The following is a 57671-nucleotide window of genomic DNA, read 5'->3' on the forward strand; positions in this document are numbered from 1 at the left end:
GCGAGAGCGGCGTCTTCTACGACGGCGAACTGGAAACGCTGGACTGGCTGAGCGACCCGGTGGATATCAGCGACAGCGCCTCGCTCGACAAATTCTTTTCGAACCTGACATCCTATTACGCCGCGACCGATGAGAAGCACGAAGAAGGTGCCTGGAGCCAGGTGCCCGAATCCCGCCGCCGCGAAGGCCGCGGAATCGAAGTCGGGCACATCTTCTATTTCGGAACCAAATACACCAGAGCCATGGACATCACGGTCGCCGGGCCGGACAGCACGCCCGTCTGTCCCGAGATGGGGTCATACGGCATCGGCGTCTCCCGTCTGGTTGGCGCGATCATCGAGGCCTGTCATGACGAAGCCGGAATCATCTGGCCGGACAGTGTGGCGCCCTTCAAAGCCGTCATCATCAACCTCAAAACCGGGGACGCAACATGCGATGCGTTCTGTGAGCAGCTTTATGCCGCCGCGCCGGAGCAGTTCCTCTACGATGACCGGACAGACCGCGCCGGCGCCAAATTCGCCGACGCCGATCTGATGGGCCACCCCTGGCAGCTCATCGTCGGACCGCGCGGCGCCAAAGAAGGCAAAGTGGAGCTGAAGCGACGCGCGACAGGCGAGCGTTTCGAGCTGTCGGTTGACGAAGCCCTGGCGAAAGTGCTCGACCGCTGATGTTCGGATCGTTCGAGCGTGCCGTTGCCGGGCGCTACCTGAGAGCGCGCAAAGGCGAGCGTTTTGTCTCGGTCATCGCGATTTTCTCGCTTGCCGGCATCGCGCTCGGCGTGGCGACGCTTATCATCGTCATGGCTGTGATGAACGGATTCCGGTCCGACCTGATGGGACGCATCCTCGGACTGAACGGCGATCTCACCCTCTATGGCATGAGCCGCTCGATCACGGATTACGATGACATCGCCGCGAAAGTTCGCAAAGTGCCGGGTGTGACCAGCGCGACGCCGATGCTCGAAGGGCAGGTCCTTCTCAGTGTCGGCGCCTACAGTGCGGGCGGTATCGTCCATGGCATGACCCGCCAGGGTCTCCAGGACCTGAAAGCCGTCAGTTCTTCCATCATCGCCGGTTCGCTCGACGATTTTCAGGGTGACGACGCAATCGCGGTCGGCGCGACCCTGGCCGACCGCGCCGGGCTCGCGATCGGGTCGAAAATCACCCTCGTTTCCCCGAACGGCGCCGCCACCGCCTTCGGAACCATGCCGCGCGTCCGGGCCTACAGAGTGGTGGCAATCTTCGATGCCGGAATGAATGATTATAATTCCGGCTATGTGTTTCTGCCTCTGCCGGCGGCACAGGTCTATTTTCAGAAACCAGCCGCCGTTACACAGATCGTCGTCATGACAACGGATGCTGAAAACGTGCAGCCGGTCACACGCGCGATTGAGAAAACCCTCGGCGATCCGCGTATCCGCGTCCTCGACTGGACGAACAGCAACAACGCGTTTTTCGGCGCGGTGCAGGTCGAGCAGAACGTCATGTTCCTGATTCTGACGCTGATTATCCTCGTCGCGGCCTTCAACGTGATCTCATCGCTTATCATGATGGTCAAAGATAAAACCGCCGACATCGCCGTGCTGCGCACACTCGGCGCCACCCGGGGCGCCATCATGCGAATCTTCCTGATGTGCGGCGCCTCCGTCGGCGTCACAGGCACGGTCCTGGGCACACTGATTGGCGTGGTCTTCTGCGAGAATATCGAGCGGATCAGACAGTTCCTTCAAAAACTGACCGGAACAAACCTGTTCAACCCGGAAGTCTATTACCTGGAGCATCTGCCCGCGAAACTCGTCTGGAGTCAGGTTCTGGAAGTGATCTTCATGGCACTCGTTCTTTCGCTTCTCGCCACACTTTACCCGTCATGGCGCGCAGCCCGGACTGACCCCGTCGAGGCCCTGCGTCATGGCTGAAGCAACCGGTGAAACAGTTCTGCAACTGCGGGATGTGGCGCGCTCCTATGTGAGCGGCGACGAGACGCTGCATGTCCTGCGCGATATCAGTTTTTCATTACAGGCAGGGGAAATCGTGGCACTTGTCGCGCCGTCCGGAACCGGCAAGTCAACGCTTCTGCATATCGCCGGTCTGCTGGACCGGCCGGATGGCGGTTCGGTGGAAATCACCGGGCGTGAATCCGGGCGGCTGGCCGATAACGACCGCGCCGCGATCCGCTGCTCGGAGATCGGGTTCGTCTATCAGTTTCATCATCTGCTCGGTGAATTCACGGCCCGTGAGAATGTGATGCTGCCGCAGATGATCGCGAAACAGTCACGGCGCGCGGCGCGTGCCCGGGCTGACTATCTGCTCGATCTGTTCGGCCTCGGCCACAGACTGGATCACCTGCCGGGCAAACTCTCCGGCGGCGAACAGCAGCGCGTGGCCATCGCCCGCGCTCTTGCCAATGAACCCTCCCTGTTACTCGCGGATGAGCCAACCGGAAATCTGGATGTGAAAACCGCTGCCGTCGTCTTTGACGAACTGCTGCGGGTTGTTCGGGGAACCGGTCTCGGCGCACTGATTGCAACCCATAATGATGACCTGGCCTCGCGAATGGACCGGGTCGTGACCCTGCGTGACGGCATGCTGGTCGAATTCTGACGGAAGGAGCCCCGCGCAATGCCGTTGATGCGCACAGATCTGTGGCGCTGCGCCGCAGTACATGCCCCTGTGGAAAAGCTGATCGCCGCCGGGACTCTGGAAGGGCAGCAGATCTCCTGGCTGAACGACACGCGGTCTTTTCGCTTTCTGGCCGATCCGTTCGGACTCTGGCGCAACGGCGTCCTGCATCTGTTCGCGGAAGTCTACGATTATCGCGACCGGCAGGGACGTATCGACCATCTCGCCTTCGATGCCAGCCTCAATCCGCTAGGCCGCCAGACAGTGCTGTGCCAGCCCTGGCACCTGTCCTATCCGGTCATCATCGAAGATGACGGCGAGACCTTCATGCTTCCCGAAGCCTGGCATTCCGGAACATTGCAGCTTTACCGGGCCGTTTCCTTTCCCGGTCACTGGGAACCGGTCGCGGACTGGTCATTTCCTGTCGCCGCGATCGATGCCTCCCCCGTTCGGTATAACGGGTTGTGGTGGATGTTCTTTTCGCCACCCGGCACCAAAGCGGAGCGGCAGTCCGTGCTGTGCGCGGCATGGGCGGAAAAACTGACCGGCCCATGGCATCTGCATCCGGGCAACCCCCTGTGGCGTAATGCGGCTTCCGCCCGGCCCGGCGGCACGCCGGTCGTGACGGAAGCCGGGATCGTCCTGCCAACGCAGGACTGCACCCGCACTTATGGGGGCGCCGTCTCGCTGCTGACCATTACAGATCTCGCGCCGGACAGATTTCAGGCGCATGTGACCGGGTCTCTCACAGCCCCCACCTCCCTCTCGCCCTGGACAAAGGGCCTGCATACACTCTCCGGCGTCGGGCCACTCACCCTGATTGACGCGAAACGCATCAGCCTGTCTCCGGCCCGGTATCTGTTCGATGCCGAACGCTCACTGCAACGGCGCCGGCTCTGATCGTATTAAATGTTGCTGCTTTTCTCAGGACTTTACCCTGAAACCTGCCAAAGGCCGGCGGCCCCTGCCGGGTTCGGGCAGAGCCCGACAAGCACTGCCCATTCGAAAAAATAACTTCGCAGCTCTTCTTCATCGCGCCACCCCGTCGGGGACAGATAGTGTGCTCACGGATTGCCGAAAGCCGGGTGCGTCGCCCTGTTAAGGAACACAGTGAGGAGAAGCAGACGTGGCGTTCTTTACAGGTTATATGGGGCTCGTAGCCGGTGGCCCGGCCAGTATTGCCAATGAAGTCAGCGCCGGCGGCTATGCGCGGCTGCCGGTCAGTTTCTCGTCACCCGGTGACGGTTGTCTGACGGTCGCGGCCTCCTCTTCCTACATTTACGGGCTGGCGACGGAAGACTGGGGCCTCATTACGGGAATTGCGATCTACTCTGGCACAACGCCAGATGAATCGCCGGTGGCGACATGGGCGGTCCGCCCCAGATCCCTTAGCCTGGGCCAGACATATACAGTGCCCCTCGCCGCCCTGTCGCTTCTGATCGAGCCCCGGGCTTTCTTTGATGACGGAGACGTTCTCGGCGTAACAGCCGGAGGCGCGGATATCATCGCCGGTCAGCCACTGATGTTCACAGACGGTGTTCTGACACCTGCGTCAGACGGAAGCAGCAGTTCCGGTTCTCTTACCCTCGCACAGCTAAGCACACTGGTGTCGGAACTGATGCAGAGCCTGCCAGAGGATGATCCGGGTGACGGAACATCCCTCTGGGTCAATTCAGGTCTGCTGGCGATCTCACGCAGCAGCTGATCCGAAAAATTTTTCAAATCGTATTTATATATCATGGAAGTTAATATTAATGGGTAACGAGACTCCCGAATCTCTGGCCAGCTGGTACGCCGCCTTCATTGCTCCGTTCCCGGAGACGGGGCTCGACCCGAGGGAGTTCGCCGCCCGGAATGCCGCCGGCACAACCGTGAGCTATCTGACCCAGGCGAGCCTTTCCGGCTTGTCCGGAAGTACCACGACCGTGCCTTCCAATGTCGTGACCAGTCCTGGCGCCATGCTGACACTGGCATTTGCGTCCTCGGGCGACACCACCTGGGATGTCACCCCGAATGAAGCCCTGAAACTGACCCTGGCAGGCGGCACATCAGGTTCATTGCAGCGCCTGACACTGATCCTTCGGCAGCCTGCCTCTGGCGGCTTCACCGTGACCCTGCCAGCGGTAAAATATCCGGGCGGCCAGACACCCGCGGTCAGCACAGTCGCCGGACATACAACGGTGATTACATTCATGACCGATGACGGTGGGACCACCATCTACGGCGGCATCTGAAGTTTCAGCCCCGGGTGACACTGAAGAAAACACCGGCGCGCCGTATGTCAGCCTGAAAAGCGGGTATGATGCCCCTGGTTAAAGGAAAGACCAGCCGTCACCCGCTTCGCCCGACTGAAGCCGCCCCGCCGATGTCATCGGGAAATGTGAAGTAAACAACACCGCATTGTTAGCGCGGGCATACTCAAGAACCCGTTTGCGCGATGTAACAGCTGTTTCCGGTTCTGCATCGAAGACGGAATTCCATTCAGGATACGAGACCTGAACCGGATGATGCATGACATCCCCGGTAAAAAGGATCAGCTCATTTCCGGAGCGCAGCACAACAGACGCATGATGCGGTGTATGTCCCGGTGTGGCATGAAACGAGAAGCCCTCAGGAACTTCCGTTCCGTCTACCTCGATCAGATCGGCAAGCCCCGCGTTGATGATCGGGTCAACACTGTCCTCCCGCGTCACGAAGCTGGTCCGGTTGCGTGCGGTATTATTGGCCGGATTACTGAAGAATTCGAATTCCTCGCGCGAGAAGACATAACGGGCATTCGGAAACGTCGGCACCTGTACACCATCCCGCTCGCGCGTATTCCATCCGACATGATCGACATGAAGATGCGTCAGCAGAACTGAAGTCGATCTCTTCCGGCTGAACGCCGGCCTGTGACAGGTTTTCCAGATACGCGGTCTGCAGATGATCGAAATACGGCGCATCAGGTCGCGCCTTGTCATTTCCCGCCCCGGTATCGATCAGGATTTTCCGACCGCGATCCTCGACCAGCCAGTTGTGAACGCTCAGCATGGCGTGAGTCCGCGTTGCATCCAGCGTGTCGTCCAGCCAGGACCCGGCGCGCCCGGTCCATCGTTCCAGTCGGGAAGAAGCTGCCGCGGAGAAAGCGCTGCGAGCGTCATATCCGGGATTTTTACGATGCGGGCATCGCCAATGACGTGACTCCGGCTATTTTCCATGATCGTTCTCCCTGTTCAGCCGCGAGGCTCGAATAACGTCAAACGCTGACAAAAGCTCATGGTTTGAGAACCGGGTTTCCGGAACGGATCTTTACCACCGCCAGGATTATCCGGCCGACACAGGATGACGGCGCTTTCACCGGACACAGCCAGGCCACGGCGATGATTGCGGCGGAGCCATCTTCGTCTAAACTCCGGCCGAATGTCTCCGGTCCCGCCTTCTCCCTATGATGCGCCCGCTCTCGTCGCCGGGCATGGCTTCTTTTCCTGCCTGACACAGGACGGAGAACTGCTGTCGCTCGACCGGGAAATGGCGCGCCGGTTCATAGAGCGCGGCAACATCCCGCTCGTCATTCACGCGCCCGCGACAGCGCGAATGCTGGGATTACCACCACCCGGCCAGCCGGCCCCCTGGTTCGATCTGCTGGAACTGTTTGCCTTCGTGCATCCGGCGCGCCCCGTTGTGCCCACACCACGCGGGCTGGCACTGGCGCTGGATATCGGTGATGTGCCGGACAAACGCCCGGAAGCCGATCTGCTTCCCCGCCTGGCCGCCCGCCTGCTCGCCGATCTGAAACAGGTGAAAGGAACGGAGGCGCAGGAACTCGTCGGCGCCCTGGCCGTAAGGCTCGCGAAAGCCGGATGGATCTGGGGGCAGGCCGTAACGGATGTGCTCGGCGTGAGCGCGCCGCTCCCCCCCGAAGTCATGCAGCCCGGCGATGCCCTGCGAATCTGGCGCAATCTGCCGAAATGGGAAGAGACCGCGCGTCGTCCCCCGCCCGGATCGAAACCCGTCACACCGGCGGAAGCCCGCGCGCGCCTGACCGCCCTGCTGGGGCCGGACTCTGAAAGCCGCGTCGGGCAGGCCGACTTCGCCGATGTGGCCACAGCCGCCTTCGCCCCTCGTGAAAGCCCCGGCCTGCCGCAGGTCGTCCTGGCCGAGGCCGGCACCGGCACCGGCAAGACGCTGGGTTACATCGCGCCGGCAAGCGTCTGGGCGGAACGCAACGGCGGCGCGGTCTGGATCAGCACCTATACGCGACATCTTCAGCGACAGATCGAAGCCGAAACCGCACGCCTGCACCCTGACGCGGCGATCCGCCGGCGTCATGTCGTCGTCCGCAAGGGCCGCGAAAACTATCTCTGCCTGCTGAACATGGAAGAGGCCGTCAACGTCGCCCCGACCCGTGGCAACGCCGCCGTCATCGCGCTCGCGCTTCTGGCCCGCTGGGGCGTGACCTCCGCCGAAGGCGATCTGTTCGGTGGCGATCTGCCCGGCTGGTTCGGCGAAATTTTCGGACACGGCATCGTTTCGGCGGTGGCGGACCGCAGAGGCGAGTGCATCCACGGCGCCTGCCCGCATTACCAGCGCTGCTTCGTCGAACATTCGATCCGGCGCGCGCAGGAAGCCGACCTGGTAATCGCCAATCACGCGCTGGTCATGTCACAGGCTGCCTGGGCGCAGATACAGGGCGTCCATGCCACGGAGCGCGGCGACCCTAAGGACGGCTCGCCGCCGGAAGAGGGCGCGGTGCCGGATGAGGATGGTCAGCCCACCCGCTACGTGTTCGATGAAGGCCATCACCTGGCCGACGCGGCGGACGGCGCCTTCGCCCTGGAACTGTCCGGACTCGAAGCAGCCGAACTGCGCCGCTGGCTTCTCGGGGCCGAGGGAAGCCGCTCGCGGGCACGCGGCCTGAAGCGGCGCCTCGACGATCTGGTCGTCGGAATTCCCCGTCTGGAAACGCCCCTCGACGCAGCGATGCTGGCGGCAAAAGCGCTTCCCGCCCCGGGCTGGTCAGCCCGTCTCCGGGAGGAAGACGAGGACGCCGGCCCGGCGGAAGAGCTACCGCCCGGCATGATGATGCCCGCGCTTCTGCTGCCAATGCGCGAGCCGGTCTCCGAGCCCGTTACCGTCAACCCCACCGAGGATTTTCTCAGACTGCTGCGTGAACAGGTGCGGGCACGCACAGCCGGCACGGGACGCGATCCCGCAGGACGCGAGACGGGCCGCGAACGGCGGGGAAACCGGGAGTGTGACCTCTATCCGCTGATCCCTGGTCTCGCCGAAGCCGCCGTAACCCTCGCCCGCGCGATGGGACGGATTTCCGAGCCCCTCCGCACCCTTGTCGTGCGTCTCGAAGAACGCCTCCGAGACGAGACGGACACGCTCGATTCAACCTCCCGCGGGCGTATCGAAGCGATGATCCGGGCGCTTCGCCGTCGTGCCCTGTCGCGCCTCGACGGCTGGACGGCCATGCTGTCCACCGTGGCTACCCCCCCGGAAAGCGAAGTCACCCCGCAGTTTATCCGCTTCATCCGCACGGAATCGCGCGAAGGCCAGCGTCGCGGCGAACAGGATGTCGGATTGCACCAGCACTGGCTGGACCCGACAATCCCGTTTGCCGCCGTCCTGGCAGCCCCCGCGCATGGCCTCCTGATCACCTCAGCAACATTGCGGGACGAGACCGGATCGATCCAGGAAGGGGAAGCCGAACGAGTCTGGGAAGCGGCGGAAGCCCGTGTCGGCGCGAATCACCTGCCGATGCCCGCGCTTCGCGCGGCCCTGGCCAGCCCGTTCGACTATGCCGCGCAGACCCGCGTTTTCATCGTGAACGATGTCGCCCACGATAACCTCGACGCCCTCGCCGCCGCCTTCCGGACACTCTTTCTTGCTTCCGGAGGCGGCGGTCTCGGACTGTTTACGGCCATCGAGCGGCTGCGCGGCGTCCACCGCCGGATCGCGGCCCCGCTGGAAGAAGACGGAATCCCGCTCTACGCCCAGCATGTCGATGCAATGGACAACACAACGCTTGTGGACGTGTTCCGCACCGAAACCGATTCCTGCCTGCTGGGAACGGACGCTATGCGGGACGGCGTGGACGTGCCGGGCCAGGCCCTGCGCCTCGTGGTCTTCGAACGTGTTCCCTGGCCGCGCCCGGATATTCTGCACCGGGAACGGCGGCTTCACCTCTCCCAGGGCGCGCCCGGCATCTACGATGACAGAATCGCCCGGCTCAAACTCCGCCAGGCCTTCGGGCGCCTGATCCGGGCACGCAATGACCGTGGCGTCTTCGTCCTGCTCGACCGGCGAACTCCGTCACGCCTGCTCAGCGCCTTCCCTGAAGGAGTCGCGCCCAGACGAATGGGAATCGCCGCGACCGCCGCCGAAATCAGGGCCTTCTTTGCTGAGCAGCAGGCGGCCCGTAACTCACTCCCGTGATGCTTTTCTCAGGACTTTGCCCCGAAACCCACCAAAGACCTGGGCCTTTGGAAACCTGTTGGCTGATCAGCAACGGATCGGGGGCAGGGGCCTGTGGCCCCAGGCGGCTTCGGGCAGAGCCCGTTCAGCACAAGGCAGGCTTTCCGACGCGACGTCTGTCTCCGCTTAACCTGATGCTAAATCTTCGCCTGTAACACTTTGTGGCATCGAAAGGACTTTCGTAAGGGCTTTGACGGATCAATGGAGTTTGAGGATCATCACCCGGCCAGCGACACGCGGCAGCCGGATACCGTCGAACTCGCCGCATTGCGGGCCTCCGTCGCCCGTCTCGCCTCGACTGATCCGGTCATCGTCGCCTGGGCCCGGCAATGCGCCCTGAATCTGGCTGAAGAAGATCAGACAACCGAGGATATGATCCGTCTTTCGGCAACAGTGCTGAAATTCGTCATTGATCTCGAACTTCAGGCCCGCGCGGCGGTCAGAAGAAACCTGCCACAGGAGTGGTGTTCCACACTCTGAGAAAAAATTCTGATCTGACCAGGCACTTTCAGCGTCTGCGAAACAGAAGCTCCAGATCGTTCCGTGTCAGCCGAACCCATGTCGGGCGGCCGTGTGAACACGTTCCCGCCCGGGGCGTGGCCTCCATCCGCCGCAGAAGCGCGCTCATTTCCGCCACGGATAATTTGCGACCCGCGCGAATACTGCCATGACACGCCATCCGCGCAATCACCGCATCGAGCCGGGCATCCAGTGTCGGCGTCTCGTCAATGGCCGCGAGTTCATCCGCGTCCAGTTCCTCCGCCAGATCGCGCAGCAGCCCGACCGCTGAAACATTGCCCAGCAGGGCCGGCAGCGAGCGCACAAGCACAGCCCCCGGACCAAAAGCCTCAATATCGATTCCCAGTTTCGACAACGCGGCAGACCGTGAAGCCAGCAGATCAGTCTGACTGCGGGACAGTTCGACGACATCCGGCACCAGCAGTCGCTGGGCCTGAATGGTCCCGGACAGAAACTGTTCCCTGAGATCCTCATGCGTCAGACGTTCATGAGCCGCATGCTGGTCAACCAGAATCATGTTTTCATCGCCCGTCACGGCGACAATGTAAGTGTCCAGGATCTGCGCCACCGGAGCGCCGAGCGGATAATCCGAGACCCCGGCAGCGGGCGAAATCCGCAGGTCCGTTGTTTCCGGTTCACGGACCGTTTCGGATGCGCGGGCGGGCGCTATCATCGGCTCCGGCGCGTGAAAACTCCGGGCCGCCGGTACGGTGTCGAGCGCCAGCCCCGGTTCCGCGAAGCCCGGGCCGGATGATCTGCCCTCCGGCGGATAAAAAATCCGCGCGGGCCGGGGTGGCGAAAACCCCGGTCGAACTCCGGCAGCGCCCGCGCCCAGACCAAGCGCGCGCGTTATCGTGCCGATCACGAGGGAGCGCACCCCGGCTTCATCGGCAAACCGAAGCTCGGTCTTCGCCGGATGAACATTCACGTCCACCTGGTCATAAGGCAGCGACAGACTGAGCACCGCAACAGGATGTCGCCCAACCTCGATCACCCGGCGATAAGCAACCCGGATCGCCGTGCGGAGCAGCGGATCGACAACAGCCCGCCCGTTGACCAGCATGAACTGACCCGCCGCCGTCGGACGATGCACGGACGGGCTGCACGCAAACCCCGTCAGACGCATGTCCCCCCGCTCGCCCTCCAGCGAAAGCAGGCCATCGGCATCCGCGACGCCAAGCAGAGCCGCCGCCCGCGCCTCCGGTGCCTCAGCCGGGCGATCCAGCACCGTCCGCCCGTCGATCTCCATGAAAAACGCAATATCCGGCGCCGCCAGAGCCAGCCGCCGTACAGCCGTCTCGGCATGCGTGCCCTCAACCCGGGCGCTCTTCAGAAATTTACGCCGGGCCGGAGTCGCAAAAAACAGATCCTCCACCAGAAGCGTCGTGCCCGGCTCTCCCGCACAGGGCTCAGGCGGCGAAACGAGGCCTCCGGCAACATGAATGCGCCAGGCGCAGTCGCTGTCCGCCCTGCGGGAGATAATCGTCAGCCGCGCCGCCGCCCCGATCGACGGCAACGCCTCCCCGCGAAAGCCAAGACTGGAAATCCGCACCAGCGTTTCGTCAGTCAGCTTCGACGTACAATGCCGCTGAACCGCCAGTTCCAGCTCATCCGGCGTCATGCCCGTCCCGTCATCCGTCACGACAATCCGGTCCGCACCGCCGTTGACAATCGCAATGCGGATACGCCGCGCACCCGCGTCGACAGCGTTTTCCGCCAGCTCCTTGAGCGCCGCCGCCGGACGCTCGATGACTTCACCGGCGGCAATACGATTGATCACATCGTCCGAAAGGCGACGCAGCAGGGAAGGGGAGGCGGGCAGACTGGTCATGGAACCTCACCCTAGCATCTTGTCGGCGCTGAAAGGAGAGCCCGCGTTCTTCCCGTCAGCCCTTTACCTCCCGGAGGCTCTGCGGCAGGACAGACCCATGACCCGAATTTTCATCGATGCCGACGCCTGCCCGGTCAAGGACGAAATCTACCGCGTGGCCGGCCGCTACAGCCTGACGGTCTTCGTGGTCTCCAACCGCATGATCGTCGTTCCTCAGAGCCCGCACATCGAGCGAATCATCGTCGAATCCGGTCCTGACTGCGCGGATGACTGGATCGCCGAACACGCCGAGCCCGGAGACGTGGTGATTACCTCCGATATCCCACTCGCCTCGCGCTGCGTCGCGCGCAAAGCCGAGGTACTGGACCCGAAAGGCCGCCATCTCGACGGAGACGCCATCGGCATGGCCGTCGCAATGCGCGACCTGATGACGGATCTCCGGTCGGCAGGCGTAATGACATCAGGCGGAGCCGCCTTCACGAAAGCCGACCGCTCCACCTTTCTGTCCGCACTGGACACGCTGATCGTCCGCGCGCGGAAGCAGAACAGCCGCTGATCCGATACGAAATTCCGTTCAGCCAAACGGGATCAGCATGTTTTCAAAAATCTCCGTACAGACCTCCCAGGCAAGCCGCCCGGCATCAGAACGCTTCGTGCCTCCCGCACGGACATCACGACGCCGCACGGCCTCTGACCCTTCAGGCGGACGGTGACTCAGCAGGCCTCCTGAAGGGTCAGCATCCCGGGCGCAGCCGGGCCTGTGCGGCTGGTTGTCAGCGGCTGCTCCCTGCTGCCAGACGCCTTTATGACTTCTCGCCACCCAGTTCAGCCCGGTAAGCATCCAGAGAATGCGAGAATGTCGGGTCCATGACAGGCGGCTTCTGAGCCAGCTTTTCAAGCGTCCCGATAATGCTCTCCAGCACGGTCAGACGGGCAAACCATTTGTGATTGGCCGGCACCACGAACCAGGGCGCCCAGGGACGCGATGTATGACCGATCGCGTCCTCATACGCATGCTGATAATGATCCCAGAATTCGCGTTCCTTCACGTCAGATCCCGAGAATTTCCACCTCTTGTCCCGATCGTCCAGCCGTGCAAGCAGCCGCGTGCGCTGCTCATCCTGCGAGATATGAAGGAAAAACTTGAGGATCAGCGTCCCCTGCCGTGACAGGTAGTGCTCGAAATGCCGGATATCCTCAAACCGCCCCTTCCAGAAAGCAGGCGTCCCGATCTCTCCCGGCAGATGCTCCCGCTCAAGCAGCTCCGGATGCACGCGCGTGACCAGCACATCCTCATACTGGCTGCGGTTGAAAATAACGATGCGCCCGGCCGAGGGCGCCGAAATATGAATGCGCCACAGAAAGCCGTGCAGAAGCTCCTGCGGACCCGGCTGCTTGAACGAGGTGACACTCACCCCCTGAGGATTCACCCCGGACATGACATGCTTGATCGTCCCGTCCTTACCGGCGGCATCCATGCCCTGCAAAACAATGAGCATCGACGTCGTGCCGTTGGCGTAAAGAAGATCCTGCAACTCGGCCAGACGCTTTTTGGCAATCTTCAGCAGTGCCTTGCCCTGAGCCTTGTCGAGCGGAAGCCCCGCCGTATCACCGGGATCATAATCAGCCAGATGGAACGGCTTGCTGTCATCAACGCGATACCGCTCAAGAAGAGCCGACCGGATGCCTGAGGGTTTCGCAGCATTCTTTGAATCTGCCATCGTGTAATCCTGTCTCCTGCAATTCCGGGTCCGCTTCAGCCAACACCGCGCTTCACGGCAAGACCGGCGGAAGCCTGACAAACCGGCATCATCTCAATGCGATTGATATTAACATGCACCGGCAGCTTCAGAACCCAGGCGACCGTCTCCGCAATGTCCTCGGGAAGCAGCGGCTTCGTATCCTTGTAAACATCAGCCGCCTTCGTATCGTCACGCAGACGAACATTGCTGAACTCGCTGCCACCGCACAGACCCGGCTCAATATTGGTCGCACGGATGCGCGTCCCCAGAAGATCGGAACGCAGATTCCGCATGAACTGCGATACAAACGCCTTCGTCGCGCCATACACATTCGCGCCCGGATAAGGATACGTCCCCGCCGTGCTGCCCAGCGAAACGATATGGCCGCGATTGCGCTCCGTCATTCCCGGCAGAAGCGCCCGCGTGATCTCCACAAATCCCGACACATTGGTGCGGATCATCTGCTCCCAGTCGTCAATCGCCGCCTTCTGCGCCGGATCGAGACCCAGCGCGAGACCGGCATTGTTCACCAGAACATCCACGCTCTGCCAGCCCTCCGGCAGACTGCCAGGCAGCGCGCGCAGGGCCGCCGTGTCATCCATATCGAGCCTGAACGGCAGAAAAGCCTTGCCAAGCGTGTCTTTCAGCCCGTCCAGCCGCTCCTGCCGCCGACCCGTGCCAATCACCCGAAAACCCTCTCTGACGAGCCGTTCGGCAATCGCCCTGCCGAAACCGGCCGTGGCGCCGGTGACCAGAACTGTCTCGGTCATCGTCTTTTCTCCCTGCTGCTGGTTGCTGCCCCCATTACCCCGCGCCATCTGCCGTGTTGTCAAACCTCGCGGAGCACACCATATCTCAAAGCATGAGCCTTTCTTCCCCTGATACCCTCGCTGCCGACGGAACTGAGGATTCGTTCACCGGCCAGCTTCTGATCGCCATGCCCACCCTGACCGGTACCGGCTTCGCGCAGTCCGTCATCTATATGTGCGCCCATTCCGCCGACAGCGGCGCCATGGGAATCGTTGTCAACCGGCGCCTGCCGCAGCCCGCTTTCGATGATCTGCTCCTGCAGCTCGATATCGCCCCCGCCCCCCCGCGTCGCCGCATCGGCCTCTGCGCCGGCGGCCCCGTCGAATCAGCACGCGGCTTCGTGCTTCATTCAGCCGACTGGAACGGCGAAGGCAGCCTCACCGTCGATAACAGCACCTGCCTGACCGCCAGTCTCGAAATCCTCAAGGATATCGCCTCAGGCTCCGGCCCCCGCGACGCCCTCCTCGCCCTCGGCCACGCAAGCTGGGCCGCCGGCCAGCTCGAAGAAGAAATCGTCCGGGACTCCGCCTGGCTCGTCGCACCCGCCACCCGCGACATCATCTTCGGCGCCGACCACTCCGGCAAATGGCGTAAAGCCCTCGCCGGCATCAATATCGACCCCCTGCGCCTCGCCTCCTTCGTCGGCAACGCCTGAAAAGGCCGCGCAATGGCTCCGCCAGGCCCAGGCGCTGTTAATTTATTGAACTGAGCGGGATGTTGTGATTCACAGGCTTGCCGATGAAAGGCAGCGTGTGAGTGACGTATTTTTGCGGTCCGAGCATCGGATGGAACGGATTAAGCCGTATTTTCCACTCCCGCCCGGCGTTCCACGTGTAGAGGACCGTCGTGTTCTGAGCGGAATTATTTACGTGATCCGTAACGGCCTTCAGTGGAAAGGTGCACCGAAAGGGTATGGTCCGCACAAGACTTTATACAATCGTTTTATTCGCTGGAGCCGCCTGGGAGTCTATGAACTGATTTTCAGTGTTCTGAGTGAGAAAGCTGGCAAGTCGAAGCGCCTGATGATCGACGCGGCCCACCCTAAAGCACACAGGACAGCAACTTTCCTGCTTAAAAAGGGGCTTTTCCCCGCCATATCGGACGCACAAAAGGCGGTCTGAACTCAAAACTACACGCTGTCTGCGACGGTCAGAGCTGGCCTGTCGGCCTTTATCTGACCGCAGGTCAGGTCAGTGATTTCAAAGGAGCCGATGTTCTGCTGGCGGATCTGCCGGAAGGAGCGGAAGAAGTGACCGACGACCGGGGCTACGACAGCAACAGGCTCAGACACTCCCTCGCCAGAGCAGGATATAACCGCCTGTATTCCGCCGAAGAAAAACAGAAAAGAAAAGCCCGTTTACAGCCGGCACCTTTATAAAAAGCGACATCTCATCGAAAACATGTCCGCAATCCACACCGCCGCAGGCTTTATCTCCTATTCCTCAAGGAATGAGTCCTGAGCTTAAACACAGGCTGGTCGTGAAGACAGGCTCCCGGGTTTCCTTTCAGGTTGCCTGACCGTCAGCGGTGGTAATCCTCGTGGGTGGTGTCGAGGTCGGCGAAGCGGGTGAATTCGCCTTCGAAAAAGAGCTGGATCGCGCCGGTCGGGCCGTGACGCTGTTTTTCGAGGATCAGTTCGGCCTTGTTGTGGACGAGTTCCATTTTGCGGTGCCAGTCCTCCAGTGCAATCCGGTATTTATCCGAGGATTCGAAGGCGGTTTCTTTGGGTTCGCGCTGCTGGAGATAGTATTCGTCGCGATAGACGAACATGACGGCGTCGGCGTCCTGCTCAATGGAGCCGGATTCGCGCAGATCGGAGAGCATCGGGCGTTTGTCTTCCCGGCTTTCGACCTGTCGGGAGAGCTGCGAGAGGGCGATGACGGGGACCTCCAGTTCCTTGGCGATGGCTTTGAGGCCCTGGGTGATCATTGAGATTTCGAGCACGCGGCTGTCGGGGCGGGTACCGACGGCGGGGCGCATGAGCTGGAGATAATCGACCACGACGAGGCTGAGGCCTTTGGTGCGTTTGAGGCGTCGGCAGCGGGTGCGCATCGCGGAGAGGGAGATGGCGGGGGTGTCGTCGATCACCATGGGCAGGCGGGCGAGTTCGCGGCTGACGCGAACGAAGCGGTCGAACTCTTTCTGGCCGATATCGCCGCGCCGGATGCGCTCGCCGGAGACTTCAGCCTGTTCGGAGAGAATACGGGTGGCAAGCTGCTCGGCAGACATTTCCAGCGAGAAGATGGCGACGGTGCCATCGGGCTGGACGCCTTCGCCCTCTTCCTCGGCCTTGCGCATCAGGGCGCGGGCCGCGGAGAAGGCGATTTTGGTGGCGAGCGCGGTTTTTCCCATGGCGGGACGACCGGCGAGGATGAGCAGATCGGAGGGATGGAGGCCGCCGGTTTTCTTGTCGAAATCGCGCAGGCCGGAGGTGAGGCCGGAGACGTCGCCTTCGTTGCGGAAGGCTTTTTCGGCGACGTCGAGGGCGTTGGCGAGCGCGCGGTCGAAGCCGGTGAAGCCGCCGTCCTGGCCCTTATCCGTGGCGAGGCGGAAGAGCTGTTCCTCGCCGGCGGCGATCTGGTCCTGGCCGTCCAGGTCCACGCCGCCGAAGGCGTTGTTGACCATGGTTTCGCCGATATCGATGAGCTGGCGGCGGAGCCAGGCGTCGTGGATGGCGCGGCCGTAATCGCCGGCGTTGATGATGCCGACGGTGGAGGTCAGCAGGCGGGCGAGGTAGGGGATGCCGCCAACTTCGTCGAGGATGCCGGAGTGTTCGAGCGTGGCGCGGAGGGTGACGGGATCGGCGAGCTGGCCGCCTTCGATCCGTTTGGCGATGGTGTCGTAGATGGCGCCGTTGATACGGTTGGCAAAATGGGCGCCGGTCAGAAAGTCCGAGACCCGGTCATAGGCGCGGTTATTGGTGAGCAGGGCGCCGAGCAGGGCCTGTTCCGCGTCCACGTTGGCCGGGGGCGCGCGGAGGGAGACGCCCAGAATGGTTTCACCGTTCGGGGAGGAGGTCGGGGTGCCGGGGGGCGTTGTGGGGGAATCGATCATGTTCACATGGCGAGTGTATCACCTGGCGTGGTGCGGGGGGAGGCCGGTTGTCCGGATGGTGGGATCAGATCCGGACTCCGTAGTTGTGCACGGGGGCTTCAGGTTCCGTGCGGGGATGAAATATGGCTTCCTTCGATCGCTCAGTGATACGCGCATTTTCAGGCTGACCGGTCATTTTCTGCCGGCTGAAGCTGAGTGATCGGAGGGGCGTTCTTCAGACAACGCGATTCTGGCTGTGTTGTTGTTTTTCTCAGGGCTCTGCCCTGAAACCCGCCAAAGGCCGGAGGCCTTTGGAAGCCGGTTTGTTTATTAGCAGTTCAGGCGGGCAAAGCCTTCGACTTTGATCTGTTCCGGGGCAATGTGCGGAAAATTCCGGAACGTGTTTGTGGCGGCGGCGTTCTTCCAGGCATAAGCGACAGGAATGTTCGTGTTGCTGTCATGCGGCGGGCGGGCTGCGTTGTCATGAAGGTCCGGATGGAAGAAACTGCCTCGTCGTCGCATCCCCGTGAATTGAGCGCCTGCGGCACGCCGACCGATCATGAACTTCTGGCTTTTTATCGTTCGGAAATTCGTTTCGAGAGCGAGGTTGTGAATGGTCGTTTGCAGGCGCTTCTGGGGTCTCAGGCCTTTCTGGTGATTGCGTATGCGACGGCCATGACCGGATCGACCCGGCGCTGGGGGGACAGCATGGTGCTTCTGATCCCGCCTTTGTGTTCCCTTCTGGGGTTCGTGCTCGCTCTTATGGCGTTGCCTGGCATTCGCGCGGCCTACGCGGCCATTGCGAAATGGGAAGGTAAGCAGCGGGTGCTTCATCAGCGCAGTCCCTGTCTGGCTGAATTGACTCTGGGGGCTGGCGAGGATGAGACACGCGATATGATGCGGCGCGGGCAGAAGGGCGCTCTGTTTGCGCATCAGGCGCCATTTGTTTTCCTGGTGGCCTGGGCGATATTCGGTTTCATTCCGTTTTATCTGTATTTGAAATAGAGCCCTGCGCTGTTCGCCTTAAGTGTTGTTGTGTTTCTCAGGGCTCTGCCCTGAAACCCGCCAGAGGTCGCAGACCTTTGGAAACCTTTTTATCAGCAAATCGGGGTGCAGGGGCCTGGGGCCTCTGCCGGGGTCCGGGCAGCGCCCGCGATGGACCCGCTGCTGGCCGGGGCTCAGGAAGCCCAGTTCTTTTCGAAATCGGCGTAGAGGGTCATGCCGCCATCGATAAAGAGGGTCTGTCCGGTGATGTAGGAGGCCTGATCCGAGGCGAGGAAGAGGGTGGGTTCGGCGATTTCGTCGGGCTGTCCGGGGCGGCGCATGGGGATATGTTCCGACACCGCCTTGTATTTTTCGGGATCATGAATCCATGAATCGTTGATGGGGGTGACAATGGCGCCGGGGGCGACGGCATTTACGCGGATGCCGCGCGAGGCATATTCGAGGGCCCAGGTGCGGACCATGTTGCCGATGGCGCCCTTGCTGGCGGAGTAGCCGAGGAAGGCGGGTTTCGGGATGATCTGGTGGACGGAGCTGTCGACGACGATATTGCCTTTTGTGCCGTTTCTGACCCAGTGTTTCAGAACTTCGCGGACGCAGAGCATGACGCCGGTAACGTTGACGCTCAGGACTTTTTCAAAATCGGCGAGGGAGATGGCCTCCGAGGGGGATTTGATCTGGATGCCGGCGTTGCAGACGAGGATGTCGAGGCCGCCGAGGTCTTGGAAGGCTTTGTCGATGGCTTCGGTGACGGCTGTTTCGTCGGAGACGTCGCCGGCGCAGGCGATATGCGGACCTGCGGCGACTTTGGCGAGTCTGGGCAGAAGGGCGTCGAGTTTTTCTTTTTTGCGGCCGTTGATGGCGACACGGGCGCCTTCGCGGGCGAAGGCAAGGGAGATGGCTTCTCCGATGCCCTGGCTGCCGCCGCTGACGAAGACGCGTTTGCCGGCGAAGCGCTGGCTGGGGGTGCTGGTCATGGGGTGTCCCTGATGATGTGGCCGGCGCGTGTTGCCGGGACTGTCAGGGAGAGAATGCGTGAGAGGGGGGTGGGGTTCCGGGGTAAGGGTTTTCCGGGCGCTGCCCGGACCCACCAAAGGCCAGGGACCTTTGGAAACCGGTTTGTTTAAACAGCATGGTTTGCAAAGGTCTCTGACCTTTGCCGGGGTTCAGGGGCAGAGCCCCCGAGGCTTCTATCCGTCGATCTGACTGAAATCAGCGATCAGGCGCGTCATCCGCACCAGTTCGGACAGCAGTTTCAGGCGGTTGCCGCGGATATGCGGATCGTCGGCATTGACGATGACGCTTTCGAAGAACGTGTCGAGGGCGGGGCGGAGGCTGGCGGCGTCCCGCATGGCGTCTGTGAATCGTTCTTCGGCGATGGCGTCCTCGACCAGCGGGATAACGGTTTTCAGAGCGGCGGCCAGCGCGATTTCCTCGGGCTGGGTGTAGAGCGCCGGGTCGGGCGTGCCTTCGTGCGGGCCGTCCTTTTTGTCCTCGATGCGAAGGATGTTGGTCGCCCGTTTCGTGGCGGCGAGAAGGTTTTTGCCGTCTTCCGTCGCGAGCATGTCGGCCAGGGCATCCGTGCGGGCGAGGAGGCGGGTGATGTCGGTGTCGTAATTACCGGCGGAGATGGCAGCGAGGATGTCGTGCCGCTTGCCTTCGCTGCGGAGCTGGACGCGGAGGCGCTCGGCGATGAAACCGGGCAGCAGGTCGAGGTCCGGGGCGTTTTGCAGGGCCGGGGGCAGGGCTTCGGAGGCTTTGACGAACAGGGCGACGAGATCGAGTCTGAGCGCACTGGTGCGGATCAGGCTGATGATGCCGAGGGCCGCGCGGCGGAGGCCGTAGGGGTCGCCGGAGCCGGTGGGTTTGGCGCCTGCCGCGAAGAAGCCGGCGAGCATGTCGAAGCGGTCGGCCAGGGCAACGGCGACGGAGACCGGGGCGGTCGGGGTTTCGTCGGACGGGCCGCGTGGCTGGTAGTGCCCGGCGATGGCGGCGCAGACGTCATCGGGCTCGTGGTCGTGGCGGGCGTAGTAGCCGCCCATGATGCCCTGGAGTTCGGGGAATTCCCCGACCATGCCGGTGGAGAGATCGGCTTTGGCGAGCAGGGCGGCGCGGGCGGCGTGCTGCGGGCTGGCGCCAACCATGGGGGCGATGAGTTCAGCGAGGCGGACGAGGCGCTTTACACGGTCGCCCTGGCTGCCAAGATCGGCATGGAAGGTGACTTTGTCGAGACCTGCGACCCGGGATTCGAGCGTCTGCTTGCGGTCGAGATCCCAGAAATGGCGGGCGTCGGCGAAGCGGGCACGGAGCACGCGCTCGTTGCCGGCGACGACCTGCACGCCGTTATCCGTCGGTTCGATATTGGCGATGAAGGCGAAGCGCGGGGCAGGGCTGCCGTCTGTGTGGCGCAGGGCGAAGTAGCGCTGATTGACACGCATGGAGACCTGCATGACTTCGGCGGGCAGTTCCATGAACGTGTCGTCGATGCGCCCGAGGAAGGGGACGGGCCATTCGACGAGACCGGCGACTTCCTCGACCAGGCCGGGATCGGTGACGAGGGCGAGGCCTTCCTCGGTGGCGAGCTGGCTGATGCCTCTGAGGATGGTTTCGCGACGCTCGGCGGCGTCGGTGAGAACGCGGCGGGCGCGGAGGCCGGTCTGCCAGTCCGCGACGGTGCGGGCGGCGAAGGGTTCGGCCTTCGCGCTGCCCGTCGGGTAGAAGCGGTGGCCTTCGGTGAGGTCGCCGCTGGTCAGGTGGTGGCCGTTATCGGGTGTGCCGCCTTCGTCCGTGGCGAGGGAGAAGGGGACCACGGTGCCGCCGAGTGTGCAGAGGATGCGGCGCAGGGGGCGGACCCAGGTGAAGTGGCTGCCGGTGCCCCAGCGCATGGATTTCGGCCAGGAGAACTGTCGGAGCAGGGCGGGAAGACGTTCGGCGATATACGCTTCCGCGCTGATGGCGGGGGTGTTGCGGGTGAGAACCCAGAAGCCGTTTTCGAGCCTGGCGTCTTCCTTGCCGGCGCCGTGCTTGCGGAGGAAGCCTTCGAGCGCTTTTTCGGGGGCGGTCTCGCGGGGGCCACGTTCGGAGATGGTCTCGGCGGGGACTTCGGCATCGAGTTCGCAACTCAGGGCGATGCGGCGCGGGCCGGTGTAGCTTTTCGGGTTACGCGGGCTGAGCGCGGTGAAGGCTTTGCCGATCTGGCGGACGAGTTCGTCACCGGCCGGCTGCTGCATGCGGGCGGGGATTTCTTCGGAGAAGAGTTCGAGGAGAAGTTCGGCCATGGTTCAGCCCTCGCTCTTTGTGGTTTTCGGGTCTTTTGCGAGCCAGGTTTCGCAGCAGAGTTTTGCCAGGTTGCGGACACGACCGATATAGGAGGCGCGTTCGCTGACGCTGATGACACCGCGGGCGTCGAGCAGGTTGAACAGGTGGCTGGCCTTCAGGCACTGATCGTAGGCGGGCTGGGCGACGCCGGCTTCGGCGAGGGCGACGGATTCTTTCTCGGCGTCGATGAAGTGCCGGTGGAGCATGTCTGTATTGGCGAGCTCGAAGTTGTGACGGGAGTAATCCTGCTCGGCGCGGAGGAAGACGTCTCCGTATTTCAGGCCATCATTATTGAAGTCGAGATCGTAGACATTTTCCTTGCCCTGCACGTACATGGCGAGGCGTTCCAGGCCGTAGGTCAGCTCTGTTGACGGGACAGAGACGGGGATGCCGCCGACCTGCTGGAAGTAGGTGAACTGGGTGACTTCCATGCCGTCGCACCAGACTTCCCAGCCCAGGCCCCAGGCACCGATGGTGGGGTTTTCCCAGTCATCCTCGACGAAGCGGATATCGTGCAGATCCGGGTCGATGCCGATGGCGCGGTAGCTGTCGAGCAGGAGCTGCTGGCTGTCTTCGGGCGTGGGCTTCAGCAGCACCTGATACTGGTAATAATGCTGGAGGCGATTGGGGTTTTCGCCGTAGCGGCCATCTGACGGGCGACGGCAGGGCTGCACGTAGGCGGCTTTCCAGGGCGTGTCGCCGAGGGCGCGCAGGGTGGTGTGGGGGGAAAGTGTGCCGGCCCCGACTTCCGTATCGTAGGGCTGGAGAATGGCGCAACCTCGTTCCGACCAGAAGCGGTGGAGGGTCAGGATGAGGTCCTGAAACGAGAGGGGCTTCTGTGCTGGACTGGCAGGCGCCGGGGACATTGCGGGCACGGGCTCCGGTAACGGTTACAAAGGGCGTGCACCATACATCTGTGGGGGGCAGGGGGGAAGGAAGGGGAATGGCGGTTTTTGGGATTGAGCGGAACAGGGAGTGAGTGCCGGAAGCATCTGTAAGTGTGCAGCGCGTTGCTAAAGAGATGTTTTGGATTGTAGAAAAATTCTTGTATTTGAAGTTTAGTAAGATGTATTTTATACTAGGCGTCTGTTTTCGCCTTTTTATTTTTTATATTCATGGATGCGACGCGTGTCCTGAAGACACTCAGGAGTGGAGCATCTATGTTTCCGAGTTCATCAGAGATAAACTCACCGCCATATTCTTCTCCAAAATCGAAGCAGTATTTTAATCCTTTATCCTCGTAAAAATCAAAGACCTTTGCCTTCACGTTCGTTCCGGTGAGTCCAAGGGAAGGCGGCATCCTCAATGGGAATAAAAGTCACATCATTCTCATCGTGGAAAGTATTTTCCGCTTTGACCATGTTGGCTTTACGGATGAACCTGATGAAGCGTGACCGGGGCTTCCATTGTTCGTTGATGGCGCTTGTTTCTTCTGGTTTTCTCATGACGGAATTGTACCGGTGGTTTTGTCGATTTCGGATACAGTCCAGAAGATTGTTTATATTTGAATATTCTGTCACTTCAACGATAATGATTTGTTTGTTCTTCAGATTCAGTGCGACGAAAATCTGGACATGTTCATCCTTCATGAAGTTCTTTGTCAAAAGCGACATTGTATTGCGGCGGGATAAAAATATTTCCGCAGGCAGTCAGGTATGTTGCGAAATTTTCTTCTGAACCGGACGTCAGCAATATCCCTGAAAATTAATAGACAGAAAATTAAACAATGTAAAATGTCATTAAAAATATTTGTATTTATTTATATTATTTAATTCAAATTAATAAAATAGGATATTCAGTAAATCGATTTGTTTCCGAATAAAATGGTTTTCAAAGGTCCGTGACCTTTGGCGGGGTTCGGGGCAGCACCCTGAAAGTGGCCTCGCAAAGCCGTATGGGTGACGGAGAACGCTGAATTATCCTACCATGGCGGGAAGTAGCGGCTGGTTTGTGCCGGGCGCGGGAGATAATTCAGAGGGGATTATGGAAAAGCAGGTTAACTCGATCTGGGAGCAGCTGAGCGGGCTGTTACCGGTTGTTCTGGCTTATGCGGGTCAGTTTGTTCTGGCTCTGATTGTTCTTTTTGTGGGCTGGAAGATCGTCAACGCGGTGACGCGGGCGATGGGCCGGATGATGTCGGCGAGTCATATCGAGCCGACGTTGCGCGGGTTCCTGCTGAGTGTTGTAGGGCTGTTTCTGAAGGCTCTGCTGCTGATCAGCGTGGCGTCGATGGTTGGGATTGCGACGACGTCTTTTGTGGCGGTTCTGGGTGCTGCGGGTCTGGCGGTTGGCATGGCGTTGCAGGGCAGCCTGGCGAATTTTGCCGGTGGTGTTTTGATTCTGCTGTTTCGTCCGTTCAAGGTCGGGGATTCGATTACGGCGGGTGGCAGTTCGGGGACCGTGACTTCGATCGAGATGTTCCGCACTGTACTGTGCGATGCGAATAATGAGATTATTTATGTTCCTAACGGGACGTTATCGAACAATATTGTGGTCAACAGTTCGGAGTCGGACAAGCTGCTGGGTTCGGTCAGTCTGCTGATCGATTACAATGATGATCTCGATAAGGCGCGGGCTCTGCTGCTGGGGCTGACGGAGCACGACAATCTGGTGCTGAAGGACCCGGGGGCTTCGGTTTCCTTTGTGCCGAAGCCGGCGAATATTGCGGTGACGCTCGGGTTCTGGTGCGCTCCTGGTGATGTGACGCCGCTGGTTGGAAAGTATTCCGAGGCGGCGATCAAGGTGCTTCAGCAGGCGGGGTATCGTCTTGGGGTCACGGCCCGGACGGCCGGGTAATCTGATAAGCAGGGTGCAGGGATCTGTGGTCCCTGCCGGGTCCGGGCAGAGCCCCGGGTTTATTATTCAGGGCTCTGCCCTGAGACCCGGCAAAGGCCGGGGGCCTTTGGAAACCGGTTTGCTGATATAAATCGGGGTGTGTGAGGCCGGGCTTATTTTTGCAGTTCGGCGAAGGCTTTTCGCATTTTCAGGACTTTGGGGGCGACGACGGCCTGGCAGTAGGGGTTGCCGGGGTTTTGGGCGAAGTAATTTTCGTGACTGATTTCCGCGGGCCATAAGATGGTGAGGGGTTTGATCAGGGTGACGAGGGGGGCGTTCCAGAGGCCGGATTTTCCGATTTCGTCGCGGATTTCCAGGGCTGTTTTTTGCTGAGCCTCGTCGGTGAAGAAGATGACGGAGCGGTACTGGGTGCCGACATCGTTGCCCTGGCGGTTGAGGGTGGTGGGGTCGTGTAGGGTGAAGAAGATCCTCAGGAGCTGCGCGTAGGAGATGATGGCGGGGTCGAAGGTGACTTCGACGACTTCGGCGTGGCCGGTGGTTCCGGTGCAGACCTGCTTATAGGTGGGGTGTTCGGTGTGGCCGCCTGCGTAGCCTGAGCGGACGGAGTGGACGCCTTTGATGGAGAGATAGACGGCTTCGACGCACCAGAAGCAGCCGGCGCCGAGGATGGCGGTTTCGGTGTGGGGGGCCTGGGTGGTGGTCATGGTGTGGATGCTCGTCTGCTGGGGGACGCCGGGGTTGTGCGTTCGGTGCTCCGTCACAAAGGAGGGGGCGTGCGGAATCTGGGTGTTTAAGGAGGAGGGGTCAAGGGCGGGGCGCTTATACTTCACGGCTTTGCCCTGAAGCCGCCCAGGGGGCGCGACCTTTTACTCGTTGCTGTTATAAGTCGATCGGGTTCAGAGAGACCGCATTTTTCTGTGGGTGCGGGACAAAGTTCCTGCGTTCAGCGCCGGTTATATGAATTTGGTTCTGTTCGCCTGAATTGCTGATGTGTGATTTTTCACAAATCAGTGACAGGCCGGGCTCTGCCCGGGATCACACGGCTCCGTGCCCGGATCTGTTGATCGGTTAACAGGTTTTCAGGACCGCCCGGTTTCCGGTGAGTTTCGGGGCACGGTCCGGAGGAAAGCAGCAACACTTAACGCAAGTAGAGCTGTAATTTTCCGTGTTTTGAAAGAGACTCCCGAATGATGTGCAAAGGTCCTCGATCCTCACCGGGCTTCAGCCCGGCGACCTGCGGTTCGGGACTGCCGGTCTCATTGCGAGATGCGGAGCGAACTGTCGTTGATGATGGCATCGAGGGTGGCGGTGAAGGCGGCCTGGATGGCGGTGCCATCATCGGCCTGGAAGTAATCGTCTGATTTGGTGGCGCAGCTTTGCATGGAGCCTTCCATGGAGCCAGTGCCGGTTCCGTCGATGGGGGCGATGTACAGGTTGAATATGCTGTTACTCGTGTCGGTGTAATAGGGGACCCAGATGGAGAAGAGCTGGACACCCATGTTTTTCAGGGTGGTGCAGGCGGCTGTGTAATCGACGTTGACGTTACGATAAACGAGCGCGGCGCTGTTGATATAGACGTCCTGCGCCCCGTCGGACAGGAAGATGACGTAGGTCTTCATTTTTGTCGGAGAGCTGCCGTCGCCGACGTTTGTCAGCTGACCGGCCACCTGGGTCAGCGCATCCGAGGTCATTGTGCGACCACCGTTATAGTCGGCGCGGTCGTTTGCTCCGCTCGGGTTATCCTGTGCATTGAAGTAAGGGGTGGCGTTTTCGACATCCAGAGCGTCGGCTGCGGCGGTGACGGCCGTGGTATCCGTGGTTGGCGCGAGAGTCCGGATGACGCTCGTTCCGAATGTGGTCATGCCGATGGTCAGATGGTTGCTGTTACTGGCTGCGAATGTGCTGATTTCTGATGTAAAGGACTGCATGGCCTGTTTGACGTAGTCGATTTTCAGATCGATGCCGTTTGCTGTTGCGTAGGCGCGCATATCGCAGACGGGCGTTTTGGAGGACGATGTCTGGAGGCTGAGCGATGTCGTGCAGGTTTTATTTGATGCGGCGTAATAATAACCGTTGGTGTCATGGCAGGCGAAGGCGCACTGGCTTGCTGTATTTTTCAGGGTTGTGATGGCGGTGCTGGTTCCGCCAACGGTCATGGAGTTTGAGACATCGACGACAAAGATAACCTGCAGATATGAATTTGCCGCGCTCATGCTGGAGGTTGAAGTAACGGTAACGGGACCGGAGAGGGCGGGGACAAGATTTGGCAGGAAGAACGCGGGCGTGCTGGCGAGCGTGACGGTGACGCTGCCTGAGTATTGCGTAACGGGCGTGTAAGTCACGGTTGTGGTGGGGATGGGAGAGATGTTGCTGAGGGTAGCGTTTGCCGTGACGGATTGCTGTGCCGTGGTTTCCGCGACCTGCTGAGCTGTGGTGTCCGAGGCGCTTGTGCCGGCTGAGACGAGGCTGTTATTGGCGGCCTGCGCGGCTTTCAGGGATGCGGCATCGGCGATGTTCTGGAGCTGCGTGCGTGTATTGAGGACGACGGACATATTGGTGGCTGTTGAAATCCCGATCATCGCTGTAAGGAAGATAACCGGGGCTAATACTGTGACGCTGCCTTTTGTCGATGCGCGCAGCCGCTGGAACATGAATTTTTCCTCATGACTTTTGCCTGGGTATGATCTCCCGTTCTGAGCCGGGCAGAGCAGACGTTCTGCCGGCACGAATCTGATGAGCTGCCGTGGGATGAGGATTATGGCATCTGAATTTTTTCGTAATCATCGTTGTGTGGCATGGGTGTATGCAGATCTGTGCTGTTCCTGGCGCTGGGAAGACTAGATCTGTTTTATGAAAATTGTATTAATTGGGCTTGTTTTTAATTTGTTTTTTTATTTCAGGTGATTTTTTAGTTGTCTGTATTGCCGGATTCGGAAACTGTTCGCGGGACAGGGGCGTGTAAATCCTGAAGTGGCGCGGGTTGTGACCGGGCGGGGATGCGGGTGAAGGGGCCCGCAACCCCTTCACCCGCCGTTTATATCAGCGGAAATTTTGTAAAGATCTTTGATATTTGACAGAGTTTTATGTCATGGCACGACGGGGAGAAGGATGGACGTTGCGGCCGCGCCGCCGTGATGGATGCTCTGTGTGGCTTTGATGTAGTCGGCGGGTTGCGCTTTGAAGATGTTCTCGACGTAACGCTGGGGATTGCGGTCGTAGAGCGGGAACCAGGAGGACTGGATCTGGATCATGATCCGATGGCCTTTTGCGAAGACGTGGTTCACGGCGGGCAGGGTGAAGCGGTAGTGCTCGGTGCTGTTCGCCGGGACTGGTGAGGGCTGTTCGAAGCTTTTGCGGTAGCGGCCCCGGAAGATGTCCATGGAGACGGGGAGTTCGTAGCCGCCCATATCGGGGGTGTCCGCTGTCGTGGGCAGGTTCACGTCGATGAGTTTGACAACCCAGTCTGCATCGGTGCCGGTTGTGGCGGCGTAGAGGTCAGCGACGGGGACGCCGCTGACGGTGACGGGTTCGGTGAGGGGCGCGGTCTCGTAAGTCAGGACGTCGGGGCGGGAGTCGGCCTCGCGCTGATCCTGAACGAGCCAGGGCTTCCAGCGATTGCTTTCGCTGAAGGCGAAGGGGCGGTGCAGGAAGGGGACGGGGTGGGCCGGGTCGGACAGGTAGGAGTCTGCCGTGTCGGCTGCCGGACGGGAGAAGCTGAGGCTGTTATGGCTGTCGAGATACAACGGTTTCAGCGGCGCGGCGCAGTCTTTTTCGCAGGCGAGGGGCCATTTCGCGTAGCGGTCCCAGCGCTGGAGGCCGGTGTTGTAGATGATGGCGGCGGGCATGGAGACGGCGGGCGCGCCGGGCTTCAGGTACTGGTCGAAGAAGGGGCGGAAGACGGTACGACGGTATTGTTCGGCGGTGTCGCCTTCGAAGGCGAGAGGGCCGAGGGTTGAGCCGTTGTAATTGACGCCGCTGTGTCGCCACGGCCCCATGACGAGGGTGTTGGGGACCGTGCCGGGGAATTTGTCCTGGAGGGCCTGCCAGGAGTGGATGGCGCCCCACATGTCTTCCTGGTCCCATAGCCCCTGTTCCCAGAGCATGGGGACGGTGGGTTTGTGGTTTGCGATGAAATGGTCGAGGGCCTGGCCCTGCCAGAAGGCGTCCCAGGCGGGATGGGCGAGTATGCGCTGCCAGAAGGGAAGCTGATCGAGGCCGGCCTGGCGGGCGAAGTCTTCGGTGGAGCCGGCTTTCAGGAAGTTGGTGTAGTCGTCGCGGTCGACGCGGGGAATGCCGTCGCCTTCGCCGCGGCCGGACATCTGGGCGGGGAAGTAATCGAGGCTGCTGAGGCGGAAGGCGCCGTAGTGGAACCAGTCATCGCCCATCCATCCGTCGACCATGGGGCTTTCGGGAGCGGCGGCTTTCAGGGCCGGATGCGGGTCGAGCAGGGCCATGACGACGGTAAAGCCCTCATACGACGATCCGGTCATGCCGACGCGGCCGTTCGATTCCGGCACATGTTTTGTGAGCCACTCGATGGTGTCCCAGGCGTCGGTGGTTTCATCGGTATTGGTGGGGTTGAGGGGGCCGCGCGGGGGGCGGGTCATGACGTAGTCGCCCTCGGAGCCGTATTTGCCACGGATGTCCTGGAAGATGCGGATGTAGCCGCCTTCGACGAAAACGTCGTCGCCCTGGGGCAGGAGGTTGCGCATGGTCAGCGCGTCGGGCGTGCGGTTTGCGCGCTCTTTGGCGTTGTAGGGGGTTCGGGTGAGGAGCACCGGGGCGGCTCTGGCGTTCTTCGGGATGACGATAACGGTGTAGAGTTTCACGCCGTCGCGCATGGGGATCATTTCGACGCGTTTGATGTAGTCGCGGCGGTCGGTGGGGTAGCTGACATGAGCGGGGATATCGTTGCCGGTCTGGACAAGGAGCGGGTCGGACTGGGCGGCGCGCGCGGTGGTGAAGGCTGCTGTCAGGGTGATGCAGGTTGTAACGGTGGCGAGAAGGATGGTTTTGCGGCGTGTCCGTGCGGACCGTGTGTGGCTCATCGCTGTGTGTTTCCCCTGAATCCGGTGGGCTGGTTTGTTTCGGGGGAGGTATAATGGGTTTGGGGAAAAGGGGATAGCGGGGAGCAGAAAATGGTGATCGTGTATCTGGATGGCTGGCCCGTTGCCGGAAAGCAGGTTGGTCAGGGCACTGGTGGACCGGCGCATGAATGCGCGTTTTGGGCCGTAATTATTTTTTGCGTGATGTCGGAACGGAGTGTTGCGGGCCTGATGGTCCCGAACGCTGGCGAGGTGCGTACGGGGTTTTGCCTCCGCGCCTCGGAAAGGGGCATGGGGACGATATCCGGTCTGTTTTGAAAAATATTTTCCGGAACAGTATATTTTCCGGTTTTTCGTCTGTTACCAGTTATATGCAAGGTTGCCGTAGACTTTCCGGACCTGTCCCAGGTTGCAGGCCCATGTGCCGCAGGCCACGGTATAGTATTTGTTGGTCAGGCTGGACACGCTGAGCCGGGCTTTCAGGCCTTTCAGCGAGGGGAGGGTCTCACTGAAATCGTAATGGGCGCCGATATCGAACAGGAGATAGGCGGGGTTTTTGAAGGATTCGACGCTGTCTCCGTATGTGGTGCCGGTGTATCTCATACCGCCATTGATGCCGAAGCCGCGCAGCGGGCGGAGGGGGATTGTGTAATCGGCGAAGACCGAGAACATGTTTTTCGGGACGTAGGGGACGGACATTCCGCTCTGGGAGATGGCGTTGCCGTAGGTGGAATCTGTGTAGATGTCATATCTTTTCGAGGTTTTATCGGTTTTGGCATATCTGAGATCGGTGAAGCTGCAGGAGGCGGTTACTCTGAGGTTTCTGGTGACATTGGCGTTGGCGGACACTTCGAAACCCTGCGACCGGACGCGGCCGGCATCGTCTTCGTAGCCACTGTGAACTGAATCCGTGATCAGGTAATGACTTTCCTCGATATGGAAAGAGGATGCCGTAATAATGATATTCCGGTGAGGCACTTTGTATTTCAGTCCGGCTTCAATCTGTTGTCCTGTCAGGGGTGCGAACGGTTTTCCCTGCCAGTTGGTGGCGCTTTGCGGAATGAAGGATGTGGCGTAGCTGAAATAGGGCGCGAGGTCGAAGTCGAAGTTGTAGATGAGGCCGGCGCGCCAGGTGAAGGCGTTCCGGGGACGGGGAGCGTCGCGGCTGGCGCCGCCTTTGCCGGTGGTTGTGCCTTCGGCGTTCGTGACAGAATAGTTGGTGTATTTTCCGTGATAGTTGACCCGGTCCTGTCGTCCGCCGAGCAGGATGGGCAGGCCTTTCCACTTGATCTGATCCTGGAAGTAGATGCCTTCCTGAAAGTAATTGAAGCGCGACATTGAAGTAGAGGCCGTGCAGCCGGAGGCGGCGCTGATGCTGTAGCAGGGCGTATAGTTCGAGTGGGGATTGAAGACGTCCAGGATCGGCTCGTTTCCGGAATTGTCTGAGGTGGAGTGAAAATTCCAGTCGAATTCACGGAAGTCGGAGTCGACGACCCAGGTGTGTTTCAGGGGGCCTGTGTGGAAATCTCCGGAAACGCGTGTATCGAGGCCGGTTGTTGAGTAAAGGCTCTGTGTCCACCACGGCTCGATATAGACATGGCCCGGACTGGCAACGCCATCATAATAAAAATTGTTTTCATTATTCCGGCTTTGTTCCCATCGGAACACCTGGCTAAAATTGAGGTATTTGCTGAATTTGTGAGAAAACTGATATTCGAACATGGCATCCGTGACGCTTTCGGTATTTGCGTTTTTGAGGCCCAGAAAAGTGCTTCTGGCAATGCGTCGGCCGTTATACGGGACCATGGTGCCAATGAGCGGGTATTCGAGACCAACGCCGTTGCCGGGGGTGTACATATACATGCCGAGCAGGGAAAGGGATGTTTTGGGATCGATATCCCAGGTGACAGAAGGGATATCCCAGGTGACAGAAGGGCGGACGCCGGTACGGTGATAGGAGATGTGATCGGTCTGTGTGGCCCTGGGTGACGCCGATGGCGGCGATGCGGTAGCGGAGATTGCCTGATTTCGTGATTTTGTCGCTTGTATCGGCGGTCAGTTCGTAGCGCCCCCAGTTGCCGAAGCCCGGCGAGACCTGGTGGAAAGGGGTGTCGGTTAGTTTTTTGAGGCTGACGCCGAGCATGCCGCCTGGATTGACCTGTCCATACATGACGGAGGCAGGGCCGTTGACGACGTCGATCCGTTCGATGAACGCAGTTTCTCCGGCGCTGGCGGAGTTGGTCATCAGTCCATCGACGAACTGTTTAGATTCAAAACCGCGTTGCAGGATCGAGCCTGATGTGCTGGCGGAGCCGCTGCCAAACGTGCCTGCGTTTTCGGTGCGGACGCCGGCGATGTAGCCGATGCCTGGTCCCGTGGGGTCCCGGGTGACGGCATTGCCGCCGACACGCACCGGGCCGAGTGTGATGCCTGAGGTAGTCTGTTTTTTCTTCAGAATGATGGTGTTGCTGGCTGCGTAACGGAAATTCAGATCCGTGGCGGACAGGAGTTGTTGCAGCGCGGCCTGTCGTGTCATCGCGCCCGAGACAGGGCGGGATCGTAGGTGATCTGGAGGCCGGACAGTTTTCCGAAGATGGCCAGGGCGTGGCCAAGAGGCTGGGCGGGAATATTATAGTTTACAGTTGCAGATTGCGCTGTTGCGGTTTCGTCGGTCCGGGCTGAGGCAGTGCCGGGCGTGAGGCCGGTTCCGATGAGAGCGGCGATCAGGGCTGAGCGTGTTGCGAGGGAAACGGAGCCGTCGGCGCGCCGTGGGAGCGGCTGCGGAATGGGGTTTTTCGTGATCGGGGACACGGAAGGAATGGCTGCCGGCTTCAACGTCTGGTTTTCTCAGAGTTAAGAATGCATCGCATTTGAAGCAAGGACGAGCGGGCGGGCCGGTTTTTAAGGGAAGTGTGGAAAATATTTTTTCAGATACGCCGGGATACGGGGTGTTTCCGGGGTTGGCTGGTCATGGACCGGCGAGTGTTGTTGCCTGGGTAATGAGCAGGATATGGCCGGCGATTTCACGAACATGGTCGTTTGCGGGCAGCACGACGGCCTGGAGCGCGCCGGGGATATCATGCAGATCGTAGAGGCCGCCAACGTGGCGGGTGGCCAGGATGCTGTCATATCTGACGATGAAGCCGGGATAATAACGGCTCAGGGTGTCGATGACGTGACCGATGGTTTCGTTTTCGACGACGAGGGTTCCACCGCGCCAGGAGCCGATGGTGTCGGGGGCGATCGTAGTCCGGGTGATTTTTCCGGTCTGGCGGTCGACCCGGACTTCGTCACCGGGGCGCATGAGGCGTTCCGGCGGGGCATCTCTGCCGCTGAGGGACATGCCGACTTCTCCGTCCTGAATGTCGAGGCGGATTTCCGACCGGTCCATGACGATATCGAAACGGGTTCCGACATCGCGGGCGCGGAGTTCTCCGGCGCTGACGCGGAAGGGGCGGGCTGCGTCGTGGCGGACCTGGAAAAAGGCTTCTCCGGCGAGAAGGGTGATGTCGCGCCGGCTGGCTGTGTAGCTGACGGCGATGGCGGATTTTCCGCCCAGTGTGACACTGCTGCCATCGGTCAGGGTGACGGTGCGGTTCTGGCCTGTGGCGGTGGTGTAATCGGCCAGCATGGCGAGTTTCAGCGTGGGGAAGAGCAGCCAGGCGGCGCAGCAGAGCAGGGCGGTGACGAAGATGGCGGTTCCCCGCCTGAGGGCTGGCGTGATGTGGGGCTTGACACGGCGTTGTCGTGGCTGGCGGGAAGGGACAGGAGTTCAGGGCCGATGGTGCCTGTGAGGCTCCAGATCCGGAGTGTGGCGGTCCAGGCCTCTGCGTGCGCGGGGGAGCGGGCGTGCCATGCGGAAAATTCTTCCCGCAGGGTTTTATCGTCGGGATCGTCGGTCAGGAGGATCGCCCACTGACTGGCCTCGGCGGCGAGGCTGTTCTGCGGCTCCGCCTGCCTGTCTGTCACGCGTGCCACGGGCTGCTCCATCTTTTCCGGCTGTTCCGTGAAGAGGCTGCCGTCTGATCGTAAAGACGCCGGACGGAGATGATTTTCAAGGTCATCGTTTTTGTTTCTGGCTGCTCAGTTTCTCGGAGCGGCTTCGTCGAGCGCTGCCTGGCAGGCTGCCATGGCTTCGTTGACCAGTTGGGCGGCCCGGACGATGGAAACATCGAGCTCTGCTGAAATTTCCCGCAGTTTATAGCCGCCGAAGCGTTTCATTTCGAAGGCGAGGCGCGTGCGTTCGGGCAGGGCGGCCAGAGTCTGTTCGATCAGGGCGAGGTCTTCCCGGTCGCCGGCATAGGCTTCCGGGGTGAGCGGATCGCTGAGAAGGTGTCAGATTGCGATATCGGCGATGTCATCGGTCCGGCGTATTTTTCCGGCGCGGAGACCGTCGATGGCCAGTCTGCGGACGACCTGCATGAGGTAGGCGAGGGGCCGTTCGATTGTGATGTTCTGCTGACGGGCGGCTGTGACTTTGAGAAACGCGTGTCCTGCACGATGTCTTCGGCCCGGGTGCGGCATCCGATGATTGATGCTGCCAGATCAACGAATTTCGGACGATGGCGCAGGTAGACGTCCAGAACGGGCTCTGACTCTTTCACCATGCGCGATTTCCTTACGGGACAATCTGTGAATCGCGCATGTGAACAGGGTGTTCGGGCGCCCGGTTCTTTTATTGAGAAACGTTATTAACTTCAAGGTGGGTTCGGAAAGCGGGGCCGGGTCCCGGACTGTCTTCGTTTTTGTGATGAGGCGGCATGGTAGTCATTTTGGAGAGGATCGGTTTCCAAAGACCGCCGGTCTCTCGTGAGAGCAGAGCCCTGAGTTCTGACGTCGAAAAAAGTGTGCGGCTGGCAAGGGTTTTCGGGGCTCCGCCCCGCGCCCTGCAAAGGGACGCAGTCCCTTTGATCCCGGGTTGTTCAGTGCGGAGCCGTAAGCTTATCCCAGCCGTGCGAGAGCGGCTTTCAGGCGGTCGCGTTCGCCGGTCTGGGTGGTGAGGCGCTCGCGGGTTTCCTCGACGACTTCCGGTTTGCCGCGGGCGATGAAATCTGGGTTGCCGAGTTTCTTTGCGGTTTTCGCGATTTCGGCTTCGGCTTTATCGAGTTCTTTGGCGAGACGGGCGCGTTCGGCGTTGAGGTCGATGAGATCGGCAAGCGGCAGGACGAGGGTGGCTTCATCGACGACGGTCTGAGCGGAGCCGTGCGGAACGTCGCCGGTGAGGGCTTCGATGTTCGAGACGCGGGCCATGCGGCCGATGGTTTCGGCCCAGCGTGTCGCACGCTCGACGGTGGTTGGGGCAGCGTCTTTCAGGAGGACGGGGGCGAGGCGGGACGGGGGGACGTTCATTTCAGCGCGCACAGTGCGGATTTCGGAAATGAAGCGTGTCAGCCAGTCGATTTCCGCGACGGCCTCTTCGGCGCCGGGGACGCTGACAGGTTCGGGCCAGGCGGCGGTCATGAGTCCGCCTTCGGGGCCGAAGCCGAATTCGTGCCAGAGCGTGTCAGTCACGAAGGGCATGACGGGCTGGAGGAGGCGCAGGATGGTATCCAGTACCCAGGCAGTGACGGCGCGGAGTTCTGCGGCGGCTTTTGCGTCCTCGCCGGAGAAGATCGGCTTGGAGAGTTCCAGATACCAGTCGCAGAAGCGATTCCAGACGAAGCGGTAGCAGGCGCCGGCATATTCATCGAAGCGGAAGGCTTCTAGGGCGCCGGTGGCTTCGGTGACGGCAGTGGCCGTTTCGTGAATGATCCAGCGGCTGAGCGGGTTTTCCGCTTTTGACGGGTCGAAATCCGCGACAGGTTTCACCTCGTTCATTTCGCAGAAGCGGGAGGCGTTCCAGAGTTTGGTGACGAAGGCACGGTGATCCTCGACGCGCTTCGGGCCGAATTTCAGGTCACGTCCGACGCCGGTGAGGGCGCAGATGGTGAAGCGGGAGGCGTCAGCGCCGTACTGGTCGAGCAGGTCGAGCGGGTCGATGCCGTTGCCTTTGCTCTTCGACATTTTCTGGCCGCGCTCGTCGCGGACGAGGCCGTGGATGAAGACGGTGCGGAAGGGCACGTCTTTCATGAAATGCAGGCCCATCATCATCATGCGGGCAACCCAGAAGAAGATGATGTCGAAGCCGGTGACGAGAACGTCGGTGGGATAGTAGCGGTCCAGTTCCGGCGTTTTGTCGGGCCAGCCGAGGGTGGAGAACGGCCAGAGGGCGGAGGAGAACCAGGTGTCGAGGACGTCTTCGTCGCGGGTGAGTTCGGTGGTCTCGCCATAATGTGCGGTGGCCTGGGCCTGGGCTTCCGCGTCGTCGAAGGCGACGAAGACGGTGCCGTCCGGGCCGTACCAGGCGGGGATCTGGTGTCCCCACCAGAGTTGCCGGGAGATGCACCAGGGCTGGATGTCGCGCATCCAGGCGAAGAAAGTGTTTTCCCACTGTTTCGGGACGAAGGCGACGTCGCCTTTTTCCACCGCTGCGATGGCCGGCCCGGCAAGCGTGGCGGCATCGCAGTACCACTGGGTGGTCAGGCGGGGCTCGACGATGGCGCCGCCGCGTTCGGCGTGCGGCACCTGATTGGTGTGGGCTTCGACTTCGACAAGAAAGCCGAGGCGGTCCAGTTCGGCGACGATGGCTTTACGGGCGTCTTCGCGGGACCGGCCTTCCAGCGTGCGGGTGAAGGCGGGATCGGCCACGGCTTCAACGTTGTGCAGATCATCCGTGATTTCCGCGAGGGTGATGGCAGCGCCTTCATCCAGCACGGAGATCATCGGCAGGTTGTGGCGTTTGCCGACTTCGAAATCGTTGAAGTCGTGGGCCGGGGTGATTTTGACGGCGCCGGTGCCTTTTTCCGGGTCGGAATAGGTGTCGGCGACGATAGGGATGCGGCGGCCGGTGAGCGGCAGGATGACGGATTTGCCGATGAGGGCGGTGTAGCGTTCGTCATCCGGGTGGACGGCGACAGCGGTGTCGCCGAGCATGGTTTCCGGGCGCGTGGTGGCGACAGTGATGAACTGGTCCTGCGTGTCCGCGACGGGATAGCGGATGTGCCAGAGATGGCCGCGCGCTTCCTTGTTCTCGACTTCGAGGTCGGAGATGGCGGTGCGAAAATGCGGGTCCCAGTTGACCAGGCGGCGGTCACGGTAGATCAGTTTTTCGCGGAACAGGGTGACGAAAACTTCGCGAACGGCGCGGGAGAGGCCTTCGTCCATGGTGAAGCGCTCGCGCGACCAGTCGAGCGAGGAGCCGAGGCGGCGGAGCTGCCTGGTGATGCCATTGCCGGATTCGGCTTTCCACTCCCAGACGCGCTCAAGGAAGGTGGAGCGTCCGAGCTGCTGGCGGGTGGTGCCTTCGGTGGCGAGTTTGCGTTCGACGACGAGCTGGGTGGCAATGCCGGCGTGGTCGGTTCCGGGCTGCCAGAGGGTGTCGCGGCCCTGCATGCGGCGCCAGCGGATGAGGGTATCCTGCAGCGTCATGGTCAGGGCATGGCCCATATGGAGCGTGCCGGTGACGTTGGGCGGCGGGATCATGATGGTGTAGGGCGTGCCCGGGCTGTGGGGGTCGGCGGCAAAGCGGCCTTCTGTTTCCCAGAGACTGTAGAGCCGGGGTTCGGTTTCGGTGGTCTGAAACGTCTTGCTGAGCATCGCCTGTTCTAACCGGAAAGAGATCGTTCAAAATAAAAAGGCGGCGCTGAACGCAGCGCCGCGTTTTCAGTATTGCTTTATCTGGCACAGGAGCCGGCAATCCGGAACAGGCAATCAGGGGGATCATCTGTTCCGGGGAGGGTGGCTTCTCCGGTGATTACCGGTCGCTGAGGCGCTCGATCTCTTTCTGAACGGCCTGCTGGACGATGCCGGACAGGTGCTGATCCAGCCATTCCTTGAGGAATGCGCGCACTTCGTCACGGACAATGTCTTCGATGGTCAGGTTTCCACCACGCGTGATAGCCACTTTTCTCTCCCTGTGTTCGACAGATTGTTTACGGCGCAGCATCTGCTGCAGGGCGCCGAAAGAATGTTCCGTAGCGCCGATTGTCTGCTTGTCCAGCGGAATCTGGACCGGATCTGGTGCATCGCTGTCCGATGTGGCGCCGCCGCCGGTGTATCCGGCCGGATAGTTCTGTGTTTCCGACGTGTCCCTGTCTTCGCTCATCGTCACCCCTGGTCGTGTTAGCGGGAAAAGCTGCTCTTTTTTAGCAGGTGTCCCGGTTGAATGTGCCAGCTCTTGTATCGGAGGCGGGACATTTTCAACAGCCCCCGCATGCTCCTCTGCGCCGGTTTCCGGAGCCTGGAGCGCGAGTGCGTGTGTTTCCGGCGGCGCGGGTGCGGGCTCGGGAGCCGGAGCTGCCAGTTGCGGCGTGGCCTCTTCCGGGGCGGCGGACGGCGCGTCATGTGCCGGTTCTTCGGGCTGAGCGGCAACCGGTTCCGCGTGGGCCACTTCTTCCACGTGGGCGTGTTCGGGCTCGTGATGCGGCGCGGGTGTTTCCGCAACCGGTGCGGGCGGCTCGTGTGCGGGCTCTTCCGCATGTGTCATGACCGGAGCGGGTTCTTCCGGTGCCGGATGTTCCGCCGCGTGGGCCTCATGTTCCGGCTCTGCCCGATGCTGGCTGCCGTCTTCATGAGGTTCGTCTTCGTCACCGTCCGCCATCATAGAGGAATCCAGCACGAGAACGCTGTCTTCGTCTTCATCTTCCCCGACCTGAGGCGGCGTAAAGACCGGAGCTTCGGCCCGGGTCTCCGAAGCGGCCTTGTTCTCTTTCCCTTCCTGCAGAATGCGACGGATGGAGGAAAGAACCGTCTCTATCGAACCGTCTTCGGACTTTGTGTTACTATTCTCTGTCATCAGGTGACCTTCTTCACACCATCTTCAGGCTCAGCGACCCGGCTGGTCGACCGCGTAATCATTGATACCCCACAACCTGTCCTTGACGGCGTTATAATAGGCCTGCTCATTGTACAGTGGTACGTTCAGGTGCAGGTCAACGGCTGTCAGACGCCCGATGGCCGATGCGACGTTGTAGGAGGCTGTCACCATGTTGCTGAGGCTCTGCACCAGCGCCACCTGGGCCTGAAGCAGGGTGCTCTGCTGCTGCAGGACTTCCAGCGTGGTGCTGGTGCCGACGATGGCCTGCCGTTCAACACCGTCAAGAGCGACGGTGCCGGCCTGGATGGCGGCGCGGTTGCTCTCGATGGCGGCTTTGTAGGCGACGAGCTGCTGCCAGTTCGAGGCGGCAGCCTGGGCGGCTTTCCGGCGCTGGACATCGACGGCACCGCGGGCGGCAAGGGCCTGCTGTTTTGCCTGGCGGATGGCCGAATATTCCGAGCCGCCCTGATAGATTGGCACGGAGACGTTCAGCGTGGCGTATTTGTCTGCGTTGATCTGGTTGTTCAGCTCCTGATTGACCGACTTCATATAGGTGGCGGTGGCGCTGATGGTTGGCATCAGGGCGGCCATGGCGACGCCGACGGAATCTTTCTGCGCGGCTTCGGTGAACAGGGCGTTAATGACGTCCGGATTGTTTTTCACCGCCATGGCGACGGCCTGGGCTTCCGATTTTACCGGCAGCAGCAGGGGCTGCGGGGGCACCAGGTTGGGCGGGGGTGCCATGCCGACCACCTGCATATAGGTGGCCTGGGCGGTCTGGAGCGTGCCTTCCGACTGCTGGCGGGTGGCCCTGGCGGAGGCGTAGGCGGACTGCGCCTGCGCCACGTCCGTGCGGGTGATTTCACCGACATGGAAGCGCTCATTGGTCGCGTGCAGCTGTTCTTCGAGTACGTGCTCATTGTTGATGTTGAGCTGGAGGAGCTGCTCGTCCTCGATCACCTGAATGTAGGCGCTGACCACGCTGGTAAAGACCTGCTGCTCGGTGGAGATCAGCTTGGCGCGCTCCGCCATGACCTGATTGACGGCCTGGTGGGTCGAGGCGGTTGTCTTGCCGCCGCTGTAGATCGGCTGCGTGGCCGAGACCTGGGCAGCGTAGCCGAAGGTGCTGTAGCGGCGGGTGTAGCCTGAGCCGGGCACGTCATCATTGCCGCGGTAATTGTTGAAGCCCTTGTAGTAACTCGGGGCGAAGGTGCCCTGAATTTTCGGGCGCCAGCCGGCGAGCGCGGTCGGGACATTTTCGTCCGTCGCGCGCAGGGTGGCGCGTTCCTGCTGCAGGGTCGGGTTGGTCAGATAGGCTGAGGACAGCGCTTCCTGAAGCGTGTGCGGGATAAAGCTGGGCTCGCCGCTTCCGTCATATTTCTGGGCCAGAGCCGTTGAGCTGTACAGCAAGGCTGCAAGTCCCAACCCTACGCCGCAGGAATATTTCATCAAAACTTTCTCCGCTCACCCGATCCGCGCCAGTCAGCCGCGATGGTCCGGGCTTATGGCATGGCCCGGCATGATTTTCCACCGGCGAGCTTAACAGCAGATTGCCGTAATGAAAAATATTTCATCTTCGGGAAATTTCATCCGCGGCTGTGAGCGGAAGATGAAATTCAGAATGCGAAGGCGGGCGCCGGCAGCAGTTCGGGGATCAGCGGGGCCGGGGAGTCGAAGCCGAGGCGGATGGCCCAGCCTTCAAACGCGCCGGCTGAACCATCGGCTGTTATGACCTGATCTGGTTCGGCGAGGAAGGAGGAGCAGGTGCCGCCGGCTTTGCTCATCATGCCGGCCACGCGGCCGCCGGTGGCGATCTGGCCGATGCAGAAAGCCGGGATGTCGGTGATGGCGCCGTCGAAGAGGATGACATCGAACGGCGCGTTTTCCGGCGCGCCGTCCGCGAGGGGGCCATGGTACCAGAGGACGCCGGGCGCGACCTGTTCCGTGTAGGCGTGGCCCTGGGCGATAAGGGCGCTGTCGGATTCGAGCGCCACAACCTGTGCGTCCAGACAGGCGACGACGGAGGCGAGGTATCCGGTTCCGGCCGCGACGACGAGGACACGTTCTCCGGCTGAGATCCTGGCGGACTGGACGAGGCGACCGGTGATCATGGGCTGGGCCAGATAGCGCCCGTCACCGAGGGGGAGGGTGCGGTCGGCGTAGGCGAATCCGCGTTCGGCGGGAGGCACGGCCAGTTCGCGCGGGAGGGTGCGCATGGCGGTGAGGATGCGCGGATCGTTGACTTCGACCGGGCGGACCTGGTCGTCGACCATGTTCTGGCGAAGACCGTTATAATCGCAACCGTCCTGAGTTTCGGATGGCATGAACAGACTCCGGCTGAACTGTGCTGTCTGCTGTTGATTCGGGCTTTTCAGCATATTCCGGGGCCTCTCTGCTCTGTCATATCCAATGCGGGCAGCGGCCCGTCTGCTGTTCCGGCCGGAAATTTCACCCTGACCGTTTCCGTCAGCCGCTGTTCCGGGCAGGAACGTGCGATCGGCGGCTTGACCAGCGATGCCTTGCTGGTGGATATAGCGCAACCCCGTTCGGGGTCCGGTGGCAGAATGGTGATGCAGCGGACTGCAAATCCGCGTACGTGGGTTCGATTCCCGCCCGGACCTCCATCGCTTTGCGCGTGCCGGCGGTCATTCCATATTTTCTGTGTTTCTGTCCGCATTTTAGCCGATATCCGGGTCGGGTTTCGCGGAGACCGGCGGCATCAGAACCTGCTTCGCGGGGCGCTTCCGGTCTGCGGACAGGCTGTATCTTCCCGCCCGGACTGGGGTTGGGGCCTGTTGTGATCGCGGCGTTTTGATGGAGCGTGCGTTCCGCGCGGACCGGGTTTCCGGCTGTGCGCGTGGTCTATGCCGGCCGGAACCTGGCCGGATGAGTGGTTACGTTTCGTTTGGGTGTTGTCTGATCCCGTTCACATTTCGGGGTTAAGCAGACGGCATGAAAAAATCATACTTTCTGGCCGCTGTCCTGACTTCAGTGTGTCTGCTGACGGGTTATCCGGTTAAAGCAGGCGCGGAGACATCGGGTCAGGCGGCCCATCAGGCTGACAGTAAATACAGTCAGAAGAACGAGAAATGTCCGCCGCCGCCTCGTGCCGGCAGGCGGCCACCGCCTCCTCCGATGGACGGGAAACGCCCTCCTCCACCGCCGATGAATGGCCGGTGCGGACCGCCTCCGCCCGGCGGCCTGCGCGCGCCTCCGGGAACACCTTCCTCCGGCATGAACACAGAAAGCGGATCAGGCAGATAACGCGGACCGGGATTGTCGCGGGAGCGTGGCTTCAGGGGGCTTCCGGTGTCCGTGCGGCGAGGTGCAGGGCCAGCGCCGAGGCCGCGCCGAACAGCCCGGGCTCCGGATAGCGGATCATTCTCACGGGGATTCTGCGCATCATATCCTCGAACCGGCCTTTTGCGATGAAGCGTTTCGCGAAGCCGGAGGCAGGCAGCACCTCCATCAGACGCTTGCCGAGGCCCCCGGCGACGACGACGCCGGTCGCGCAATGGGCGAGAGCGATGTCGCCGGCGAAGCTGCCGAGCGCCAGGCAGAAGCGGGCCATGCCGTCCCGCGTGAGTTTGTCGTGGCCTTCGAGGGCGAGGGTCCAGAGCTGTTTATCGTTCAGGTCACGCCATGAATCGCCCGTGTCTTCAGCGAGCTGGGTGCAGAGCGGGATGAAGCCGGGTCCGGAGATGATGCGTTCGGCGGAGACGCGGCCGTGGACGCTGCGGAGCCGGTCCAGCAGGCGGTCTTCAAAATCGTCGAAGGGGGAAAACCCCATATGGCCGGCTTCCGAGCCGCTGACGAGTGTCCGGCCATCGCGACGGATGATGGAGGCGGTCCCGAGGCCGGTTCCGGGGCCGATGGCGACGATGGTGCCCTCTTCGGGCAGCGGGCGGTCGGGGCCGCACAGAAGTGGCAGGTGGCTGTGATCGACGGCGGCGACGGCGTGGGCGACGGCTTCGAAATCGTTCAGCAGGAGGGGCGGGCTGATGTTCAGCTCGCGGGGCAGGTCCGCCGGAATAACGGTCCAGGGATTGTTGGCCATTGTGAGGACGTCGCCCTGGACGGGGCAGGCGAGGGCCATGGCGGCGTGGTTCGGCAGGGGGCATCCGGCGATTTTTTCGAAATGATGCCAGGCGTCAGCCAGGGAGTCGTAGTCCGCGACGGGCAGGGTGTGGGGTTCGCCGAGGGAGAGAACTTTGCCGTTACCGATCCGGGCGATGGCGAAGCGCGCGTTTGTGCCGCCGATATCGGCGGTGACGATGTCCTGTTCCGTGGTTTCCTGTTTCGTGGTCCCGGGCTGATTTTGTCGGGCGCTCTGCATGAATCTGTCCCCTTCCGGTGAAGCTATGGCTGGTTTTATGGCAGCCCCGTGGCGGACGGTCAGTGTTCCCTGGGGCGCTGATCGGCGGAAATCCGGCGCATGACGGCTTCACGCAGCGGACGGGGGGTGAGGCGGTCGATGAGGCGCAGAACGAGGAAGGGCCATGGAAAGACGACTTCCGGCAGATCACGTTTCAGTGCGGTGATGATGCGGCTGGCGGCGGCGTCTGCGGTGATGAGGAACGGGGTCGGACCGACGATGCGGCGGCTCATGGCGGTATCGACGAAGCCGGGGGCGATGAGGGTGAGGCGCACACCGAGCGGGGCGAGGGCAATGCGGGCCGAGCTGGCGAATCGGGCGAGGCCGGCTTTCGAGCCGCCGTAACCTGCGGCGAAGGGGAGGTCGTGGTTTGCGCCGGCGGAGCCGATCAGGGCGATGGAGCCCCCGCCGCGCTGCTGCATTCTGTCCGCCGCCGCCATTGTGAGGGCGGCCGGCGTGGCGTAGTTGACGAGTCCGAGTTCGAGGACGGTTTCGGGGCGTTCGGTTTTATCGGCCATGCGTTTCATGTCGGACAGGCCGGCGCAGAGGATGACGGTGTCGAACGGGGTGGCGGTGTCGTCCTCGCGGTAGGCGCGGAGGGCGGCGTGGCCGTTGGCGAGGTCTGTTTCCCGGATATGCACCCGTGCTCCGCGCTGGCGACATGCAGCGGCGGCGTCTTCGAGCCGGGTGGCGTTCCGTCCCCAGAGAACCAGGGTTTTTCCCGGTCCGGCGTAGCGGAGGGCGAGGGCTTTTCCGATGCCCCCGGAGGCGCCGGTGATGAGAATTTTTCGCGGAACGGGTGCTGAATCGCGGTTGCGGGTTGAGCCTGTGAGCCGTGTGAGGATATGTCGGGCCCTTCGCAGGGGCTGGCGTCGTGTCCTCATATTGGCAGTGGTTTCGTTCAACGGTATGTCCATGCCATTAACATCACGCCTGCCGGAGCAGGTGTTCGCGTGCGGGATTGCGCGCGCTTTCAGGGAGAATTCATGACCCAGCCAGCGCGTATTGTCATCACGCCAGTCGAGGGATTCCGCCAGCTTTCGACATTTATCCGCCTTCCCCGGCGGGTTTATTCCGGGTTGCCGGGCTATGCGGCGCCGCTGGATATGGAGCAGCGTGTGCTGCTCGACCCGAAGCATTCCGGTTTTTTCAGTCATGGCGAGGCACAGTATTTCGTGGCGACGCGCGACGGGCGACCGGTCGGACGGATTTCGGCGCAGATCGATCGTCTGACGCGGGATGTGTCTCCGGAGACGGGGCTCGATGCCCGGACGGGATTTTTCGGCGCGCTGGATACGACCGATCCGGAAGCCGTGCCGGTTTTGCTGGAGGCCGCCGCCGCGTGGCTGCGCGCGCGTGGGATGACGCGGATGCTGGGGCCGTGGACGCTCAACAGCAACGGCGAATACGGCATCATGATCGAGGGACAATCTGCGTTGCCGATGGTGATGATGCCCTGGCATCCGACATGGCTGGACGGTGTGATCCGGGCGGCGGGGATGACGAAGGCGATGGATGTTCTGTCCTATCACATGGAGATGGGACCGGATGCCGAGGCGGCCCACATCGTTCCGCGTGCGTTACAGGTTGGCGACGGGCGGCTGGGGTCGCTGTCCGTGCGGCGGCTTGATTCGCGCAATGTCGTCCGGGACGGAGAGATTTTGCGCGGGCTGTATAACGGCACCTGGCGCAACACCTGGGGGTTTGTGCCGTATACGGCAGACGAGATGGCGGCGATGATCCGCGAGATCAGGCCGATTCTTCGTGACGAGCATTTTGTGCTGGTTGAGCAGAATGGCGAGCCGGCGGGTGTGGCGCTGGTGGTCCCGAACGTGTTCGACGTGGCGGGCGATCTGGGCGGGGCGCCGTCGCCGCTGGGCTGGGCGAAGCTGGGCGTGCGGCTGCTGCGGCATGAGTTCCGGTCGGCGCGGGTGATCCTGCTGGGTGTCAGCAAGGCGATTTCCGGGACGGCGCTGGGGGCGATGTTGCCGGCGCTGCTGATTCGTGAACTGATGAACCGGGGCAACGAACTTCCATACACGCTGATTGAGCTGGGGTGGGTTCTGGAGACCAACCTGCCGATGCGCCGGCTGATCGAGCGGATTGTGCCGGCGCCGGCCAAGCGTCATCGCGTGTATTCACGGGATCTGTGACCCGGTCAGGATAATTCTGAAACGGCCATAACTTCCTTTTGATAAGCGGGGACAGAATATCCCGGTCATCATTCCCGCATGAACCGTCACGCTTTGTCATTTGTAATCCCCTGAATGACAGGCAATGAACTGACCAGGCTTTAAGTGCTGTGGTCGACAGGATTGGGAAGTGGGGTGGACGCGGCTGGAAAGACATCGGGCCAGTCACCATGGTCTGTCAGAAACCTGTTCTGGTTGCCGCATGTAAAGAGTGATTTCTTTCCTCACGGCTGGTTCATGTTCTGTGTGCGGACATGGCTGGCTGTTGCTGTTGCGCTCACGACGTCTTTCTGGCTGCAGATTACTTCTCCCGGTTCTTCCGCGGTAACTGTGATGATTCTGGCGCAGCCGCTGCGCGGCCAGATGCTGTCCAAGGCGCTTTACCGGCTGGCCGGAACATTTGTCGGCGCGTTCGTGGCCCTGGCGCTGACAGCCTGCTTCAGTCAGGACCGGGCGCTTCTGCTGGGCGGCGTGGCGCTGTGGCTCACACTCTGCTGCATCATGGGGACGCTGGAGCGGGATTTTCGCGCTTATGCGGCGATGCTGGCGGGGTACACGGTGGCGCTGATCACAATCGGCTGCATCGACACGCCGGAGAGCGCCTACGAGGTGACGGTCAACCGGGTGTCGGCCATTGTGATCGGCATTGCGGCGACAGCGGCCGTGAACGATGTGTTCGGCTCTCCGACGGCATGGGCGAAGCTGTGTTCCGGGCTTGATACGGTCACGAAAGTTGTTGGCAGGATTTCGCGGGATGCGGTTGCGGGGCGATCGGTTCCGGATGTGACGGCGCTGGTCGGGATTGCCGGTGAGATCATGGCGCTGACCTCGCAGGTTTCGTTTGCCCGGACGGAGATGTCTGACGGGCGGCAGCGGATGAGCGGCGCACGGTCGGCCATGGTCGCGCTTCTGGAGATGATGAACTGTAGCCGGGCGATTGCCATGGCGCTGGAGCGGGGCACGATTGCGCCGGCGGTGATCGAACGGGTTCGCGCGGCGTTTGGCGACGGGGGCGCGGCGTCGTCCACGCGGGCGGCCGTGGAGGATCTGGAACAGCTGGCGCGGGAGACGCATCCGGATGCGGCGGGTGAGCAGACGCGGCTGACGATTGAGGAGGCCTGGTTTGTTGAGCGCACGATGTCCCTGCTGTCCTACTGGCGCTGGGCGAAGGACGGGGTGGACTGTGTTCACAATGGCGGGCGCGCCGGCACGCAGGCGCCGGAGTTCCGGATTGTTTCGCATCAGGACGTGATCCTGGCGTTGCTGAGCGGGCTGCGGCTTCTGATCGGGTTTTCGATGGCGGCGGGGTTGTGCATTCTGACCGGGATTCCGCAGAGTTATGCAGCGCTTTCCCAGACGGCGATCGTGCTCACGCTGGCTGCCACGACCTATAATGTGCGGGCGTTCGGCCTGGGAGCGATGATCGGGATGCCGCTGGCGGTTGTGACAGCGGCGGTGCTGAATTTCGGCGTGCTGACGAAGGGATCGGACATGATCTTTTTCGCGCTGGCGGTGATGCCGGTGATTTTTGGCGGGTGTCTGCTGCTGCTCAATCCGAAGACGTCGGCGATCGGATTTAACGCGGGGGTTTTTTTCTTTGTGATTCTTGGCGTGGCAGATCAGCAGAGTTTCGATCCGTCTGCCTTTATCAGCCGCAATGAGCAGTATCTGTTCGCGGCGGTCATTATTTTCATTGCGCTCACGCTGTTGCTGCCGCCTTCAGCGCGGTCGCGGCGGTTTCGGGTGGCGATTTCGATCGGGCATGATCTGCACAGGCAGTTTGAGGGGCATGGCGAGCAGGCGGGATCGGCGCTGATCAGCCGGCATTATGACCGTCTGACGAAAATTCTGATGTGGAACACCTACCTTCCGCCATGCCGGGCGCGGGAGCGGGTGTTTCGCCGGCTGGCCAGTCTTGACGACCTGAACTGTGCGCTGGCCCGTGCGCGGCGTCATCTCGAACGGGCGGCGACGATTGCACAGGTGCGCGCCGAGGCTGAGGCGGCTTTACGAACGACGACCATTTACAATGTCGATTCCGCGATCACGCGCATGACGATCCATGCGAACCGGTTGCTCGCACTTTCGGTCGATCTTCCGCATGGTGAGATGGCGACGGTGCTGGGCGCGGTTTCGGGAATGGAGGGCGCGATCCGGCTGCTGGAGCGGAATCGTTCGGCGATCCTGCTCTACGACATTCTCCCGGTGCCGAAGATGCGCTGGAGGGCGATGTGATGCAGGTCAGATCCGTTCTCGACATTGGCGGGCTGCTGGTCTCGTCCTTCATTGTGCACGTGGGGCTCGGGCTTCTGACTGTTATTGTGCTCCGGCCTCTCATCACGAAGACGCGGCTGGACCGTTTCATGTGGAATGTGCCGCTCGCGGAATTCGGGCTGCTGATCATTTTCACCGGCGTTTACACGATCATGCTCTGAGGACGGGATGTGATCAGGAAAAGGAGTGACAGTGTGAGACAGGAACCCGGGATGCGGATGGGGGCGCCGGGGGTATCCGGGACGGAGGATTGCGGTTTGAGAGGTCTGAAACGTGTTTGAGCGGGCGCGCCGGATTCTTCAGTTCACCACGACCGGGATTATTCTGATCATTGCCGCGATTACGGCATTTGTTCTGTGGGATTACTACACGTCCGCGCCGTGGACGCGGAACGGGCAGGTGCGTGTTCAGACAGCCAACATTGCGCCGCGTGTGTCCGGGCAGATCATCGCCCTGCATGTGCATGATAACCAGGTCGTGCGGACAGGGGATATTCTTTACGATATTGACCCGTTTGATTTCAAAGTCGCGGTAGCGACGGCGACGGCGGTTGCCGATCAGCGTCGGGCGGACATGGTTCTGAAGGCGGCGCAGCATGAGCGCCGGGACAGGCTGACGGATGCGGCGGCGTCGCGCGAGGAGAAGCAGGTTTACGAAGCGACGGCCGAGGTTTCCCGGGCGGAGTATGCACAGGCGCTGGCGCAGCTGTCTCAGGCGAAGATCAATCTGGACCGCACGCATGTGCGCAGCACGGTGACGGGCAGCGTGAACAATCTGACGATGCGGGTTGGAGATTTTGCGACGGCGGCTCAGTCGAACATCACGGTGATTGACCAGAGTTCTTACTGGGTGGACGGGTATTTCGAGGAGACCAAGATCGGGTCGATCAATCTCGGAGACCGGGTCCGGGTGGATCTGATGGGATATCGTGAGCCGCTGGAAGGGCATGTGGTCAGTATTACCCGTGGTATCGCGACGTCCAATGCAAGCACGGGTGTTCAGGGGTTGCCGGTGGTGGATCCGGTTTATACATGGGTGCGTCTGGCACAGCGTATTCCGGTTCGGGTTCAGATCGACCGGATTCCGGCAAGTGTGACGGTGGTGGCAGGCATGACGGCGACGGTGACGGTTGTGGGCAGCAAGGGGCACCGGGCGCATGACACGCTGCACGATGCGTTCGACCGGCTGCATGACACAGCGTTCGGGGTCGGGGCGGGGACGCGCCGGTAGGGCGGATTGAGAAACAGAGTTCCGGGATAACAACCCGATCTCCAGGACCGTGAGTCTCCGCAAACGTGAATGCAACTGATCGGAGAAAGCCGGAGGCAGAATAAAGTAACGGAATCGAAACGTTCTGTGCGGTTGCCGTGTATAATGTTTGCTTCGTTCACGGGGTGTTCCAGCCGTTGGGGATGGAACGTTTTAGTGGAACGGTCGCCTGTAGTTTAATCTGTAGTCAATTTTTCGTGCTCGCTGGCGTTTAAACAGGGCAGGGTTTCCTGCATGCATCTCGTACTCCGGGACAGGTCTGGTCGCCACGCTGCCTGCGGCCAGCACGGCGCCTTCACCAATACTGGCACCCGGCAATATTATCGCATAGGAACCGATAACGGCATTGTCTCCAATCGAAACGCCGCGTGTTACGGTTTCGTAATCAGGTGACTGAATATCATGCTGCTGAGTAAATATTTTGACACCTGTCGTCATATCAACATTGTTTCCAATATGGATTCCTCCTCTGCCATCAAGAAAGCAATCCAGCTGGATATTAACATTATCGCCTATTGTGATGTTCCATGGTGAAAGTATACGCACGCCACTGTGGATATTTGAGCGCCCGATATGCATTCCATAAAGATACCTGATGACGAGTCGTCGCGCTGCATAGGAAGGAAAATAAGTAAAAAATCTGTTCCACAATGCGAGATATCCGTATCCCGCAATATTTATTGTCGATCCGATCAGCGGATTTTTCGAGAGTTTGTAGAGAACTTTGAACACCGTTTGACCTCCGGATAAAATATTCTGAATTTTTCAGACTGATCATATTGCTATGAAAAACGGCTTTCCGAAAAATATCCGGTTATGTGTTGTAATATTGAAATAACAAACTTCTTTTCCCAGTATGATGAAGATTAGTCCGGACAGATTTCATAGTCGTCTGGTCCGTCGCCACGCAGATTTACGTCGTCCGGCTGACTGTTTTCTCCGTCTGTGTTGCCTGTTGACGATTTCAGACATTGTGCTGTCGTCCGCACCTCCATATTCCCGGCCCGCCGGTTGACTCCAGCGTTATAAAGAGCACTTTGTTACTGGTCGGCCTCATTTTTTCCATGCGGGCAAAAAGACCTGAACCAGTTTCTGTCCGATGAGTATTCTGGCGAAAATCACGGCATCTCCGGCATAACGCGGTGCTAGTCTGCCTGGCTCTGAACTCAGACGGTGGAGCCACTCCAGACCTGAAGACCGAAGCCATGACGGAGCGCGTTTCTTCAGACCCGCGGTAAAGTCCAGGGCCATGCCGACGCAGAAGATGTGGGCCGCCGGAAGATCACTGAGATGCTGCGCCACCCAGTTCTCAGACTTCGGAGCGCCCACGCCCAGAAAAAGATGTGTGGTATTATGTTTCCGGATTTGCGCGAGAATCATCTCGTTGCAGTCTGCGTCGTGCTCGAAGTTGAAGGGCGGGCTGTAGAATGCGACTGAATCGGGAGCGAAACCCCGACCGAGCAGGTTCTGGCGCAACCTGTTGCCTGTATCGTCTGAACTGCAAATAAAAAAGGGCCGATCCCTGGAGGAGCGCATCTGTCTGAACAGAGCGTCGAACAGATCGGCGCCGGTGATCAGTGGCACGTCTTCACCGAAACACACACGGGAAATGACCTGAACCGGACGACTGTCGAGTGTGATCAGTGTCGCCTTGCGATAGGCCTCGCGGAATTCCATATCGGACTGGAGAACGCGCAGGTGATTGAGATTGCAGGTTATATAGAAGACGGGGGCATGAATATTTCTGAACGCGCCTGCAATAACATCGGCAAGAGTTTCGTGACCGAACCGCACGCCGAGTTGTTCGTGCAGGCGATGACTGTCCGACTCAGTTATAACCGAGCCTGTCATAATGGCGTTTCGTCTCCTGAAGCTGCAAGGCGTCTTCTGAACATCAGTTTATGCTCCGGCTAAAGACAGGAATCCGGAGCAGGTCATGACCTGTTTTCCAGGCAGACAGAACCAGTCCGGGAAAAGTCCGTCATCTGTCTGTTTGACGTAACCATCTGGCTGGCCCGGAAAATCTATTGCAGTGATTTTGCACGTGATGACCGGATGGCAAGCCAGCTTTTGTTCAGTCCACAGAAACGCTCGCCAGTTAAGGCTGCATCCGGAAAAAGCCAGTGCATTTCAGCGTAAGTGAGGCAGCGTGCGTCCTCGACCATAAGCATGGCCTCTCCTATATTACTGGCGCGTGGATAATATCCACGCGCGCGTTTCATCAGTAATCCGGCGCGCCATGCTCCGGGCAGCCAGTGAAAGCCGATCATTTTTGTGTGGAATTCGTACGGGAACCAGAAATTTGGAGTCTGAATGTAATAGGCCGGCGCGAGACGACGTGCTTCCTGCGCGAGCGCCTCCATTCTTCTCCACGGGCCGATATGTTCAATCGTGCTGTTTGAATGTACTAAATCAAATGCATCATCAGAGAAAATACTGAGATCCGTTGCATCGTGCTGTATACAGGACACGCGTGACGGGCAGAATGTGAACGATTTTAAGTTGACGACGGTTATCTCTATCGATTTCCCGGTCAGAAATGGTTCAAAATTATTCCAGTATCCCGGGGTGCCTCCAAGATCTACAATGCGGCAATTGTTTTTTTTACTTATAATATCATCTATTAGTGAAATGACGCGTTCAAACCGGGCGATGCGAAACCGGTTTAATGGTAAAGGTGTATCTCCCGGAGCAGTGTTGGGAGAAAAAACGGATGTAAATGACATGCGTGTTTCAATGCGTTTAAGCGCCGAACGGCGCTAAGTTACAGTCTGGAATGCTAACTACAAAAAAAGATCTCTGTCGAGTAAATATTATGTGGTATCGGAAGCTGGGGTCTGTTCCAGAATTATGGACGCGCATTACGCTTTCGTAATACCTGTTTACCTGTCCCGGAGATCCTGCGGGGGAGACCTGTCACGTTATCCGGAGCGCGACAGGGCGGCAGGAGCGGCCAGGCCGGAGAGCGGCAAAAGCCGGCGCTATCCCGGGAAGATTATCGTTCGCGCGCTGTGATTGTGCCGGCGATTTCCGCTGAGTTGTCGTTTTGTCAGGAGAGGTTGCTCACGCGCGAGCTCATGGCGCCCTGTGAGGCTGTTCGGTGGTGGATATTCAGCTTTGATTTGCTGGCGCCCCCGCGTGAAGCCGTGTGTATGAAAAGGCGACGGGACAGGCTGTTTTCAAAATACAGAAATGAGCGGGGTCATACCGGCATAAGCAGTCGTATTTGCAAATGACAGCGGTGCCTGATTAATGAAAGGCAGAGGGCAGTATTGAAATTGCCGCAACATTTCAGAACGATGGCGCGTTCTCTCAGGACTGGTGCTGTTGTGTCATCAGAGCAGGAAAGCCGGATAATGAAACAGTCTTCTTTGGCCCCGGGGTATCGTTTTGCCGGGGGACGTTTCCGGCTCTGTGCGGTGACGGCCGGTGCATTGCTGGCGGTGACCGGAGCGGCGCGGGCGGATGACAGTGTGGACCATGGCTGGGCGCCGACGGGAAATGTGACGGTTGTCGCGCGTTTTCCGGAGGTTCAGGCGTCGGGGATTGCGCGGTTGCCGGACGGGCGGATTGTGCTGTCCCTGCCGGAAAGCGCGCAGCGTCATGGCGGGCCGGTTCTGGCGGTGTGGACGGGTTCGGCGCTGGTGCCGTTTCCGTCGGCCGGGGCGCAGGGGAAGATGATTTCGCCGCTGGGCATGACGGTGGACGGGAACGGGCAGCTCTGGTTGCTGGACGAGGGCGCGCGCGCGGGGAGCAAGGCGAAGCAGAAGCCGGCATTGCTGCATATTGACCCGAAGACGAACCGGATTGTCCGGCGGTATGCGCCGGGGGCGCCGGCGTTACTGCCGGACAGTCATGTCAACGATGTGCGGGTTGATCTGACGCATGGCGAGGCGGGGACGGCGTATATCAGCGACACGTCTCAGACGACGCATCCGGCTCTGGTTGTGGTGGATCTGGCCAGCGGGCGGGCGCGGCGGATTCTGGCGGAGACGGTTTCGGTAAGTCCGGTGCCAGGGCTGGTGATGGAGGCGGACGGCCGTCTGGGGCGCTATGATGAGGCGCATCCCACGGTGGCGCAGGGGGGCGTGGACGGTGTGACGCTGAGCGCGGACTCGTCGCGGCTTTACTGGTCGCCGCTGTCATCGCGACGTCTTTACAGTGCGCCGACGGCGGTCCTGTCGGATGGCGCTGCGTCCGAGGCCACGATTGAAGCGGCTGTGAAGGACGAAGGTGAGGTTGGCATCATGGACGGGATGGCGACGGCGCCGGATGGCAGTCTGTATCTGACGGATATTGAGCGTCATGCGGTGGTGCGCCGGACACCGGACGGGGCGTTGTCGGTTGTGGCGCAGGACCCGCGTCTGATCGCGCCGGACAGCCTGACGTTTGACGGGGATTCGCTGTTGCTGACGGTGGGGCAGTGGTCGCGGCTGCCGGTGTTTCATAACGGGCGGGATGTGCAGGAGCGGCCGTATGTGCTGGTGCGGATTGCGCCGCTCCCGCCGACGGCGCGGGGGCAGTAAAGGTCGGGGCGCGGTCCCTTTTATCTCCAAAATGGTTTGCAAAGGTCTGAGACCTTTGCCGGGTCCGGGCAGCGCCCGGACTGGAGAGCACTGCCCCGGCCCCCGGCAGGAGGCGCGGCCTCCCGCATCTCGTTTTACCCGGAGAGATCGGGGTCGGGGGCAAAGTCCCGTTTCTGTTGCGTGGTTTTTCCGGTGTGGATAGGTTGTTTCCGACGTGATCAGGAGAGAGAGCGGTTTGCGACGGATGCGGGAAACCGGAATGGGGAAGAGACTGGCTGCTCTGCTGATGCAGGCGGTGCTGGTTCTCTCTGTTCTGCTTTCACCCGACGCGCAGGCGCGACCTTCGATGATGATGATGCCGGAAGCGCATTCCATGATGATGTCCTGCGGGGCGGGTCATCATCGCATGGCCATGCCGGAACAGGGCTGTCATCATGACGCCGGACACGCGCATGAGGGCGATTGCTGCACGCAGAGCGCCTGTTCCGCGACATTGCCGGACGGGCCCTCGGGTGTGTTTGTCGTGGCGCGGCGGACGGTTGATATGTCCTGGCCCGGTCTGAGCCGTCCGCAGGTTCGGGGGTTCCGGGTTGCGCCTGATACGCCGCCTCCCCGGCTGAGAGCCTGACGCCCGCTTTTCCGGCGGCGTGGAATTCGGTGTGGCCGCCCGTAGTGACGGGATGAGGCCTCTGTTCCGGCTCTTATCGGATTCTTTCTGTTATGGTGATGTACTCCTTTTCGGAGCGAAGGGCGCTGTCGCGTCGTCGCTTTATGACCGGCGTGGCTGCGGCTGGCGGCGCGGGCGCTGTCCGGTCTTTCTGTCCGGCTGACGCGGCGACGTTAAGCGCCGTTCCGGAGCGCTCTTCCACGCGGTTTTCGCTGTCGGTTGAGTCTGTGCCGGTTGTCATTGGCGGCAGGAGGGCGATGGCGACGGGAATCAACGGATCGATGCCCGCGCCGACCCTGCGGTGGCGGGAAGGCGATACGGTTGAGATCGCGGTGACGAACCGGCTTGATGAGACGACGTCGCTGCACTGGCACGGGATACGGCTTCCGGCGGAGATGGACGGGGTGCCGGGTCTGAGTTTTGCCGGGATTAAGCCCGGGGAGACGTTCACCTACCGGTTTCCGGTCCGGCAGAACGGGACATACTGGTATCACAGCCATTCCGGGATGCAGGAGCAGACCGGGCTTTACGGGGCGATTGTCATTGATCCGGCGGAGGGACCGGCCGGGACGGCGGAGCGGGATTATGTTCTGGTCCTGTCGGACTGGACGGATGCGGACCCGGAGCAGATCGTTTCCAATCTGAAGTTTCAGAGCGACTACTATAATTTCCGGCAGCGAACGGTCGGAACGTTTGCGCGGGATGCGATGCGGAACGGCGTGGGCGCGACAATACGGGACCGGCTTCGCTGGGGCGCGATGAACATGGCGCCGACGGATATTTCGGACGTGTCCGGCATTATCTACACATATCTGATGAACGGACAGCCGCCGGAGACGGGCTGGACGGGGCTGTTCCGGCCGGGTGAGCGGGTGCGACTGCGGGTGATCAACGCGGCGTCGATGACGCTTTTCGACATGCGGATTCCGGGGCTGACGATGCAGGTCGTGGCGGCGGACGGGCAGGAGGTTGAGCCGGTTCCGGTGGATGAGTTCCGGATCGCGCCGGCGGAGACGTACGATGTGATCGTGCGGCCGGAAGGCGAGGGGCCGTGGACCGTGTTTGTCCAGTCCGAGGATCGCACGGGTTATGCGCGGGGGACGCTGGCGACGCGACCAGGGCTGCCGGGGCCGGTGCCGCCGATGGACCCGCGTCCGCTGCGGACGATGACCGATATGGGTATGGGCGGGACGCCAGCGGGCGGCCATGCGGGGATGTCCGCGGCTCATGGCGGTATGGCGGGCATGGAGATGTCCGGTAGCGGCTCCTTAAAGGAAGGCGTTGAGGTTCAGAGTGTCGCCATGATGCCGCGGAGCCGGCTGGCGGAACCGGGAGCCGGGCTGGAGGGAAACGGGCGCCGGTGTCTGACCTATGCCGATCTGCGGGCGGTCCGCGCGGGAGAGGAGGCGCGTGCGCCGTCGCGGGAGATCACGCTGCATCTGACCGGCAACATGGAGCGGTTTATCTGGGGGTTTGACGGGAAGAAGTTTTCGGAGGCCGAACCTGTCGATCTGGCCCTGGGGGAGCGTGTCAGGTTCATTCTGATCAATGACACGATGATGGAGCACCCGATCCATCTGCATGGATTCTGGAGCGAGCTCGAGAACGGGCAGGGGGCGTTCCGGCCGTATAAGCACACGCTGACGGTGAAGCCGGGGGAGCGGCTGAGTTATCTGGTGACGGCGGATACGCCGGGGATGTGGGCGTACCACTGTCATCTTCTCTACCACATGGAAGTGGGGATGTTCCGCACGGTGGTGGTGTCGTGAGACGGGCTCTGACTGTGGCGCTGGGGCTTGCGGGCGCGGTGCCTGCCGCAGGGCTGGCGCATGATATGGGCGACATGGCAGGCATGGACATGGGCGGGGCGAAGAAGCCGGTGTCCGCCGTTTCTGTAAAGCCTGCCGGGCCGGCGAAAGCGTCGCCTGTCCGCCCCCGGAAGCGGTCTGCGCCGGTGAAGTATATTGCCGGGATTCAGCCGGTCATGGATCATATGTTGTATGGCCATGCGCTGCTGGACGAGTTCGAGGCGCGGTTTGACGGACGTGGCGGCGAGTTCCGGTATGACGGGCAGGGCTGGTACGGCACCGACTATGACAAGCTCCGGATCAAATCCGAGGGGACCGTCGGGCATGATGGCCGGTTCGGGGACGGAGATCATGAGATTCTCTATGACCGGGCGATCTCGCGGTATTTCGGTGTTCAGACCGGGGTGAGGCTCGATGTTGACAGCGGCCCGACGCGCCCGTGGGGGGCTGTCGGGATTCAGGGGCTGGCGCTGTATTTCTTCGATCTGGAAGCGACGGCGTATTTCAGCGATCGCGGAGCGGCGGGGCGTTTGCAGGGGTCTTACGATATCCTGCTGACCAATCGCCTTATTCTTCAGCCTCAGGCGGAGCTGAATTTCTACTCGACGGCGGACCGGACACGGGATGTGGGTCGGGGGTTTTCCGACATCGATACGGGGTTACGACTCAGGTATGAATGGTTTCGGAAGTTCGCGCCTTATGCAGGCATTACTTACACGGGCCGGTTCGGTCAGGCGGCCGGGATAGCGCGGTCGCGCGATTCTGTCGTGCATGATGTGACATTTACGTTCGGGCTGCGGGCCTGGTTCTGACGGCTGCGACCGGATTCGGGGATGTCATCTTTTGTCGTCTGAACCAGACGATGCCGGCGCTGTCCGGATATTATTCTGATTCATCGTGGATTTTACGATTAAGTCACGAAGGCGGGTGGGAATTATGACCATCGTTAACCCGCAATTAACCGATTTGAGTGAATCGTAACGTCAAGCCGTGCGTTCGGAGCAGTCTTCAAGCGCCCCGGTGGAGAGGCGGACTTCTCTCCCACGACATGACAGGATGAAAACACATGGGCACAGTTATGCACACAATTCGCTCCTTCTTCGACGACCGGGAAGGCGTGACGGCAATTGAATATGCTCTGATTGCCGGACTGATTGCAATCGTTGCTTTTGGATCAATGCATTATCTTGGTTCAGAGCTTAATCTCCTGTTCAGCACGATTGCGCAGTCTGTTTCGGAAGCTCCGACCGGCGGCGGCAGCTAATCTGTTTCAGTTTCAGTAAGATAAAATCGGAAGATGCTGCGGGATCTGATTTTTTCTGCGGTGTCTTTTAGTCTTCTGATTGCGGCTCTGACCGATCTGAAGACCAGGACGATCAGCAATTCGGTATCTGTCGTTGTGATCGTCCTGTCTTTCCTTGCAGCCTGGGACAGGGGCGGCCTGTCCGCGAGCATTTTTGTTTTTTTTATTCTGGCACCGGTTTTTTACCTTCTGTGGATATTACGTGTTTTTGGCGGTGGTGACGTAAAATTACTGATCAGTCTGATACCGCTTGTTCCTCCTGGTCGTTTGTTCAGTCTGTTTTTCACGATCGCTCTTGTCGGTGCCATTCTGGCGGTCGTCTATATTACTCGTTTCATGGCGCTTGGGCTCAGTCGGCGTAATCAGATCAATGTGAAATATTCCAGAGATAAGCAGCTAAATTCTGTTGCATCCCGATTGCCGGAGCTTCCTTACGGTGTTGCGATTGCTGTTGGAACAATAATAAATATAACGCATTTTATAGGATAGAGTGGTGGGAATACATAAATATATAACATATATTGTCATTTGTTTCCTTACTTTTCTATCGATTATTCTTATCTTCTGGGGGTGGATGCATCTGGGCGCTCAGCCTGAGAAATCAGTCGCTGCTGTAAAGCCTGAACCTACGGTCAAAATTCTGGTTGCACATCGGCAGTTATACCCCGGAGAAGTTCTGCGGGCAGAAGATCTGGCTGATCAGACGGTCCCTGTCTCATTCAGATCTGTCAGCACGGTGCTTAGCGAGCAGCGCAGGGATCTCGCGGGGACGCTGCTTCGTGTCGGTCTTCCAAAGGGTGCGCAGATCAGGGCGGACGATGTTGTGCGTCCTGGCGAGGGAGGGTTTCTTGCGGCTCTTCTTTCGCCAGGGATGAGGGGTGTTTCGCTTTCTGTTGATCCGGCCAGCGCTGCCGACGGCCTCATATGGCCAGGTGATTATGTCGATGTGATACTTATTCCGGCAAGTGTCGGGAGTACGACATCCGCCGGACATAACGCGGCCTCTCAGACCATTCTTCAGAATGTGCGTGTTGTTGCAACTGACCAGAATGTTATTCGCGGAAAAAATCCGGCTCTTTCCAACCAGACTGCACGTAACGCTGTCCTCGAACTTTCTTCAGATAATGCAAGAAAATTAGCACTTGCGCAAAAGATTGGCCGTATTGTTCTTGCATTGCGTTCGTTGATTCATCCCGACGAAAAACCATCTGTGTCTGATATTACCTGGAA

Annotated in this window: 54 protein-coding genes and 1 tRNA gene (2 of these 55 only partly in view); 27 read left to right on the forward strand and 28 right to left on the reverse strand. The window is 60.7% G+C overall.

The window, feature by feature from the left end; genetic code table 11:
• From proS to GOB90_RS01845, 6 genes are all read left to right on the forward strand, one after another.
• A protein-coding gene (gene proS / locus GOB90_RS01820) for a proline--tRNA ligase (RefSeq protein ID WP_146886864.1) crosses the window boundary here: on the forward strand, positions 1-668 show its 3' portion. The gene continues 649 nt to the left of window position 1, outside the view; only the last 668 of its 1317 coding nucleotides appear in the window; its start codon lies off the left edge, out of view; the stop codon is at positions 666-668.
• Positions 668-1915: a lipoprotein-releasing ABC transporter permease subunit gene (locus tag GOB90_RS01825; RefSeq protein WP_146886861.1), complete on the forward strand. Its 1248-nt coding sequence runs from the start codon at positions 668-670 to the stop codon at positions 1913-1915. The genes proS and GOB90_RS01825 overlap by 1 nt, the downstream gene beginning before the upstream one ends.
• Positions 1908-2600, forward strand: a complete 693-nt coding sequence (locus GOB90_RS01830) for an ABC transporter ATP-binding protein (protein ID WP_146886859.1) — start codon at positions 1908-1910, stop codon at positions 2598-2600. Before GOB90_RS01825 ends, GOB90_RS01830 begins: the two co-directional genes overlap by 8 nt.
• An 18-nt stretch (positions 2601-2618) precedes the next feature.
• A complete protein-coding gene (locus tag GOB90_RS01835) occupies positions 2619-3518 on the forward strand; it encodes a glucosamine inositolphosphorylceramide transferase family protein (RefSeq protein ID WP_198912604.1) in 900 nt (299 codons plus the stop codon).
• A gap of 226 nt (positions 3519-3744) precedes the next feature.
• The gene (locus GOB90_RS01840; RefSeq protein WP_146886856.1) at positions 3745-4323 is read left to right on the forward strand and encodes a hypothetical protein; all 579 of its coding nucleotides are present in this window, start codon (positions 3745-3747) and stop codon (positions 4321-4323) included.
• A 49-nt stretch (positions 4324-4372) separates the two neighbouring features.
• Entirely contained in the window at positions 4373-4852 is a 480-nt protein-coding gene (locus GOB90_RS01845) for a hypothetical protein (RefSeq protein WP_146886854.1), read from the forward strand.
• Positions 4853-4930: 78 nt separating this feature from the next.
• Here the strand turns inward: GOB90_RS01845 and GOB90_RS01850 are convergent, their stop codons facing one another.
• A complete protein-coding gene (locus tag GOB90_RS01850) occupies positions 4931-5578 on the reverse strand; it encodes an MBL fold metallo-hydrolase (RefSeq protein ID WP_242011728.1) in 648 nt (215 codons plus the stop codon).
• Positions 5579-5641: 63 nt separating this feature from the next.
• A complete protein-coding gene (locus GOB90_RS19075; protein ID WP_242011729.1) occupies positions 5642-5815 on the reverse strand; it encodes a hypothetical protein in 174 nt (57 codons plus the stop codon).
• Between the two features lie 202 nt (positions 5816-6017).
• On the opposite strand from GOB90_RS19075, the gene GOB90_RS01855 reads away from it, so the two are divergent.
• Both GOB90_RS01855 and GOB90_RS01860 read left to right on the forward strand, forming a co-directional pair.
• Positions 6018-9038, forward strand: coding sequence for an ATP-dependent DNA helicase (locus GOB90_RS01855; protein WP_146886852.1), 3021 nt, complete (start codon positions 6018-6020; stop codon positions 9036-9038).
• Between the two features lie 240 nt (positions 9039-9278).
• A complete protein-coding gene (locus tag GOB90_RS01860; RefSeq protein ID WP_146886922.1) occupies positions 9279-9557 on the forward strand; it encodes a hypothetical protein in 279 nt (92 codons plus the stop codon).
• Positions 9558-9585: 28 nt separating this feature from the next.
• Here GOB90_RS01860 and mutL read toward each other — a convergent pair whose 3' ends face one another.
• Complete coding sequence (mutL, locus tag GOB90_RS01865; RefSeq protein ID WP_146886850.1) at positions 9586-11427, reverse strand: DNA mismatch repair endonuclease MutL; 1842 nt, start codon at positions 11425-11427, stop codon at positions 9586-9588.
• A gap of 97 nt (positions 11428-11524) precedes the next feature.
• On the opposite strand from mutL, the gene GOB90_RS01870 reads away from it, so the two are divergent.
• On the forward strand, positions 11525-11983 hold the full coding sequence (locus tag GOB90_RS01870; protein WP_146886847.1) for a YaiI/YqxD family protein: 459 nt from the start codon (positions 11525-11527) through the stop codon (positions 11981-11983).
• Between the two features lie 247 nt (positions 11984-12230).
• On the opposite strand, the gene GOB90_RS01880 is transcribed toward GOB90_RS01870, so the two are convergent.
• Both GOB90_RS01880 and GOB90_RS01885 read right to left on the reverse strand, forming a co-directional pair.
• Entirely contained in the window at positions 12231-13148 is a 918-nt protein-coding gene (locus tag GOB90_RS01880; protein ID WP_146886843.1) for a polyphosphate kinase 2 family protein, read from the reverse strand.
• Between the two features lie 35 nt (positions 13149-13183).
• Positions 13184-13939, reverse strand: coding sequence for an SDR family NAD(P)-dependent oxidoreductase (locus GOB90_RS01885; RefSeq protein WP_146886841.1), 756 nt, complete (start codon positions 13937-13939; stop codon positions 13184-13186).
• A gap of 92 nt (positions 13940-14031) precedes the next feature.
• Here GOB90_RS01885 and GOB90_RS01890 point away from each other — a divergent pair, with 92 nt between their 5' ends.
• From GOB90_RS01890 to GOB90_RS19745, 3 genes are all read left to right on the forward strand, one after another.
• Positions 14032-14634 (forward strand): YqgE/AlgH family protein, encoded by a 603-nt coding sequence (locus GOB90_RS01890; protein WP_146886839.1) that lies wholly within the window; start codon positions 14032-14034, stop codon positions 14632-14634.
• Between the two features lie 97 nt (positions 14635-14731).
• A complete protein-coding gene (locus GOB90_RS18850; RefSeq protein WP_146886837.1) occupies positions 14732-15100 on the forward strand; it encodes a transposase in 369 nt (122 codons plus the stop codon).
• A complete protein-coding gene (locus GOB90_RS19745) occupies positions 15097-15357 on the forward strand; it encodes a transposase (protein ID WP_198912607.1) in 261 nt (86 codons plus the stop codon). The genes GOB90_RS18850 and GOB90_RS19745 overlap by 4 nt, the downstream gene beginning before the upstream one ends.
• A gap of 143 nt (positions 15358-15500) precedes the next feature.
• Here the strand turns inward: GOB90_RS19745 and GOB90_RS01900 are convergent, their stop codons facing one another.
• Positions 15501-17033 (reverse strand): replicative DNA helicase, encoded by a 1533-nt coding sequence (locus GOB90_RS01900; RefSeq protein ID WP_146886835.1) that lies wholly within the window; start codon positions 17031-17033, stop codon positions 15501-15503.
• Between the two features lie 474 nt (positions 17034-17507).
• On the opposite strand from GOB90_RS01900, the gene GOB90_RS01905 reads away from it, so the two are divergent.
• Complete coding sequence (locus GOB90_RS01905; RefSeq protein ID WP_146886833.1) at positions 17508-18017, forward strand: hypothetical protein; 510 nt, start codon at positions 17508-17510, stop codon at positions 18015-18017.
• Between the two features lie 173 nt (positions 18018-18190).
• Here the strand turns inward: GOB90_RS01905 and GOB90_RS01910 are convergent, their stop codons facing one another.
• The 4 genes from GOB90_RS01910 to GOB90_RS01925 all read right to left on the reverse strand — a co-directional run bounded on the left by GOB90_RS01910 (position 18191) and on the right by GOB90_RS01925 (position 22921).
• Positions 18191-18991, reverse strand: a complete 801-nt coding sequence (locus GOB90_RS01910; RefSeq protein ID WP_146886831.1) for a glucose 1-dehydrogenase — start codon at positions 18989-18991, stop codon at positions 18191-18193.
• 213 nt (positions 18992-19204) lie between these two features.
• A complete protein-coding gene (gene glyS, locus GOB90_RS01915; RefSeq protein ID WP_146886829.1) occupies positions 19205-21292 on the reverse strand; it encodes a glycine--tRNA ligase subunit beta in 2088 nt (695 codons plus the stop codon).
• Positions 21293-21295: 3 nt separating this feature from the next.
• Entirely contained in the window at positions 21296-22198 is a 903-nt protein-coding gene (locus GOB90_RS01920) for a glycine--tRNA ligase subunit alpha (RefSeq protein WP_146886827.1), read from the reverse strand.
• A 381-nt stretch (positions 22199-22579) separates the two neighbouring features.
• The gene (locus tag GOB90_RS01925) at positions 22580-22921 is read right to left on the reverse strand and encodes a hypothetical protein (protein WP_146886825.1); all 342 of its coding nucleotides are present in this window, start codon (positions 22919-22921) and stop codon (positions 22580-22582) included.
• Between the two features lie 394 nt (positions 22922-23315).
• Here GOB90_RS01925 and GOB90_RS01930 point away from each other — a divergent pair, with 394 nt between their 5' ends.
• The gene (locus GOB90_RS01930; RefSeq protein WP_146886918.1) at positions 23316-24128 is read left to right on the forward strand and encodes a mechanosensitive ion channel family protein; all 813 of its coding nucleotides are present in this window, start codon (positions 23316-23318) and stop codon (positions 24126-24128) included.
• Between the two features lie 152 nt (positions 24129-24280).
• Here the strand turns inward: GOB90_RS01930 and msrA are convergent, their stop codons facing one another.
• From msrA to GOB90_RS01975, 9 genes are all read right to left on the reverse strand, one after another.
• Complete coding sequence (gene msrA, locus GOB90_RS01935) at positions 24281-24832, reverse strand: peptide-methionine (S)-S-oxide reductase MsrA (protein ID WP_146886823.1); 552 nt, start codon at positions 24830-24832, stop codon at positions 24281-24283.
• A gap of 552 nt (positions 24833-25384) precedes the next feature.
• The gene (locus GOB90_RS01940) at positions 25385-26779 is read right to left on the reverse strand and encodes a pilus assembly protein TadG-related protein (RefSeq protein ID WP_146886821.1); all 1395 of its coding nucleotides are present in this window, start codon (positions 26777-26779) and stop codon (positions 25385-25387) included.
• Between the two features lie 435 nt (positions 26780-27214).
• Positions 27215-29176, reverse strand: a complete 1962-nt coding sequence (locus GOB90_RS01945) for a CocE/NonD family hydrolase (RefSeq protein WP_146886819.1) — start codon at positions 29174-29176, stop codon at positions 27215-27217.
• 357 nt (positions 29177-29533) lie between these two features.
• On the reverse strand, positions 29534-31036 hold the full coding sequence (locus GOB90_RS01950; protein ID WP_146886817.1) for a TonB-dependent siderophore receptor: 1503 nt from the start codon (positions 31034-31036) through the stop codon (positions 29534-29536).
• The gene (locus GOB90_RS01955; protein ID WP_146886815.1) at positions 30966-31709 is read right to left on the reverse strand and encodes a TonB-dependent receptor plug domain-containing protein; all 744 of its coding nucleotides are present in this window, start codon (positions 31707-31709) and stop codon (positions 30966-30968) included. The genes GOB90_RS01950 and GOB90_RS01955 overlap by 71 nt, the downstream gene beginning before the upstream one ends.
• Complete coding sequence (locus tag GOB90_RS01960; protein WP_146886813.1) at positions 31706-31984, reverse strand: hypothetical protein; 279 nt, start codon at positions 31982-31984, stop codon at positions 31706-31708. Before GOB90_RS01960 ends, GOB90_RS01955 begins: the two co-directional genes overlap by 4 nt.
• 157 nt (positions 31985-32141) lie before the next feature.
• A complete protein-coding gene (locus GOB90_RS01965; protein ID WP_146886811.1) occupies positions 32142-32804 on the reverse strand; it encodes a FecR family protein in 663 nt (220 codons plus the stop codon).
• An 8-nt stretch (positions 32805-32812) separates the two neighbouring features.
• Entirely contained in the window at positions 32813-33151 is a 339-nt protein-coding gene (locus tag GOB90_RS01970; RefSeq protein ID WP_173571884.1) for a FecR/PupR family sigma factor regulator, read from the reverse strand.
• Positions 33152-33256: 105 nt separating this feature from the next.
• Complete coding sequence (locus GOB90_RS01975) at positions 33257-33448, reverse strand: sigma factor-like helix-turn-helix DNA-binding protein (protein WP_146886806.1); 192 nt, start codon at positions 33446-33448, stop codon at positions 33257-33259.
• A gap of 57 nt (positions 33449-33505) precedes the next feature.
• On the opposite strand from GOB90_RS01975, the gene GOB90_RS01980 reads away from it, so the two are divergent.
• Positions 33506-33748 carry a hypothetical protein gene (locus tag GOB90_RS01980; RefSeq protein WP_146886804.1) on the forward strand — a complete coding sequence of 81 codons (243 nt, stop codon included), beginning with the start codon at positions 33506-33508 and terminating at the stop codon, positions 33746-33748.
• A 366-nt stretch (positions 33749-34114) separates the two neighbouring features.
• On the opposite strand, the gene GOB90_RS01985 is transcribed toward GOB90_RS01980, so the two are convergent.
• The 4 genes from GOB90_RS01985 to GOB90_RS02000 all read right to left on the reverse strand — a co-directional run bounded on the left by GOB90_RS01985 (position 34115) and on the right by GOB90_RS02000 (position 40351).
• Positions 34115-36808 carry a valine--tRNA ligase gene (locus tag GOB90_RS01985; protein WP_146886802.1) on the reverse strand — a complete coding sequence of 898 codons (2694 nt, stop codon included), beginning with the start codon at positions 36806-36808 and terminating at the stop codon, positions 34115-34117.
• 157 nt (positions 36809-36965) lie between these two features.
• On the reverse strand, positions 36966-38006 hold the full coding sequence (locus GOB90_RS19080) for a DUF2497 domain-containing protein (protein ID WP_242011732.1): 1041 nt from the start codon (positions 38004-38006) through the stop codon (positions 36966-36968).
• Positions 38007-38036: 30 nt separating this feature from the next.
• Positions 38037-39476 carry a TolC family outer membrane protein gene (locus GOB90_RS01995; RefSeq protein ID WP_146886800.1) on the reverse strand — a complete coding sequence of 480 codons (1440 nt, stop codon included), beginning with the start codon at positions 39474-39476 and terminating at the stop codon, positions 38037-38039.
• 167 nt (positions 39477-39643) lie between these two features.
• On the reverse strand, positions 39644-40351 hold the full coding sequence (locus GOB90_RS02000; RefSeq protein WP_146886798.1) for a protein-L-isoaspartate O-methyltransferase family protein: 708 nt from the start codon (positions 40349-40351) through the stop codon (positions 39644-39646).
• A 226-nt stretch (positions 40352-40577) separates the two neighbouring features.
• Here GOB90_RS02000 and GOB90_RS02005 point away from each other — a divergent pair.
• Positions 40578-40651 (forward strand) — tRNA-Cys (locus GOB90_RS02005).
• A gap of 671 nt (positions 40652-41322) precedes the next feature.
• On the opposite strand, the gene GOB90_RS02010 is transcribed toward GOB90_RS02005, so the two are convergent.
• Entirely contained in the window at positions 41323-42363 is a 1041-nt protein-coding gene (locus tag GOB90_RS02010; protein ID WP_146886796.1) for a glucokinase, read from the reverse strand.
• A gap of 59 nt (positions 42364-42422) precedes the next feature.
• Positions 42423-43307, reverse strand: a complete 885-nt coding sequence (locus tag GOB90_RS02015) for an SDR family NAD(P)-dependent oxidoreductase (RefSeq protein WP_242011733.1) — start codon at positions 43305-43307, stop codon at positions 42423-42425.
• A gap of 81 nt (positions 43308-43388) precedes the next feature.
• On the opposite strand from GOB90_RS02015, the gene GOB90_RS02020 reads away from it, so the two are divergent.
• The 4 genes from GOB90_RS02020 (at position 43389) to GOB90_RS02035 (ending at position 48098) form a co-directional block, all read left to right on the forward strand.
• Positions 43389-44555, forward strand: coding sequence for a GNAT family N-acetyltransferase (locus GOB90_RS02020; protein WP_146886794.1), 1167 nt, complete (start codon positions 43389-43391; stop codon positions 44553-44555).
• Positions 44556-44831: 276 nt separating this feature from the next.
• Positions 44832-46829, forward strand: a complete 1998-nt coding sequence (locus GOB90_RS02025; RefSeq protein ID WP_146886911.1) for an FUSC family protein — start codon at positions 44832-44834, stop codon at positions 46827-46829.
• Positions 46829-47029, forward strand: coding sequence for a DUF1656 domain-containing protein (locus tag GOB90_RS02030; protein ID WP_146886910.1), 201 nt, complete (start codon positions 46829-46831; stop codon positions 47027-47029). The genes GOB90_RS02025 and GOB90_RS02030 overlap by 1 nt, the downstream gene beginning before the upstream one ends.
• A 112-nt stretch (positions 47030-47141) precedes the next feature.
• Positions 47142-48098: an efflux RND transporter periplasmic adaptor subunit gene (locus GOB90_RS02035; RefSeq protein WP_146886792.1), complete on the forward strand. Its 957-nt coding sequence runs from the start codon at positions 47142-47144 to the stop codon at positions 48096-48098.
• A gap of 192 nt (positions 48099-48290) precedes the next feature.
• On the opposite strand, the gene GOB90_RS02040 is transcribed toward GOB90_RS02035, so the two are convergent.
• The 3 genes from GOB90_RS02040 to GOB90_RS02050 all read right to left on the reverse strand — a co-directional run bounded on the left by GOB90_RS02040 (position 48291) and on the right by GOB90_RS02050 (position 50863).
• Complete coding sequence (locus GOB90_RS02040; protein ID WP_146886790.1) at positions 48291-48869, reverse strand: acyltransferase; 579 nt, start codon at positions 48867-48869, stop codon at positions 48291-48293.
• A 321-nt stretch (positions 48870-49190) separates the two neighbouring features.
• On the reverse strand, positions 49191-49988 hold the full coding sequence (locus GOB90_RS02045; RefSeq protein ID WP_146886788.1) for a WecB/TagA/CpsF family glycosyltransferase: 798 nt from the start codon (positions 49986-49988) through the stop codon (positions 49191-49193).
• Positions 49989-50161: 173 nt separating this feature from the next.
• Positions 50162-50863 carry a class I SAM-dependent methyltransferase gene (locus GOB90_RS02050; protein WP_146886786.1) on the reverse strand — a complete coding sequence of 234 codons (702 nt, stop codon included), beginning with the start codon at positions 50861-50863 and terminating at the stop codon, positions 50162-50164.
• A gap of 630 nt (positions 50864-51493) precedes the next feature.
• Here GOB90_RS02050 and GOB90_RS02055 point away from each other — a divergent pair.
• From GOB90_RS02055 to cpaB, 7 genes are all read left to right on the forward strand, one after another.
• Positions 51494-52663 carry an L-dopachrome tautomerase-related protein gene (locus GOB90_RS02055; RefSeq protein WP_146886784.1) on the forward strand — a complete coding sequence of 390 codons (1170 nt, stop codon included), beginning with the start codon at positions 51494-51496 and terminating at the stop codon, positions 52661-52663.
• A gap of 235 nt (positions 52664-52898) precedes the next feature.
• Complete coding sequence (locus GOB90_RS02060; RefSeq protein ID WP_206752462.1) at positions 52899-53291, forward strand: hypothetical protein; 393 nt, start codon at positions 52899-52901, stop codon at positions 53289-53291.
• 92 nt (positions 53292-53383) lie between these two features.
• Positions 53384-55099, forward strand: coding sequence for a copper resistance system multicopper oxidase (locus GOB90_RS02065; protein ID WP_146886779.1), 1716 nt, complete (start codon positions 53384-53386; stop codon positions 55097-55099).
• Entirely contained in the window at positions 55096-55950 is an 855-nt protein-coding gene (locus GOB90_RS02070; RefSeq protein ID WP_261765934.1) for a copper resistance protein B, read from the forward strand. The genes GOB90_RS02065 and GOB90_RS02070 overlap by 4 nt, the downstream gene beginning before the upstream one ends.
• Positions 55951-56216: 266 nt before the next feature.
• Positions 56217-56402 (forward strand): Flp family type IVb pilin, encoded by a 186-nt coding sequence (locus GOB90_RS02075; protein WP_242011734.1) that lies wholly within the window; start codon positions 56217-56219, stop codon positions 56400-56402.
• 33 nt (positions 56403-56435) lie between these two features.
• Positions 56436-56930: a prepilin peptidase gene (locus GOB90_RS02080; RefSeq protein WP_146886775.1), complete on the forward strand. Its 495-nt coding sequence runs from the start codon at positions 56436-56438 to the stop codon at positions 56928-56930.
• A gap of 85 nt (positions 56931-57015) precedes the next feature.
• Positions 57016-57671, forward strand: partial view of a Flp pilus assembly protein CpaB gene (gene cpaB, locus GOB90_RS02085; protein WP_146886773.1) — the 5' portion only. The gene runs 118 nt beyond the window's last position; the window shows 656 of its 774 coding nt (coding positions 1-656); it begins with the start codon at positions 57016-57018; its stop codon lies beyond the right edge, outside the window.

The sequence above is a fragment of the Acetobacter oeni genome (assembly GCF_011516825.1).
GTDB classification, from domain to species: domain Bacteria; phylum Pseudomonadota; class Alphaproteobacteria; order Acetobacterales; family Acetobacteraceae; genus Acetobacter; species Acetobacter oeni.

Coding starts and splice junctions, on each gene's coding strand:
- GOB90_RS01825 (WP_146886861.1), top strand. CDS start 668: ATGTTCGGATCGTTCGAGCGTGCCGTTGCCGGGCGCTACCTGAGAGCG.
- GOB90_RS01830 (WP_146886859.1), top strand. CDS start 1,908: ATGGCTGAAGCAACCGGTGAAACAGTTCTGCAACTGCGGGATGTGGCG.
- GOB90_RS01835 (WP_198912604.1), top strand. CDS start 2,619: ATGCCGTTGATGCGCACAGATCTGTGGCGCTGCGCCGCAGTACATGCC.
- GOB90_RS01845 (WP_146886854.1), top strand. CDS start 4,373: ATGGGTAACGAGACTCCCGAATCTCTGGCCAGCTGGTACGCCGCCTTC.
- GOB90_RS01850 (WP_242011728.1), bottom strand. CDS start 5,578: ATGACAAGGCGCGACCTGATGCGCCGTATTTCGATCATCTGCAGACCG.
- GOB90_RS19075 (WP_242011729.1), bottom strand. CDS start 5,815: ATGGAAAATAGCCGGAGTCACGTCATTGGCGATGCCCGCATCGTAAAA.
- GOB90_RS01855 (WP_146886852.1), top strand. CDS start 6,018: ATGTCTCCGGTCCCGCCTTCTCCCTATGATGCGCCCGCTCTCGTCGCC.
- GOB90_RS01860 (WP_146886922.1), top strand. CDS start 9,279: ATGGAGTTTGAGGATCATCACCCGGCCAGCGACACGCGGCAGCCGGAT.
- mutL (WP_146886850.1), bottom strand. CDS start 11,427: ATGACCAGTCTGCCCGCCTCCCCTTCCCTGCTGCGTCGCCTTTCGGAC.
- GOB90_RS01870 (WP_146886847.1), top strand. CDS start 11,525: ATGACCCGAATTTTCATCGATGCCGACGCCTGCCCGGTCAAGGACGAA.
- GOB90_RS01880 (WP_146886843.1), bottom strand. CDS start 13,148: ATGGCAGATTCAAAGAATGCTGCGAAACCCTCAGGCATCCGGTCGGCT.
- GOB90_RS01885 (WP_146886841.1), bottom strand. CDS start 13,939: ATGACCGAGACAGTTCTGGTCACCGGCGCCACGGCCGGTTTCGGCAGG.
- GOB90_RS01890 (WP_146886839.1), top strand. CDS start 14,032: ATGAGCCTTTCTTCCCCTGATACCCTCGCTGCCGACGGAACTGAGGAT.
- GOB90_RS01900 (WP_146886835.1), bottom strand. CDS start 17,033: ATGATCGATTCCCCCACAACGCCCCCCGGCACCCCGACCTCCTCCCCG.
- GOB90_RS01905 (WP_146886833.1), top strand. CDS start 17,508: ATGGAAGAAACTGCCTCGTCGTCGCATCCCCGTGAATTGAGCGCCTGC.
- GOB90_RS01910 (WP_146886831.1), bottom strand. CDS start 18,991: ATGACCAGCACCCCCAGCCAGCGCTTCGCCGGCAAACGCGTCTTCGTC.
- glyS (WP_146886829.1), bottom strand. CDS start 21,292: ATGGCCGAACTTCTCCTCGAACTCTTCTCCGAAGAAATCCCCGCCCGC.
- GOB90_RS01920 (WP_146886827.1), bottom strand. CDS start 22,198: ATGTCCCCGGCGCCTGCCAGTCCAGCACAGAAGCCCCTCTCGTTTCAG.
- GOB90_RS01925 (WP_146886825.1), bottom strand. CDS start 22,921: ATGAAGGATGAACATGTCCAGATTTTCGTCGCACTGAATCTGAAGAAC.
- GOB90_RS01930 (WP_146886918.1), top strand. CDS start 23,316: ATGGAAAAGCAGGTTAACTCGATCTGGGAGCAGCTGAGCGGGCTGTTA.
- msrA (WP_146886823.1), bottom strand. CDS start 24,832: ATGACCACCACCCAGGCCCCCCACACCGAAACCGCCATCCTCGGCGCC.
- GOB90_RS01940 (WP_146886821.1), bottom strand. CDS start 26,779: ATGTTCCAGCGGCTGCGCGCATCGACAAAAGGCAGCGTCACAGTATTA.
- GOB90_RS01945 (WP_146886819.1), bottom strand. CDS start 29,176: ATGAGCCACACACGGTCCGCACGGACACGCCGCAAAACCATCCTTCTC.
- GOB90_RS01950 (WP_146886817.1), bottom strand. CDS start 31,036: ATGTATATGTACACCCCCGGCAACGGCGTTGGTCTCGAATACCCGCTC.
- GOB90_RS01955 (WP_146886815.1), bottom strand. CDS start 31,709: ATGACACGACAGGCCGCGCTGCAACAACTCCTGTCCGCCACGGATCTG.
- GOB90_RS01965 (WP_146886811.1), bottom strand. CDS start 32,804: ATGCTGGCCGATTACACCACCGCCACAGGCCAGAACCGCACCGTCACC.
- GOB90_RS01985 (WP_146886802.1), bottom strand. CDS start 36,808: ATGCTCAGCAAGACGTTTCAGACCACCGAAACCGAACCCCGGCTCTAC.
- GOB90_RS19080 (WP_242011732.1), bottom strand. CDS start 38,006: ATGACAGAGAATAGTAACACAAAGTCCGAAGACGGTTCGATAGAGACG.
- GOB90_RS01995 (WP_146886800.1), bottom strand. CDS start 39,476: ATGAAATATTCCTGCGGCGTAGGGTTGGGACTTGCAGCCTTGCTGTAC.
- GOB90_RS02000 (WP_146886798.1), bottom strand. CDS start 40,351: ATGCCATCCGAAACTCAGGACGGTTGCGATTATAACGGTCTTCGCCAG.
- GOB90_RS02010 (WP_146886796.1), bottom strand. CDS start 42,363: ATGCAGAGCGCCCGACAAAATCAGCCCGGGACCACGAAACAGGAAACC.
- GOB90_RS02020 (WP_146886794.1), top strand. CDS start 43,389: ATGACCCAGCCAGCGCGTATTGTCATCACGCCAGTCGAGGGATTCCGC.
- GOB90_RS02025 (WP_146886911.1), top strand. CDS start 44,832: ATGTTCTGTGTGCGGACATGGCTGGCTGTTGCTGTTGCGCTCACGACG.
- GOB90_RS02030 (WP_146886910.1), top strand. CDS start 46,829: ATGCAGGTCAGATCCGTTCTCGACATTGGCGGGCTGCTGGTCTCGTCC.
- GOB90_RS02045 (WP_146886788.1), bottom strand. CDS start 49,988: ATGACAGGCTCGGTTATAACTGAGTCGGACAGTCATCGCCTGCACGAA.
- GOB90_RS02050 (WP_146886786.1), bottom strand. CDS start 50,863: ATGTCATTTACATCCGTTTTTTCTCCCAACACTGCTCCGGGAGATACA.
- GOB90_RS02055 (WP_146886784.1), top strand. CDS start 51,494: ATGAAACAGTCTTCTTTGGCCCCGGGGTATCGTTTTGCCGGGGGACGT.
- GOB90_RS02065 (WP_146886779.1), top strand. CDS start 53,384: ATGGTGATGTACTCCTTTTCGGAGCGAAGGGCGCTGTCGCGTCGTCGC.
- GOB90_RS02075 (WP_242011734.1), top strand. CDS start 56,217: ATGCACACAATTCGCTCCTTCTTCGACGACCGGGAAGGCGTGACGGCA.
- GOB90_RS02080 (WP_146886775.1), top strand. CDS start 56,436: ATGCTGCGGGATCTGATTTTTTCTGCGGTGTCTTTTAGTCTTCTGATT.